This window comes from Flavobacterium sp. P1_E4 (assembly GCF_056405915.1).
This window is the reverse complement of the sequence record NZ_JBFUBE010000012.1, coordinates 1-57671: the sequence shown is the minus strand read 5'-3', so window position 1 is coordinate 57671 and position 57671 is coordinate 1. Positions and strand designations below refer to the sequence as shown.

The window sequence follows — 57671 nt, the reverse complement described above, 5'->3', positions numbered from 1 at the left end:
AATTAAGATTAAAAATCCAGGATCATTTTTTACCGACAGTTTTGATATTGATAATCAAAATAATTTTCTGGTTAGCGGATGGTTTGTAAATTCAAAAACCATAAACTTCATCAATACTGATGTAAAATTCGAGTCACAAAACAATATGGCTTCATACATTTTTAAACTAGATAACTCAGGGAATTTTATTTGGAAAAAAATATTTGATACTCCTCAATTATCTAATGTTACAATCCAAACAAAACCTGATGGAAACATTATTACTGTCTTAAACACATCAGATCAAGGTTATCCCATGTGTTCAATATTAAACATCAATACGAATGATGCAAATGTTATTTGGGAAAAAAAATTATCGAACCAATCCATAAATACTTTTCATCTAGACCGTAAGGGAAACATTGTTATCGCAGGTACTAATGGAATTTTTCAAGGTTCCATAGATGTTGATCCTTCAATAAATGTAGTAAATACTAGTTCGCAAAAATTTTTATTATGGCTTGACAGCAATGGTAACTTTCTGGATCTAAAAGAATATTTTGTTTCACAATTTTCAGCAGACTTTCGAATGTGGAAATTAGAAAGTGACACACAAAATAATATTTATTTAGTTGGTGATTTTGCAGGAAAAGTTGATGCTGACCCTTCTTCAAATGTTTTTTTCTTAGAAAACCCATATGGAACGATTCAATATGGATCTGGTTATGCAATAAAATTTGATTCCAATAGAAATTTTGAAAAAGCCTATACACTAATTTCTAATTATCGTTCATTAGTAAAAGATATAAAAGTTAAAAATAAAAGTATATACCTTTTAGGAGACTTTAACGGTGAATGCGATTTTGATCCGGACACTGGAAATCAAACATTTGACTCATTACATAATGGCGGTGTACTTACAAGTGATGGTTTCGTGGTTAAACTGAGCCCTTGTGATCCTTCAAAACCTGATGGCGAAGAAAATCAGCTTTTTTGTACAAGTAAAAATGTAACAATTAGCGATTTAGTCCCCAATTTTAACGGAATAAAATGGTATGATAATGCAACAAATGGAAATATTATTCCTTCTATAACTAATCTTCAAAACGGCAAGACCTATTATGCTTCTAATACGCTTAACAATTGTGAAATTGAAAAATTGGCTGTTACCGTTTCAATTGTAAATACCCCTTCTGCCCCAACAGGAAATGGAAGTCAGGCATTTTGTAATAGAGAAAATGCAACACTCGGTACTATCCAAATATTGGGACAAAATATAAAATGGTACGATACCAATGTTTCATCAACAGTTTTTCCAAACACAACTCTTCTAGAAAATAATAAAACATATTTTGCCTCACAGACCATTGGATGCGAAAGTGACAGAATGCCAATTTTAGTGCTGGTAAATGATACTCCACTGCCTACAGCAAACAACAATCAGCCATTTTGTATTAATGAAAATGCCACAATTGCCAATCTCAATATCACTGGAACAGCAATTAAATGGTACGTTTCGGATACAAATGAAACTATTTTGCCGGAAACAACTCTCCTGCAAAATGACATTTATTATGCAACGCAAACACTTAACAATTGCGAAAGCGACAAATACCCAATTACCGTAAAAGTACAAGACGTCCAAAGTCCTATTGCTGATTCTCCACAGACATTCTGCATTCAAAAAAATGCAAAAATAAGTGATATTGATATTATTGGACAAAATATAAAATGGTTTGAGAATATTTCATCTACAGTAAATTTGTCAGAATTTACTCTGCTTAAAAACGGAGTAACTTATTATGCTTCGCAAGCCACAAACAATTGTGAAAGTGATAGGATTCCTATAACGATCAGTATATTAGGAGCAACTAAGGGAGATTGTTTTAATGACTTAGATGAACTTCCTTTTCCTAAATTCTTCACCCCAAATAATGATGGATTTAACGATACTTGGACGATTGATTTTATTTATTTAGCGCCAAACTCAGCAATTAGAATATTCGACCGTTTTGGAAAATTACTCAAAGAACTGAATTCGAATTCCAATGGCTGGGACGGAACTTTTATCGGGCAAACTCTCCCTGCCACCGATTATTGGTTTGTAGTAACCCGAAAAAACGGAAAAGAATACAAAGGTCATTTTAGCTTGAAGAGGTGACCAAAAATCATAAAAAAGTCAACTGAATTATTAGAATTATGGAACTAATTATTTTTTAAAAAAGTTTTATTTCAAAAATTAATTGTCCCTTTCCGTTTGTCTATTTCTACCAAAACAAGAATCAAATTAGATATTTTGTAAAGATTTAAATACATTTATAAAATCATTAAAAATCGTATATAGTGAAATTAAAATTGCTCTTCTTTATATCATTAATTACCATTTCTTCATTTGCCCAAAATAAAAATAAAACTATTGGTTTTAAAGAAAACAAAGGTCAAATTATTGATCAAAAAGGCAAACCCAACGATGCCGTAAAATATCTTTTGAACTCTGGCGGATTGAATGTACAACTGAAAAAAAATGGGTTTTCGTATGATGTTTATGAAGCAAAAAAACATCCTATCAATCATTCTCACGACGAAAAGAAAAAAACTTTGCCATTTCCATCCAAAGACAATGATAAACTTCCAGATTATACTATTGAATACCAATATCATAGAATAGACATTGATTTTCTGAATTCAAATCCAAAAGTAGAATTGATTACCGAAGAGAAATCTTTGGACTATGACAATTACTATAATATCCCAAACAAACCCGAAGGTGTCTTGATGGTACATCAATACAAACAAATAACCTATAAAAACATTTACCCCAACATTGACGTGGTTTTCTCGGTTCCAAAAGACACATTAAAAACTGTAGAATACAATTTTGTGGTCCATCCGAAAGGAAAGATATCCGATATTCAATTAAAATTTAGCGGAGCTCAAACAGAATTGATTGACAATAAAATCAAAATGAGTGTTCGATTTGGCGAAATGGAAGAAACTCTTCCTGCAAGTTGGGCAGAAAATGGAGAAAGCAAAAAGGAAATTGCGGTTAGATATACTAAAATCAAGAAGAATATTTATGGCTTTGAAAGTGCTGAAAATGTTTCTAATAAAACCATAATTATTGATCCTGTTCCTGTGAGACTTTGGGGAACTTATTATGGAGGCGAAGGAGAAGAAAATAGATTTAACGGCATTGTAAAAATAAAAAACGATTATGCATACATTGGTGGTTATACCGGTAGTTCTAGTAACATAGCAACTGCGGGAACACAACAGACAACTGCGAACACACCTTATGATGCTTTTATTGCAAAATTTGACAGCGATGGCATTAGAATATGGGGAACATATTATGGGGGCTCACATACTGATATATTCAGAGAAATAGCTTTTGATGCTAATAATAATATTTATGCCGTAGGCTATACAGGAAGTAGTACCAGTATTTCAACAATTAATTCTCATCAAACTATTTACAATGAAAATTATGATGGAATGCTAATTAAATTTAATGAAAATGGACAAAGGATATGGGGAACATATTACGGAGGAGAAAATCATGATGAAATTTATAGTGTAAAAGTAGACAAGGATGAAAATATATACATTGGCGGATATTCAACTAGCTTAAACAACATTGCTACTCCTAATAGCTTTAGAGATAATGTTGAAAAAACAACATATACAAATCAAATGCCTGATGGTTTTTTAGCAAAATTCACATCAAATGGTGCATTACAATGGGCAACATATTATGGAAACACGGGAGCAGATATAATTTATTCAATAGATCTAGATTCTAACAATAATATTTTTTGTTCAGGAATAACGAATGGCTCGACTCAAGGAATATCGACACCTGGTGCCTACGATGAATCACTTAACGGTACTTGGGATGATACATTTGTAGTTAAATTCAATTCAAATGGAGAAAGAATATTCGGCACCTACTATGGTGGAGGTGATTATGATATTAATGATTTTATTAAAGTAGATCATGACGACAATTTTATAATTTCGGGAGAAACACGAAGTGTTGATGGAATAGGGAATCTAAACTCTCATCAACCGATTAAAGGTGGTTATTACAATAGTGATTTTGACTCATATATTGCAAAATTCGACAATGATGGAAAATTACTATGGAGTACATATTACGGTGGAGAAGAAGATGATGGTGGTAATTGGGGAAACAAAACAGATATTGATGAAAACAACAATATATACTTTTACAGTTCAGGTTATAGTAAAAACAATATTTCAACTCTCGATGCTTATCAAACAGAGAGAGCTCTCTACAACGGGAGTGTATACATTGTAAAATTCAACAAAAATGGACAACGTATTTGGGGTAGTTATTATGGAAGTGATTGTTATTCTGGTCAAATTTGTTATGCAGAAAAAGGCGCATTCTATATTTCAGGTTGGACAAATGGAAGTCCCGATTTCACAACATCTGGTGCATATCAAAATAATATAAATGGAGACTATGATTCCTTTCTTGTAAAATTTCAAGATTGTCAGCAAACAACAACTGTTTCTACAAACTCCTCAATTTGCATAGGAAATCCTATTGAATTAAAAGCATCTGGTGGAACAAATTATGCTTGGACAGGCCCAAACGGTTTTACATCAACTGATCAAAACCCAATAATACTAAACGCGTCTGCAATTAATAATGGTCAATATGCCTGCAACATCACTGGAACTGGTGGTTGTGATGGCGTTCTTACTGTCGATGTAATTGTTGGCGATACAGTTGCTCCCATTCCCAACCTAACGACTCTCTCAACAATCACAGGAGATTGTCATACAACTATAACATTATTTCCAACCGCCACAGATACTTGTGCAGGAGCTATTACAGCAACAACCGCAAGCCCACTTTCCTATAGTTTGCCAGGAACCTATACTATTGTTTGGGATTATGATGATGGTAATAACAATATATCACATCAAGACCAAATTGTTATCATTAGCAATCAAACTTTGCCAACAGCCACTTCCCCACAACCCTTCTGCATTCAACAAAATGCAACTCTAAACGATATTGAAATAACAACAGGACAAAACATAAAATGGTATGATAAATTAACGGCTGGAACGCTTTTATCAAATTCAACTCCTCTTCAAAATGGTATCTCTTATTATGCTTCGCAAACAATAAATGGCTGTGAAAGCGAAAGAATTGCTATCGAAATAAAAATTCAAAACACTGCAGCTCCAACTGGAAATGCAAACCAAACTTTTTGTTCTAATCAAAATCCAACTATAGCAAATATTACTGTTACTGGACAAGATATAAAATGGTATGATGCTATAACCAATGGAAATATTTTACTAAGCAATGCCTCTCTCCAAAATGGAATGACTTATTATGCTTCACAAACTCTTAATTTATGCGAGAGTGAAAGACTAGCAGTAACAGTATCTATCCAAAATACACCTGGAGTTCCTTTAGGAGATACAAATCCTAAATTCTGCAAAAGTGAAAAGGCTACTTTTAACAGTATCAATATTAATGGACAAAATTTAAAATGGTATGATTCTAATACGGCTACAAATCCTTTGGCAAATACCACTTTAGTACAAAACAATACAACTTATTATGTTTCTCAAACCATAGGCTGCGAGAGCGAACGATTAGCTGTTTTGGTAAATGTTTATGATACGTCATTGCCAATTGCAAATACTTCAAAAACTTTTTGCCTTGAAGAAAATGCTACCATAGACATTATTATAATCACTGGCCAAAACATAAAATGGTATGATACATCATCTGCAGGTGATGTTTTGACAGCCACAACAGTTCTTGAAAGCAAAACATATTATGCCACTCAAACTAATAATAATTGCGAGAGTAACAGACTTGGTATTGCTATAAAAATCCAAGACACTCAAGCTCCAATTGCTGATGCTAACCAAAGTTTCTGTATTCAACAAAATGCCATAATCAATACTATTAAACTTAATGGACAAAACATTAAGTGGTATAATGCAATAATAAATGGAACAAATATATCTGAATCAACTTCTCTTGAAAACGGAATTACATATTATGCTTCGCAAACCATTTCTAATTGTGAAAGCGAAAGAATTCCAATAACTGTTAAAATTCAGGAAGCTACAACTGCGGATTGCAGTAATTTTATAGATGAACTCCCATTTCCTAAATTCTTCACGCCAAATAATGATGGACATAATGATACTTGGACGATTGATTTTATTTATTTAGCTCCAAAATCATCGATTAGAATATTTGATCGATATGGAAAACTACTAAAAGAGCTAGGTTCAAATTCTAATGGTTGGGATGGAACTTATGTCGGTCAAACTCTTCCAGCCACCGATTATTGGTTTGTGATTACTCGAAAAAACGGAAAAGAATACAAAGGTCATTTTAGCTTGAAACGATAATAAAAAGTCAGTCCAATTCTTCAATTTGCCTAAACTGCAGTATGACCATTCGTTGTGCAAAAATAACCTTTATCCAATGCTAACTCTATAAATTTTTAAATGTTATCTTTGCGCGCAATTTGAATAAAAAATAACTTTTTTATTCAAATTCAAAAGCCCTTTAAAATCAATCTAGTAATGTTTTTCAATTCCCTTCATTTTGCCATTTTTCTGCCGCTGATATTCATCCTCTATTGGACTGTTGGCCGTTCTTCCAAAAAAATGCAAAACATCATTCTAATTTTGGCAAGTTATTATTTCTATTCTTGTTGGGATTGGCGTTTTCTATTTTTACTGGTTTTCTCCACTTTTTTAGACTTTTTTACAGCATTAAAAGTAGAGCAAAGTCAAAAGGAATCCACCAGAAAAATTTGGTTTTGGCTCAGTATAAGCATCAACCTTGGATTTTTGGGTGTTTTTAAATATTATAATTTCTTTGCCGTTTCCATGGCAAACCTGATACATTCCGCTGGTTTTGAAGCGAATCCTTTATTGTTAAAATTGATTTTACCTGTTGGAATTTCTTTTTACACCTTCCACGGACTGTCTTATTTGATTGATATCTATTTAAAGCGCATCAAAGCAGAGCATAATTTTGTCGACTATTCTTTGTTTGTGAGTTATTTTCCGCTTTTGGTGGCCGGACCTATTGAGCGCGCCACACACCTATTGCCCCAAGTAAAAGTTTTTCGGAAATTTGATTTCGAGCAGGCCAAATCCGGAGTCTATCAAATTTTGTGGGGATTGTTTAAAAAAGTGGTTATTGCAGACACCTGTGCCACTTATGCCAATGCTATTTTTGACCATTATCAAAGCATGAATTCCCTTTCTTTGATCATAGGATCCGTTTATTTTGCCTTTCAAATTTATGGCGATTTCTCCGGCTATTCGGATATCGCTTTGGGAGTTTCAAAACTTTTTGGTATTGAATTATTACGTAATTTCAATTACCCTTATTTTTCTAGAGATATTGCCGAATTTTGGCGTCGTTGGCATATTTCGTTATCCTCCTGGTTTCGGGATTACGTCTATATTCCATTGGGCGGAAGCAAAGGCAGCAAGGCAAAACAAGTACGAAATGTTTTTGTGATTTTCTTGCTCAGTGGTTTTTGGCATGGTGCGAATTGGACCTTTCTAGCATGGGGAGCCATCAATGCTCTTTATTTTTTACCTTTATTATTATTGAACAAAAACCGAAATCATGTTGATTCGGCAGAGATGAATTTCTCGCTTGCTTCATTAAAAACATTTTGGCAAATCCTAAGCACTTTTATGCTTACTTGTTTGGCCTGGATTTTCTTTAGAGCCTCCAGCATCGGTGTTGCGGTAGATTATATCAAACGCATGTTTACCCAAGGCGTATTCCAATCCCAATACCTAGCCAACCAGCGATACAGCTACGAATTACTGCTTTTAATACTGATCTTCATTGCCATAGAATGGCGTTATCGCACTCAAGTCGAACCGCTTTCGGGACGCTATTCTTGGGCTAAAATATCATTTTGCTTAGTCGGAATCGCATTATGGGGTGTTTTTTCTGATTATAAAGAATTTATATATTTCCAATTCTAATGAAAAAATTTATCCTTTTTATAGCCAAATTGCTTAGTCTTATGCTAGTGTTATTTTGCCTGCTTGATTGGGCATTTACCCAAGTCTATCTGCAGGATAGCAATCGAAATAAAACTAACGCAATTTACAACTCTCAACAGAAGAATTTTGATGTCATTTTCATGGGTTCCTCGCGTGCCAACAATCATTTTATTTCTTCTATTTTCGAAAAACAAGGTCTCAAAACTTATAATTATGGAGTGAGCGGATCCCATTTATACGAAACTGCCTTGATGCTGGAATTAATGATTGAACGTCATTATCAAATCAAGAATCTAATTATTCAAATTGATTTAAATATTGGCGGAGACCAACAACCATCTCCAAAATATACTGCGCAATTTTTACCCTTTATACATCATTCTACAACTATTGCCAACTATTTGTCATCTCAACCTGATTTTTACTATTGGCGTTATGTCCCTTTTTATAGGTATATTGAGTATGGTGCCGTTATAGGTTTTAGGGAATGTTGGGAGACTTTTCTTGGAAAACAAAGTAGCGTTCTACAAAATGGCGGCTATTATGCTTTGAAAGGCTCGGGTAAAAACATGAAAAACAATTTGACCGGACTAATTGCCAAACGTAATGTTAGTTACGAAAAAATAAAGAATCTGTGTCAAAAAAATCACATCCGATTGATCGCTGTCACTACCCCAATATGTGAGAACACCAAAAATCGGGAGTATTTTGAAGAGGTAACCAAGTTGTATCCCGAAATTCAAAGGTATGACACGGTGGTCCGGGATGATCGTTATTTTTCAACCTGTGGCCACATGAATATTGATGGTGCCACCATTTTGACAAAAAAATTACTGAATGATTATTTTAAGAAATAATAAACTTTCATAACTGTCCCTAATCGCACCTTAAACCCAGAATCAGCATTAGCCTTCATAACACAGTTGGAATATCTGGGTTAAACAACTATTTACTTCCTCAGTTCGTCCTGATAATTATCAAGATTCGTTTGGGGAGCCACCATTAGGGACAGGGGCTATCCCACTTTGTCGCCATTCGCCCCTTTTCCTAATGCTGTCGGGCTATCCGCCTTTACTTTGGTAGCTTGCTTCTATCCCTCTCCCTTTCCAGAAACCAAGACATTTTTAGCTAATTTGGGTGTTTTTTTGAGTTTATACAAAATAATGCCCAGTCCTCCATTGATGCTCAGAGTGTCTCCATTCATCTTTTTCTTCGTGTTATGAAAAGCTAAACCTCCTGCCTAGCCCCGATAGTGGAAATCCTTATAAGCCGGTGTTCGGCACATTAGTATTGAAACGGATAGCGGGAGTAAACATGCTTAAAAGGCAAAATCTTTCAGCTCCAAATTAGCAATCAAACTTATGTTATACCATTAACAAACTCTTTTACCTAATTAATTTAAAACTTGTGTTCCTTCTTGCTAATCGCCAATAAAGAAAACAACGAAATGCAAGCCGCAATTGTAAGATAGAAACCCACATAGGTCAAACTATAAGTTGAGGCTAGCCAAATGGCAATCATAGGTGCAAAAGCTGCTCCAACAATTCCTGCCATATTAAAAGTCAATGAAGCTCCTGAATAACGAACCGTGGTAGGAAATAATTCAGAAAGAAATGTTCCTAAAGGCCCATAAGTAAATCCCATCAAAGCCATTCCAGTACACAAAAAGAAAGTTACCATTACCATACTTCCGGAATTTAAAAAATGTGAAAAGAAAAAACCAAAAAAAGCAATAGCAGTCGTAGCAATAATTAACATTTTGCGACGCCCAATTTTATCCGCAACTACAGCAGAAATTGGAATAAACAGGGCAAAAAATAATACCGAAAACAACTGAATCAATAAAAAGTCTCTTTTCTCGTAACCCAAATCGGATGTTGCCCAACTCAATGTAAAAACGGTCATTAAATAAAATACCAAGAAAGTTGTAATAGAAGCCAATGTTCCAAAAAGCAATTGGTTTTTATATGATTTAACCAAAGTAAGAAAAGGAATTTTAACTTCTTCGTGTTCTTTTTTAGAGTTTTCAAAAGAAGGAGTTTCGGTAATTTTAGTTCTGATATAAAAACCAACTACAACCAAAAGTGAACTGGCAATAAAAGGAATTCTCCATCCATAATCCATAAAATCTTTACTGCTCATAGAATCTGTTAACAACAAGAAAGTCCCGCCTGAAAGTAGCAAACCAATTGGCGCACCTAGTTGCGGGAACATTCCATACCAAGCACGTTTGTTGGGTGGTGCATTTTCTATAGCTAATAAAACAGCTCCTCCCCACTCTCCTCCTAGACCAACTCCTTGACCAAATCGGCACAACATCAATAACAAAGGAGCAACAATACCAATACTGGCATAACTTGGTAAAAAACCAATGGTCACAGTAGAAATTCCCATTGTTAACAAAGCTGCCACTAAAGTAAATTTACGGCCAATTTTGTCACCATAATGCCCAAAAAAGGCTGAACCCAATGGACGAGATAAAAAAGCAATAGAAAAGGTTGCCATCGATTGTAAGGTTGCCATCGTAGCGTCTGCACTTGGAAAAAACAATTGCGGAAAAACCAAAACGGCGGCATTGGCATAAATATAGAAATCAAAAAACTCTATCGTCGTACCTATTAAACTACCAAAAAGAATATGTTTTAAAGAATTCACTTTGGCTGATCTGGTTATTTCTTGCATATGTATTTTATAATGTTAAACTAAGACGTTGCTTTATTTTTCGAAAGTAACTAAGATTTTGTTCCAATATTTTTTGGTAATTTAGCATCAAATAAACTTTGAATATGCCAACCGACTGTATCAGCTACCAAAACTCTGGATATTTCTCTTCTTTGATGAATGATTATTTAAACCAAAAAGAGCCAACGCAACTGTTTTACAATCGATTCCCAAATCTTGAAAATTTCGAATCACAAATAAAGGAAAAAAAAGAAAATTTCGACGGTAACGGCAATAACAATTTCAAAACAAAAAGAGAGGTTTTAGTTACGGTTCTGAAAAACCAATATTCAAAAATTCCCACATCTGATTTGACGAAACAAAATATTGAAGCTTTGGCTAATGCCGATACTTTCACTATTACTACAGGACATCAGCTGAATTTGTTTTCTGGTCCATTATACTTTTTGTATAAAATTATTTCTACAATCAATCTGACCAAGGAATTAAAAACAAAATATCCGTCCCATAACTTCGTACCCATTTATTGGATGGCTACTGAAGACCATGATTTTGAAGAAATTAATTATTTCAGTTTCAAAGGAAAAAAATTCCATTGGAACAGAGAAAGCACTGGACCTGTCGGAAGATTATCTACTGAAGGGTTGGACGATTTCCTCGAAATATATGCACTCGAAATAGGCTCCAGCACCAATGCTAACACTATCAAAAAAATATTTGAAGATTCTTATATTAAGCATGACAACTTAGCTGATGCCACCAGATATTTGGCAAATGAACTTTTTGGTTATTATGGATTGGTTATTCTTGATGCGGATCATCAGGATTTGAAACGCAATTTTATAGCGTACATAAAAGAGGAATTACTGTATCAAACATCCTTCAAAGCAGTAACAGAAACCATTGAAAAATTAAAAGACTATTCGGTTCAGGTAAATCCGCGCGAAATCAATTTATTCTATATTGAAGATGATTTGCGCGAACGAATTATTCTTGAGAATGGAATTTACAGAGTCAATCATACCAAAATTGAATTCACTGAATCTGAAATTTTAGTATTATTAGAAAGCAATCCTGAAAAATTCAGTCCCAATGTTATTATGCGTCCTTTATATCAAGAAGTCATTCTTCCCAATTTATGCTACATTGGTGGAGGTGGAGAAATTGCTTATTGGTTCGAATTGAAATCATTTTTCGCTTCCGCAAAAGTAACTTTCCCAATATTGTTATTAAGAAACTCTGTCCTTTTGGCAACCGAAAAACAAAACAAAAAGGCCGACAGATTAAATCTGTCCTGGTCTGATTTATTTTCAAAACAAGCTGCTTTAGTCAATCGCATTACCCAGAAACTATCGGATTTCCCGATTGATTTTTCCGAGCAGAAAGAAACATTAAAAAAACAATTCGAGGTAATTTTAGAATTAGCCAATCATACTGATAAATCTTTCTTAGGAGCCGTAAAAGCACAAGAAGTAAAACAAACCAAAGGCTTGGAAACTCTCGAAAAGAGATTACTTATTGCCCAAAAAAGAAAGTTTCACGATGAGCTACAACGCATCATTGACTTGCAAAACGAATTATTTCCTAACCAAAGTTTACAGGAGCGTCAAGCTAATTTTTCTGAGTTTTATTTGGAAAATGGAGAACGTTTAATTCCGCAAATAATGAGCCAACTTAAACCATTAGAACAAAATTTCAATATCATTACTTTAGATTAAAAGTATAAATCTCCCAAAACTAACCAAAAACCCAATGACGAAAGACCGCCTTATTTCACTTGATGTATTTAGAGGATTGACTATTTTATTAATGACCATTGTTAACAATCCAGGTAGCTGGGCAACCGTTTATCCTCCTTTACTTCACTCCGAATGGCACGGCTGTACTCCTACCGACTTGGTTTTTCCATTCTTTATTTTCATTATGGGAGTGGCTATTTCTTTTGCAATGCCAACTAAAAACTATGACAGCACAACATTCAACAAAATTCTAACGCGTTCACTGCGTATGTTTTGCTTAGGTGTCTTTTTTAACTTTTTCGGAAAAATACAACTCTTCGGATTAGAAGGAATTCCATTAGTAATTGGTCGTTTAATTATAACTGCTGCAGTTGGATATGCATTGATGGGAAATTTCAATGCTAAAATAAAAACCTACTTCGCAGTTTCAATTTTTGCAATTTATTTAATCTTAGCCTATAGCGGTATCGAAGCCTATAAAATAGTAAGACTTCCGGGTGTGTTACAACGCATCGGAATTGTCTATTTCATTGCCTCCCTTTTGTACCTAAAAACGAATCAAAAAATACAATTACTCGTAGCTATCGGAATATTGCTAGGTTATTGGGCTATCATAACTCTTATTCCGGCACCCGGATTCGAAATCACTAACCTCGAAAAAGGAACCAATTTAGCTGCTTGGGTAGATAGTTTTTTATTAAAAGGACATATGTGGGAAGTAACCAATACTTGGGATCCCGAAGGAATATTAAGCACGATTCCGGCAATTGCTACCGGAATAATAGGCTTACTAATTGGACAGTTGCTCAACAGTCCATTATTAAAATTGGAAAAAGCCAAAAAAATGGCAATTATAGGGATCGCCCTTATTGCCTCAGGACAACTTTGGAATATTATTTTTCCAATAAACAAAGCACTTTGGACTAGTTCTTTCGTTTTATACACTGCTGGATTAGCCACAGTGGTCTTGACCATTTTATACTATTGCATTGATATTGCCGATTATAAAAAAGGAACCAAATTATTCCTAATCTGGGGAGTGAATCCAATGATCGTTTTCTTTCTATCCGAAATTATTCCGCAAGCTTTTGTCGCAATTTCGTTTCCAAACCCAAAAATACCAACAGAACAAATCAATCTTTTAGACTATTTGTATGCATTCGGAGTACAACCTTTTTTCAATAATCCAATGACAGCTTCATTAGTGTTTGCACTTCTTTATGTAAGTTTATGGACGATACTTTTGGCGTATTTCTACAAAAAGAAAATGTACTTTAAAGTTTAAAAAATATAAAAATCACAGTAATAACAGATTTTCGCCATTAAATTGACGATTTGCTAAAATCATTCGATAAAAAAAGTATATTTTTGCACAAAATTTTAAAACACAGAAAAAATGGCAACTAATAGAACTTTTACAATGATTAAGCCTGATGCTGTTCAAAACGGACACATCGGTAACATATTGGCAATGATTACAAACGGTGGTTTCAAAATCGTTTCTTTGAAATTAACTCAATTAACAGTTGCAGATGCTCAAGCATTTTACGCTGTACACGCTGCAAGACCTTTTTACGGAGAATTAGTAGAATTCATGTCTCGTGGACCAATTGTTGCTGCTATTTTAGAAAAAGAAAATGCGGTTGAAGATTTCAGAACTTTAATTGGTGCTACAAACCCAGCTGAAGCTGCTGAAGGCACTATCCGTAAAGCATATGCAACTTCTATCGGAGAAAATGCAGTTCACGGTTCTGATAGCGACGAAAATGCTGCTATCGAAGGAGCTTTTCATTTCGCAGGAAGAGAGCAGTTTTAGTATTCAGATTACAGATTATATAAAAAAATCCCATTCTTTTGAATGGGATTTTTTTATATAATCTAGGAATTCTTTACTGCTTTTCTGCCTTCTTATTTCTGCTATCTAAGAACAACATCCCTCACCACATCTCTGCGCAATTCCTCATTAATCATTTTTATAATCTTAGATTTTCCGTGACTTAATTCCTCCCGCAAAACCGCCGATGTCAACTGGACATACAATGTTGAACCTTTCAAAACCACATTACTGGTATAACTGTTCACACCGTTCCCCATCAAATTACGCCAAGCATCTTTCACATCAATCTCATCCATTCCTGATTGCAATTTATTAACCTCGATAATTTGCTTCAAAACGTCCCCTATCGAACTTTGATTATTTAGTCTTTTTGCCATAGTCATCTAGATTTATTGGTCCCGTTTTTTTATAATGATATTCTTTTTTCTCTGCATTCAAAACTACCAATTCTTTATCTGTCAAAGCCAATATTTCCTCACTCCATTTCATATAAGGAGTACTGTAATCTAAAAATGTTTGGTCATCAGCAAAGCGTATTTTTACATTTTCAAACGTATCATTCACCAAAAATGTTCCATCCAATTGTGGCATCACTTTCTTGCGAATCCCCACATTTTTTTTGTCAATTTGAAAATAATCAAACGATTCATTCATACCATATTGCTTCTCGTTTCCATCCTCAAAAATCACTTTTTCAATCTCCCAATAGCCGTTGATTTTCGCAACTTCAGCAGGAGTTATTTTTTGCTTACATCCAACAAAAAAAAGGGCAACCAGTAAAACACCTAATACTTTTCTCATAGAATATTTCTTTTTTTAAGGAGCTTTATCCTGCTATCCGCTTGTATTCCCGATTAAAAAAAACTACGGTAAAAAAACCTTGTTTTTCTAAATCAGGAGATACCGCTTCTATCAGGGCTAGGGCATTCCGCTTATCAACATCTCTAATTAATACGACAAAGTTAAACTTTAAAAATCCAAAGAAAATAAAAATTTCACCTTCTCATTAAACTATTTTTGACATTTTTGGTCTTACCCAAAACTAACCTTCACAACCATGTCAAAATCAATACTATTACTGATCTTTGCACTTTCCTGTATCAACTGCTCCTCTGATAATTCAGAACCAAATCCTACACCAGAAGAGATATTATATTTCCCGCCGCTTACAGGAACCGCTTGGGAAACAAAATCCATAGAAAGCCTTAGTTGGAAACAATCAGCTGTTCAACCTCTTTTAGATTATTTGGAACTCAAACATTCCAAAGGTTTCATCATCCTTGTCAACGGACGCATAGTAATGGAAAATTATTTCAACGATCATGATGCTACAACCAATTGGTATTGGGCAAGTGCAGGCAAAACATTGACATCAACCCTGACAGGAATTGCACAACAGGAAAACCTCATCAACATCAACAACAAAGTCTCACAATATATAGGAACAGGTTGGACAAGTGCTCCGCTAGCAAAAGAGAATTTAATCACCTGCAAAAATTTATTGAACATGACATCTGGACTGGACGACACAACAGATGATGTTTCGCCCTCAGCCCTAACTTACACTGCCGATGCAGGCACTCGTTGGGCGTATCATAATGTATATGTGAAACTACAAGATGTCATTGCACAAGCAAGTGGACAGTCTTGGAATAATTATTTCAAAACCAAATTAAGGGATAAAATAGGAATGAATGGCACTTGGTTTACAATTGGCAACAATATTGTTTACAGCAGTACCACAAGAAGTATGGCACGTTTTGGATTATTGATGTACAATAAAGGAAAATGGAAAAATGATGTAATCTTGAACGAAAACTATTTTAACGAAGCAACCAATACTTCTCAAAACATTAATTTGGGATATGGTTATTTATGGTGGCTAAACGGCAAAGCCAATTATCATTTACCACAATCACAGGCTACTTTTCAAGGTACTATTATACCAACAGCTCCAAACGATATGTTTATGGCTTTGGGCAAAAATGACCAGAAAATCTATGTAGTTCCCAGCAAAAAAATGGTTATCATCCGAATGGGAGATGCAGCAGATAACGTAAATCTAGCCTTATCCGATTTTGATGAAACATTATGGTCAAAAATAAGTGCCTTATATCAGTAGATTAAAATACCTATAGCCGTTTTCAAATTTTGAAAATGAGTATTTTAAGCAAAACGAAAAAACCTCATTTTCAAAATTCACAAATTGCCAAGACACCTATTCTTGAGTAAAGCTTTTATTTTATTAATGACGGTAAAATAAAATCCTTAACAATCTTATCAGCCTGTGGATGCCCATAAGGTTTATTATATGCTTTAGAAGTTATAATAATCACAAGCGGAAGCTCTTTGAAGACAATAAGTTCGTTTCCACCATTTCCAGCACAATAAAATGTTTCATAGTTTTTGCCTTTATAGGTAACAGACTTATTCCAAAATAAATAACCATAAAATTGATTATCTCTTTCGGGAATCTGAATTTGGTGTGTAAAAGTTTTTTGCACCCATTCAATTGGTATTATTTGTTTACCATTCCAAACACCATTGTTTTTATACAATTGGACATATTTTGCATAATCCAAAGATTTCATTTGTAAACCTCCAGCTGTATTTACCACTTTTTGCGGTGTATACTGCCATTGATATTTTGTGATATTTAATGGCTTAAAAAGTTTTTCATCTGCATATTTTTCTAGCCCATCAGGAACTTTTTTATCTAAAATATCGCCCAAAAGAACCATTCCAGCAGTAAAATAATCCCATCGGCCTCCATTAGTTTTAGCTTTATCCATTTGAAGGTCTAAAGTAAATTTAACCCAATTGTCAGTAGGATACATATTTTCCTCATTCCCTGGCGAGTCGCTATCGATATCAGAGCCATTAAAAGCAGAACTCATAGTCAATAAATCTTTTATTTTGACACTGTCTTTTTTAACTTCATAGTTTTCAAACGTTTTCAAATTGTAAAATTTATTCAATGTTTGGTTTTCATCCTGTATGTAACCATCATTAATAGCGATTCCCATAAGTGTTGATGCAAAAGATTTACCCACAGAGCGGGTGTCGTGCAATGTATTTCTGCTGGCACCATTAAAATATTCTTCAAGCAAAAGTTTTCCTTGATGAATTACAACTATACTCGTGATTTCCTTTAAATTATAGGTGGCGATTTCAGTATTAAGGGTTTCGATTTTCTTTTTGTCAAATCTAAAATCTGAAATTTCCCAACCGCTGTTTTGTTCTATAGGTTGAACCGCTATTTGTTTTGCAGTTATTTTTGGTGGTTGGATTATGAGCAGAACTTCACCTTCAGCAATTAAGCCACCAACCTTTACATCACTATTTTCATCAATTTTCACATAAGGTCTAATCTCAATTTTGAGCTGATGCTTACCATTTGTTAATACCTTTTCACCGCCATTGAGCTTGAATCTGTCCCACATATACATTGCCCACCAATCTTCACCTTTGGTGCTGGTTAAAGGAACCCTGAATGTAGTCGAAGTATTTTTGTTGCCACCAGAACCAAAGTTACATCCTGAATTAATATTTTCTTTATAGATAAATTTATTATCAATATAGAATGTAAATTGAAGATTACCTTTTTTAAGTAATTCTTCAGCTGATAAATCAGGAGCTAACTGATGAAGATAATTCGTTACAGAATTACCCATAAAAACCCTGATATTTAGGTCTGACCGATAGGTCAATTGGAAGGATTTAAGGAAATCAGATGTAGAATATTTGTCCAATGGAATATTTCCATTCATGAAGGTAACTCTGCCAACATTAGCTTTGTGCAGACTGTTAGTTATCCCATCATTGGATACAAGATCTTTTGTTTGTCCAAATGAACTTTGAAAAAAAAGAATGACTAAAAATATAAGTGAAATCCGTTTCATAGTTAATTATATAGTTAGCCTCAAAAGTATAGCTAAATACTGTAGAAAAATAGAACAGGATTAACATTTGGGAATATTAACGGAAAAGGATTTTTCTGTATTCGGACGGATTAATTCCGTTGATTTCTTTGAAACAGCGTGTGAAATGACTTTGATCAGAAAAGCCACACTCAAAAGCTATTGATGTTAAATCTAGGCTTTTTTCTGAGATTAGCTGTAAGGACTTTTGGATTTTTAATTTTCTAATATATTCTCCCAAACTAGAATTGAAGTGTTTTGAAAAATCTCTTGACAAATGTACAGGATGAATATTTAAAGTTTTTGACAAATAATCTAATGTAAGATTGTCAGAAAACTGGTCATTCAATATCATATTTACTTCAGAAACCCAACTCGGTCTTTTATTAGATCCAGTTTGATTAGCCCGAAGCATTTTTGCTAAAGTCTCTAATAATAATGTTTGAATTGAAAGTTGTGTTGTGTTATCATCAACTTTTGTTTCTTTAAAAATTTTATACATTAGAAATTTCAAATCGAGGTTAGCAATATTAATGCTGCCTTGTAAATCTGTTGTATTAAATTCCAAATTATCAAACCACCCTTTTTCTATTTCAATATGAAAACCTCTTGTAAATCCTGCGGGTTTGATGTTATAGTGCGGTTCTTGCCAATTATGAAACAGCAAACTGCCTGCGGAACAATTATAAATTTCTTTTTTGTTTCCTTCAATTACATTTCCTTGAAGTATAAAGGTAAAATAAGCGTTTTCGTGATAATGCCAATCAACTTTATCGTGAGTATAAACAGTATCGGTCAAAGTAATCCCTTCTAAATTAATAGTGTTATTAGTTTGTCCATAAAATTCTCCCTTTTGTGATTGCTTCATTATTGCTTCTAGTCGAATTAAGTCTTTCAAATATTACACAACTACCACTATTTACTTTCAATATAACTATAAATACTATTTCTTATTCTTAATCCTTCTCATCAATCCTAAAAAGAAAAAAACCAATCCAACAATCAGTAAAGCATAATAAAAACCAACACTTGTTGTTCTAATCATATTTGCCAACACAAAAGCCGCAATACTTACAAAATAAAAATATATAGGGCTTGCGTTTTTTAAGGAAGAAAAATTCATGAACTTATTATTTAAAAAAACTATCTACGAATTCGTATTTATTAAAAACCTGCAAATCTTCAATTCCTTCACCAACACCAATGTATTTAACCGGAATTTGAAATTGATCTGAAATACCGATAACAACACCACCCTTGGCAGTACCGTCCAATTTGGTAACAGCAAGTGAAGTCACTTCGGTAGCTGCTGTAAACTGTTTGGCTTGTTCAAATGCATTTTGTCCTGTAGAACCGTCCAAAACAAGCATTACATCGTGAGGCGCATCGCCAACCACTTTCTGCATTACTCTTTTTACTTTTGAAAGTTCGTTCATCAGGTTAATTTTATTGTGCAAACGTCCTGCTGTATCAATAATAACAATATCTGCATTTTGGGCCACTGCCGATTGCAGCGTATCAAAAGCTACAGAAGCAGGATCACTTCCCATATCTTGACGAACAATAGGCACACCTACTCTATCCGCCCAAATTTGTAATTGGTCAATTGCTGCCGCACGAAAAGTATCTGCCGCTCCCAAAACCACTTTAAAACCAGCTTTTTTAAATTGATAAGCTAATTTTCCAATTGTTGTTGTTTTACCTACTCCATTCACACCAACTACCATCAAAACGTAAGGTTTTGTATTTGCCGGAATTACGAATTCGGTTGCTTCGCCTGTATTAGTTTCAGATAATAATCCCGCAATTTCGTCTCTCAAAATTTGATTGAGTTCATCAGTTCCAAGGTATTTATCTGCCTCTACTCTTTTTTCAATTCGAGTGATTATTTTAAGAGTTGTGTTAACTCCCACATCTGAAGAAACCAAAATTTCTTCTAAATTATCTAAAACATCATCATCTACTTTTGACTTTCCAGCCACAGCTTTGGTTAACTTGGAAAAAAAAGTAGATTTTGTTTTTTCTAGACCTTTGTCTAATGATTGCTTCGCCTGTTCGCTTAAGCTCGAGTCTTTTTTCTCTGAGGAGAATATTTTTTTAAAAAAGCTCATGGAGTTTTATGATTTGGAATTTACATTTGTCAACTTAAACAAGAAAAATCAATTAAAAACAATCTTATTTGTCTTTACAGAAATCCTCAAAAAAGTCTTTTAATTTCAAGGTGTAAATATAGAAAATAAAAAAGCTACTTCCGAATGAAAGTAGCTTTTCTATAAAATGTAATAGTTAATTATTTCTTTTTCAAGAATTCATCAACTTCTTCAGGAGCCATAATAGATTCAACGAATGTATATGCCCCAGTTACTGGAGATTTCACCATTTTGATGGCTTTTGATAATCTCTTAGAAGATGTTTGTAACGATGCTACGGTTTTCTTTGCCATGATTCAAATGTTTTTTATATTTTAATCAATCTCTAATGTAAACATTTGAGATTTTATTAAAATCTCTAATTATTTAATTTCTTTATGAACAGTTACTCTTTTCAAGATTGGATTAAATTTTTTAATCTCTAATCTGTCTGGAGTATTTTTTTTGTTCTTAGTAGTTATATATCTTGAAGTACCTGCAACACCAGTAGTTTTGTGTTCAGTACATTCTAAAATTACCTGGATTCTATTTCCTTTCTTTGCCATCTTGCTATTTTTTTATTTTGGAAAAGATTATTTAATAAATCCTTCTGACTGCGCTTTTTTCAAAACTGCAGCGATTCCATTTTTATTAATTGTTTTTATCGTAGATGCTGCTACTCTAAGAGTAATCCATCTATCTTCTTCTGGAAGATAAAAACGCTTTTTAACTAAGTTTACAGAAAATTTTCTCTTAGTTTTGTTCATAGCGTGAGAAACGTTATTTCCTACCATCGCTCTTTTACCTGTAAGGTCACAAACTCTTGACATTATACTTATCTTTTATCGTTATTCAAAATCAGGGTGCAAAGAAAAGAAAAATAAACCTATAAACCAAAAAAATTATAGCTCTTTTTTCGAAATTTCTTTCAACAGCATTTCAACACCTTTAACCGTAGCTCTATCTATCACTTTTTCACGTGGTTGACCAAAATTAAACATTTCAACCAGAACTTCATTTGGCGTAGCCAATGCAATAAAAACTGTTCCTACGTCGGCATTTGCCTCTCCTTTGGACGGACCAGCATTACCCGTAGTCGCAATTGCATAATCTGTTTTTAGCAATGTTTTCACATTCAAAGCCATAGCCCTAGCGACTTCAGCACTCACAACACTATATTCCTCCACTAAATCCTTCGAAACACCTAATACATTTTGCTTCACCTCCGTTGAATAAGCAACAACACTCCCTTTGAAATAATTAGAAGCTCCAGGAACTGAACTAAGCAACTGCGCAATACTCCCTCCTGTACAGCTTTCGGCTGTAGAAATAGTTTTCTCTTGCTGTGTTAGAATTTTCCCCACAACCGTTTCTAAAGTTTCATCATCTTCAAAACCTACAATAATATCTCCTATTATTTTAGTCAAAGAAACCACATTCTCTTCTATGACTTTTTCCATTAACTCTCTATCAGTTCCTCTAGCCGAAAGTCGTAATCTTACTCTTCCCGGCGCGGGTAAATAAGCCAGTTTTATAAATTCGGGTAAATTATTTTCCCAGTCTTCAATTTGTTCCGCCACTGCACTTTCTCCTCGACCATAGGTAAGAATCGTTTTATGAAGAATGTAAGGTCGCTGATAATCTCGAACTACTTTAGGAATGATTTCATTTTCAATCAAATACTTCATTTCAAATGGCACTCCTGGAAGCGACACAAAAACAGTATCCTCCTTTTTCATCCACAATCCTGGGGCCGTACCCACTTGATTGTGAAGCACTATACATTTTGAAGGAACAAGAGCCTGATCTTTATTGATTTGAGTAATGGCTCGCTTATAAAAACCCTCAATCAATTCGGTTACATGTGCAAGAACAACAGTATCCACAACCAATTCGTCTTCAAAATAATCACAGAATGTTTTTTTAGTTATATCATCTTTCGTTGGTCCTAATCCTCCAGTAATAATGACGATATCAACCTTATTTTGAAGCTGTGAAAATGTATTTAAGATATGCTCACGAGAATCACTTATAGACAGCATCTCATGAACCTCAACTCCAATCTTATCCAATGATTTGGCTATAAAACCAGAATTTGTATCTACAATTTGACCAATTAGAATCTCATCCCCAATCGTAACAATAGCTGCTTTCATATTTTAAAAACTTTTTCTCTATATTAAATAAAAAAATCTAACTGTTGCATTTTCTATACAACTGTTAGATTCATTTATGTCTTATCCTTTTATAAAAAAATTAAAACGTCAAACTAAAGATCAAAATCTTTTCTCAACTCTTTAATAGCATCTTTAACCTGAGTCTTAACACTTTTGTAGGTCTCGATTATTTCTTTCTTTTTACCTTCTGTTTTGGTCCAAGCTTCTATTTGCAGAATTTCCTCGAATGCCACATTTAATCCCAACAAATCTAATGTTGGTTTCAATTTATGAGCAAAGGCATAAGTATGTTTGTGATCTTTGTTTTTAATTCCCTCTCCAATTTGCATCAAATCTTCAGGAACTTCTGTAACAAATAAATTCAAAATTTCATTCACAAACTCTGGATCATTATCCGAAAGTGCGTACACTTTTGCTAAATTATATTTTAAAGCCATTATTTTACTTGTATTCTAAATAGTTTTTGTCCTTCTAAAAATCCTTCTAAAACATCATCTGGTTTTACTGCCGCAACTCCTTCTGGTGTTCCCGTAAAAATAATATCCCCAATCTTTAAAGTAAAAAACTGAGAAACATACGATATCAACTCATCAATATTCCACATCATCATGTTGGAATTCCCTTTTTGTACCGTAACATTATTGTTCGTTAATTCAAAAGTAATATTTTCTAACGAAACAAATTGGCTTTTAGGTAAAAATTCTCCAATGACCGCCGAGCCATCAAATGCCTTAGCTTTTTCCCATGGAAGTCCTTTTTCTTTCAATTTCGCCTGTAAATCCCTTGCCGTGAAATCAATTCCAACACTAATCTCATCATAATATTTATGAGCAAATTTAGGCTCAATATACTTCCCAACTTTACTTATTTTTACAATAAGCTCAATTTCATGATGAATATCTTCCGAGAATTCCGGAATTACAAAAGGATGTTGTTTTAATAAAATAGCCGAATCCGGTTTCATAAAAACAACTGGCTCCGAAGGACGTTCGTTCTTTAATTCCTCAATATGATTGGCATAATTTCTACCGATGCAGATTATTTTCATTTTTTTTAAGTTTCTGAGTTGCTAAGTTTCTGAGATTCTTAGAGACTCAGAAACTTAGAAACTTACTTCGTATTTAATTTTCTTAATTTTATAGCTGTTAAAACTTTTTTGGTATACAGAGGAAAATCTGCATTTTGAATCCAACTGAAATAACCTGGTTCTGTTTCCAAAATTTTATCGACTTTAGCTCCTTTGTGTTTTCCGAAGGTGAAAATTTCTTCATTGTCTGCATCAAAAGCTATCATTCCTGCAAAATCTGCTATTTTTTTTCTGGTACTAAACTCAGACAGAGACTTCATATCATTTTCCAATTCTGGATAACGATCCAATTGCGCCATTAAAATTTCATAAGTCGCCATAGTATCTGCTTCGGCTGAATGGGCATTTTCAAGCTCTTTTCCACAGTAAAATTTTAAAGCAGCACTCAAAGTACGCTCTTCCATTTTGTGAAAAATAGTCTGCACATCTACTGAAACTCTATTTTTCATATCAAAATCAACTCCAGCTCTCAATAACTCTTCTGCCAATAATGGTATATCAAAACGGTCCGAATTAAATCCTGCCAAATCACTGTCCTTAATCATATTATAAACCTGAGGAGCCAGTTCGTTAAACGTAGGTTCATTGGCCACTTTTTCATTGCTTATTCCATGAATAGCGGTTGACTGAGGTGGAATTGGAATCGTTGGATTTACCAACCATGTTTTGCTTTCTTTATTTCCGTTTGGAAAAACTTTAAAAACAGATATTTCCACAATTCTATCTTTTCCTATGTCAATTCCTGTAGTTTCAAGATCGAAAAAACAAATTGGCTTATTGAGTTTTAGTTCCATTTTTTGTGTTTGAATTGGTACAAATATAAAGATTTGGTATTGATTTCATTTAAAGTCAATCGTAAAAATGTCAAAAAAAGAAAACCCGACAAACTATAAAAATTTGTCGGGTCCATTTTCAATTTATTCTGAATTAATAATCTCTATTTACATCAAATGCTTCAAGATATTCAGCTACTCTTTTCACAAAGCTTCCTCCCAACGCACCATCAACTACACGATGATCATAACTATGAGACAAGAACATTCTTTGACGGATACCTATAAAATCACCTTCCGGAGTTTCAATAACCGCAGGTACTTTACGGATAGCTCCCAGCGCTAATATACCTACTTGTGGCTGATTAATAATTGGAGTACCAAAAACACTTCCAAAAGTACCCACATTAGTAACCGTATAAGTTCCTCCTTGAGTATCGTCTGGTTTTAGTTTCCCCATTTTTGCACGGTTCCCTAAATCGTTAACCGCTTTTGCCATTCCTACCAAATTCAATTGATCTGCATTTTTAATAACAGGAACAATTAAATTTCCATTTGGTAAAGCTGCAGCCATTCCAAGATTGATGTTTTTCTTTTTAATGATAAAATCACCATCTACAGAAATATTCATACCTGGAAAATCTTTCAGTGCCTTAGCAACTGCTTCCATAAATATAGGAGTATATGTCAACTTCTCACCTTCTCTTTTTTCAAAAGCGTTTTTAACCTTATCTCTCCATTTTACAATATTAGTAACATCAACTTCTATAAATGATTGTACGTGAGCCGAAGTTTGAACTGAAGCTACCATATAACCCGAAATCAATTTACGCATTCTATCCATTTCCACAATTTCATCTCCTCCATTTACAGAAACAGGCGAAACTGTTTGTGATGGAGTAGCCACTGAAACAGCTTTTGGAGCTTCAACCGCTTTAGCTGGTGTCGCCACTACAGTTGCAGGTTGAGAACCTCTATTTTTTATATAACCTAAAATATCATCTTTAGTCACACGTCCTTCTTTTCCAGAACCAACAATGCTTTCTAATTCTGCTAAACTTATCCCTTCTTCTTTTGCAATATTTTTTACCAATGGAGAAAAGAACTTATCACTTTCAGAAAAACTAACGGGAGCTGAAACTGATTCTTTAGCTACCTCAACAGATTTTTGAATTTCCTCAATAATTGCCGGAGCAACTTCTGAGCTTGTAGATACAACATCTCCACCCTCTGTTTCAATAATAGCAATGGTTTGTCCCACTTGAACCAAATCGTCTTTTCCAAACAATTTTTCGACAAGAACACCTGAAACCTCCGATGGAACTTCAGAATCTACTTTATCAGTCGCAATTTCCAAAACGGCTTCATCCGCTTCAATTTTTTCGCCAACTTCTTTTAACCAATTTGTGATGGTTGCTTCTGCAACACTTTCTCCCATTTTAGGAAGCTTTAATTCAAATCTTGCCATATTGTTAATCTAAAAGGTGATTTTGATTTTCAGTTTGCGAAATTACTAAATAATATCAATATAAATTTCACTAAATGTAATTTTTACTTGATTTTTACAATTTCTCCTCTATCATTAAAAGAATCACTTCCAATGATAAAATTTGCATTTTTGGGAATAATTCTAAATGTAATTCCTTTGTTTCTATGCTTTTCATGAATATTAATGCATTCTTTGAAGGAAACAAACTCATTATCCAGAATAATCTGTGACCCATTTCTTATTGAAATTGATGACAAATTTACCTCTTTTTCTGTTTTCAAATCGAGAAAATCAACCTTTTTTTGGACAAGAAGAGCTATTATTTTTGCCAATGCAACAGATGCCGATACGAGTAAATAATTTTTAGGGATAGATTTGGTTTTAGACCTGCCTTGAATTCTTTTTATTAAAGAAAAAAACACAATTCCAATTTTCATAAAAGCAGAAAAAAGATAAGAAACCTGAAAATGTTTTCTATAGAAAAACTCCATTGCCTCTTGAAATCGTTTCATATAAGTACCATCTTTAATTGTACTTTCTCCTTTATAGTGGATCACAGTTGTTTCGTGAAAATAATAATTGTTTTTTCCTTTTTGCAATACCATATAAGACAAATCAATATCGTCTGAGTACATAAAGCAATCTTCATCAAAACCGCCCACTTCATCAAACAATTCTTTTTTAAGAATCATAAAAGCGCCTACCAAAATTTCAACTTCTCCTGTTTGATTTTCGGATAAATGTTGGGCATAATATTTATTAAAAAAATGAGACTTTGGGAATAGTTTATACAGACTGGTAATTTTGGTAAAGGCCACCCAAGGTGTAGGGATCCCCCTTTTGCTTTCTGGAAGGAAATTACCGGAGCCGTCAATCAGCTTTACACCTACTATACCTAAGTTTTTTTGTTTTCGGACAAATGCAAGTACTTTTTCAAATGTATCTTCGGCTACGACTGTATCTGGATTCAGAATACAGATATAATCCCCTTTGGCTTCAGCTACACCAATATTATTCCCTTTTGGGAAACCTACATTTTGGCTATTTTGAATTAGTTTGACATTTGGGAAACGAGTTTTTATCATCTCGCAACTATCATCTTGAGAGTTATTATCAATCATAATAATTTCGGAATCTATGTTTTTCAAAGCGCTTTCTACACTTAATACACATAGTTCCAAAAAATAGCGAACATTATAATTGAGGATGATTACGGATAGTTGCATTTTAAAAAAAAATTATAGCAACTTAATTAAGTCAACTGGATTTTTTGAGTTATTCCAAAAAACATACAAATCTATTATTTCAGTATTCTCATCAAAGCCATAATACAAAGTTGTTTGTTTTGAAATAAGGATAGAGTATATTTTTAATTCATTATTATAAATTCCGATTAAAGGATTATTAGACAATCGCAATAAATTTTCATCAACTAAATTTTTAAATTTCTGAGCTTCTTTTCCATTCCATTTGAGTAAAATAAAATCAATCTCTTCAAAATAAGTAAATTCAGCAATTGATTGCCACCTAAAACTGTAACTCATTTTAAAAATGGATATTTCAGTTTTATCTTTTGGTTCATATCTTCATTGGAAATTCCTTTTCCCTCCTTAGCGTCCTGAATGCTTTTTGAAATTAATTTCTCTAGAATTGGATTCATTATTTCAGAATCACTTGAAACAATAGAATCCTCTTCCGTACCATAAATTACTTTTGGTTCCTCCAATATCTCTGATTTTTTTTCGTGATGATTATTTTTTCTACCAATATTCATTACAGTCTCTTTTTATATCCAAATGTACAAAATAATTCTGCTAATATTAAATACAACCCAAAAGACAGAACAAGAAAACTATATTAGAAATTCTCCGAAAGCGCAACCCTAAAAGTCCAATCATCTTTGCTAATACCAAAATCCAACGCTAAATTACAGTCATTGATTTTATTCCATTTTATCCTTAAACCGGTCCCTACTGCGGGAGTCCAATTATCAAAATGATAGGTGTCTAAATTTGATACTGAAGAAAAATTACCATAAAAAACAGCTCCAAGAAAACCGTTTCTGGTAATATCAGTACGGTATTCTGTTTCCAAATACAATAAAGAGTTACTGCGGTAACGGTTGCGAGTGAATCCCCTACCCGTTTTACCATAACGATCCCAACCGATGCTTGGCAAATCCAAATAATGAGGTTTTCCATCAAAAACAGCCCAATAAAAAGCTCTAGTAGCCAAAACTTTATGGCGAGTAGTACTAAACGAATGATACTTTCGGGCATCTATATATATTGATTTCCATTCCGTATGACTTCCAAAAGCTTTGGAATTGATCCGATAATCGGCCTCAAAATAATATCCTTTTTTTGGGTTCAAAATATTATCACGAGAATCATACAGAGCCTGAAAAGCAATTCCAGAGGAAAGTTCATCAGAGTAATCCCCTTCCTGATATTTATTAAAATCAGTTGGCTCCGAAATTTCAGAATCTTCCGAAATATGCTGATAATTGTCTAATTGAAAACCCAAGCCCAATCCAAAATCTCCCTTTATTTTACGGGTCACAAATTGATAAAACCGAATTTGCTGATAACTCACCTCCGATTGTGGATCTTTTGAACTATTGCCTCCCAAACCGTACGTAAACTGCGGATAGATCATATACCTATAATCGCCTATAAAATTATATTTATTGTCCTTGGTATATATATAAGATTGTATGGGAAAAGAATATTGCCCCGTAAAACTAGTGGTTGGAGTAAAATAAACTTCGGACATTTTGGTGGTTTCATGATTCTCATCCAAAAAAAAAGTAGTTACAAACGACACCACAAGCCCTCCTTCTGAACTCTTCATATCAGGAGCGGGCATTAAAGAAAAGGCTACTTTACTTGGTTCTTTTTTCTTTGCGGTATCATTTTTTATAAAAATACTTTTCAGAATCTGTTTCATATCCAAACTATCACTTCTAAAATCTATTTTCTGCGAAAAAGAAGAAAATGAAGAAGTAACAAAAAAAAACAGAAGTAAATTTCGCTTGATGAAACCCATACATTTTGGTTGGTATTATAGAAAAGGAATAATTTTTCAGCTTTTCAAATATAATGAAAATTGAAAACATATAAGTTGCATAAGTATATTTAAGTCTTATTACTAAGCGCCGACAAGCTTGCTGAAGAAAAAAATATCAAAAACAATAAAACCTATTTAGCCCCGATAGTAGTGAAAATCCTCCCGATTTTTCTCGGGAGATTGCAACGAAAAACGGGAACGATCTTTCCCGAAAAAGCCCAATCATTCGCTCCAAATCCTTTTTATCCATCAAATCTAGGATTGTTTGTTTTTGTTTAATATCTTTCTTTTGATTTTCAACTGAATAGCACTATGAAAAAAATATTTATTCTTTTCTTTCTGTTTGTGTCTGTTTCTTACGCCCAAACCAAAGGATGTACAGATAGTCTTGCTAAGAACTTTAATCCAAAAGCTACCGAAAATGATGGAAGTTGTGAGTATGTTTCCACAAAAATCAGGGTGAAATTTACCAAAAAACTAAGTGACTCCATTGCGGAAACTTCGGGTTTGATTACTTCCGAAAATTTATTATGGACACATAATGACGACATGAGCACTACGCTTTATGGAATGGATACCAAAGGAAAAATCAAGAAAAAAATCAATCTTGAAGGAGTAAAAAACAACGAATGGGAAGAAATTTCACAGGACAGCTCCTATCTATACATAGGAGATTTTGGAAACAATATCGCTGGAAACCGGAAAGATTTATACATTTTGCGAATTGAAAAAAAGTCCATCCTAAATCCGACTCCCGCGATTGACACCATCTCATTTTCGTATAGCAACCAAAACGATTTTGATACTAAAATAGAGGCAAACACTACCAATTTTGACTGTGAAGCATTTGTCGTTTCGAAGGACAGCATTTACTTATTTACTAAACAGTGGGAATCCGAGAAAACAGGTGTGTACAGCTTATCCAAAAACCCCGGAACCCATATTGCAAAACTAAAAGAAACGTTGAATGTGGAAGGCTTGATAACTGGTGCAACCTTATTGCCTCAAGAAAAAGGTGTTGTTTTGTGTGGGTATTCGCATTTTCTACAACCTTTTGTTTATCTTTTGTATGGCTATAAAAACAATGATTTTTCGACCGGAAATAAAAGAAAAATTAAACTTTCGCTACTATTCCATCAGATAGAAGCAATCACTACCGAAAACGGACTGTTATTTTACGTAACGAACGAAGCTACAAAAAATAACTTTATCTACAATCCGCAGGAAATACACCAAATCGATTTGAGTCCCTATTTGAAAAAGAAAAAAAAGGCTAAATAGTTGAAGTCAATAAACTATTGAATTGCTGAATTATTATAGGTTAATTCACGTTTCAAAATAAACTATTCGCTAATAGTGTTATAATAGTTTACTTTTGCAAAAAAATTAGCCTTGTGAATTATCTATCAGTAGAAAACATATCAAAATCTTTTGGGGAGCGCACGCTGTTCAAAGACATTTCCTTTGGAATCAACAAAGATCAAAAAATTGCCTTTATCGCCAAAAATGGTTCGGGTAAAACGACCATTATGAACATCATCAATGGTTTTGACGAACCCGATACAGGACAGGTTGTGCTCCGAAAAAGCATCAGAATGGCTTTTTTGTCACAGGACAATAAACTGCAGGATGAATTGACGATTGAGGAAAGTATTTTTGCATCGGACAATGAGAGCTTGAAAGTAATTGAGGCTTACGAAAAAGCATTGGAAAATCCAGAAGACGAGGAAGCATACCAAAAAGCTTTTGACGCTATGGATCGCCATAATGCTTGGGATTTTGAAACACAATACAAACAAATTTTGTTCAAATTGAAGTTAGAAGACTTTAAACTGAAAGTAAAAAGCCTTTCGGGTGGACAGAAAAAACGTTTGTCTCTTGCTATCATTTTGATTAACCGTCCCGATTTATTAATTCTGGATGAGCCAACGAATCACTTGGATTTGGAAATGATCGAATGGTTGGAGAGTTATTTTGCCAAAGAAAATATCACGTTGTTTATGGTAACGCACGACCGTTTCTTTTTGGAGCGTGTTTGTAACGAAATCATTGAATTGGACAACGGAAAAATATACCAATACAAAGGAAATTATTCTTATTACCTAGAGAAAAAAGAAGAGCGTATTGCTTCGGAAAATGCGAGTGTCGATAAAGCACAAAACTTATTTGTCAAAGAATTGGAATGGATGCGCCGCCAACCGAAAGCGAGAACAACCAAATCAAAATCGCGTCAGGATGATTTTTACGACATTAAAGAAAAAGCCCAAAGTCGCAGAAAAGAAAATGTAGTGGAGCTTGAGATTAATATGGAACGTATGGGAAGCAAAATTATTGAGCTTCACAAAATTTCCAAAAAGTTTAAAGATCACGTTATTCTCGATAATTTCAATTATGATTTCCAACGTGGCGAACGCATTGGAATTATTGGTAAAAATGGAACTGGAAAATCTACATTCTTGAATCTTTTGACAGGAACTATGCCATTGGATAGTGGAAAAGTAGTTATAGGAGAGACAATCAAAATTGGTTATTACACCCAAAGCGGAATTAACCCAAAACCGGGACAACGTGTAATCGATGTAATCAAAGAATACGGAGAATTTATTCCGTTAACGAAAGGCAGATTGATTTCGGCTTCGCAATTGTTAGAACGTTTTCTTTTTGATGCCAAAAAACAATATGATTATGTAGAAAAACTGAGTGGTGGTGAGTTGAAACGTCTGTATTTGTGTACGGTTTTGATTCAGAATCCTAACTTTTTGATTCTTGATGAGCCAACGAATGATTTAGATATTGTGACTTTGAACGTATTGGAAAGCTTCCTTTTGGACTATCCTGGATGTTTGGTGGTGGTTTCACACGACCGTTATTTTATGGACAAAATCGTCGATCAGTTATTCGTTTTTAGAGGTCAGGGGGAGATAGAAACGTTCCCTGGAAATTACTCCGACTTTAGAGCTTACGAAGACAGTACCGATGTTGCCCAAAAAGAGGACAACAAAACGGAGAAAAAAGAATGGAAACAAAACAATCCGACAGGAAACCTAACTTTCAACGAGCAAAAAGAATTTCAGAAAATTGAGAGAGAAATCAAGGACCTGGAAATTGATAAAACCAAAATTGAGCAGTTATTCTCGGAGGGAAAAGTAGCCGATGCTGATATTGAAAAGAAAGCAAAGGAACTAGAAAACATTATCAAGAAAATTGAAAACAAAGAGGAAAGATGGTTTGAACTTTCTGCGAAGCTGGAGGGATAAATCCCTGAACAGAAGTAAAACTCACTGATACTAAAAAACTCCAATACTTTTAGCCAATAACGACTAAAAGTATTGGAGTTTTTTTTTATTATGAAAATTAATCTTTTCCATTAGTCAGAATAAAATTCCAAAAAAAGCATTTCTTTTATGATTTGTAAAATAGTTTCTTTTATATTCGCTGTAAGAATAATTGTTTATTTAAACAATTATTCTCTATTATCGAGCAAACTACAACTAATTCGCTATAGAAAAACCAAATTTACTAACAATTAACCAACAATTAAAATGATGAAACACTATTTTGACTTCAATTTAACAGGGAAAAAACTATTGCCTATATGGCTACTTTTTTATGCTTGTTTTATTACACCATATGTTTTTTTGATTATAAGCCTGAAAAATATACAGCTTGGAGGAACACCTCAACTTTATATTTTTCCAATGTTTTTAGTATTGTTTTTAATTGCATTTATTATAATTTTTTATATTTCAAAACTAATAATAGAACATATCACCTATAAAGAAAAATCAATAGTTTTTGGTGGGTCGTTTGGTGAATTTATTGGACAAATGATATTAGGTTATTTCCTATCCATAATAACCCTTGGTATTTACATGCCCTGGTTTATACGCAATATGCATAGCTTTTTTATTGACAATTCATCATATGATTCAAACTCTTTTACATTTCAAGGGAAAGGTGGGAAATTATTTAAAATAATAACATTTACCCTTATTTTACCAATGATTATAATGATGATTATATTGGTAAAATTCGCAATGAATTATACAGGTCAACAAATGCCAGCTTATATCCCATACATTCAGCAAATAATTATGTTTATAGTATTAATACCCTATATGTATTTTGTTTATAAATGGACTGTAAATATTGATTTCAAAAATTACAATATATCATGGGACACTAATTTTTGGAATTCATGTGGTAAAATGTCTTTAGAAATTTTTCTTTCAATTATTACATTTGGGATTTATATGCCAATGGCTGTCCTAAAATTATATAAATATTTCACAGAAAAAACAGTGGCAAATAATGGAGAAATAAAACGAGAATTTGGATTTGATAACGATGACATGAATGACTTCCTATTCATCTGGGGGCAATTACTATTAACAATTATCACTCTAGGAATATATTATCCGTGGTCAATTTGCAACACTCATAAACGATTAATTAGCAAAACTTATCTAAAATAAACCAATAACTATTTCGGACTGAATAAGAATTAAAACAGGTCGCTTTAGTATTATACCCCTTGAGAGCTTTGGAATGAGAAGTCTCCGTTGTATAAAGGCTCTCGACTTCTTCCTCATTCTTATCTCGTAACGAAAACTTCTTTTCAATGACAAAAAAATATTATTTCATTGTTCTACTTCTTTTATTCTTTTGCAACAATTCATTTGCTCAAACACAGGGAGAAATGAATGCAACAGCAAATACAAATTATAAAAAAGCAGATTTAGAACTGAACAAAGTGTACAAACAACTAATGACTATGCTTGATCAAAATGAAAAGACATTCTTAATTCAAGCAGAAAAAGATTGGGTAAAATTTCGCGATTCACATTGCAAATTCGAAGCTTCCCAATATGAAGGTGGAAGCATTCAGCCTTTAATCTATTCTTCTTGTTTAGAAGAATTAACGAAGAAAAGAATAGTAGAAATTAAGGCAAGCATAAAAGATAGAGATAGGTAAAGCCAATCTCTTAAAACAAAAAAAGCCACAACAAAATTTAATTTTGTTGTGGCTTTTGCTTTGAAAATGCCAACGGTTTTATGTATTTTTTATYAAATTTATAATTCATAAACTTCATCAATGAAAAAAGCAATACTACTTGTTTTTACAGTACTTTCAATACAATTGCAAGCCCAGTCAAAAAACGCAAAGACTCCAGATTCTATTCAAAACAATCAAACAACTTCCAAATGGAATTTTGGATTAGAACTCGATGTTCTGCCTTATGCCACGGGAGGTTATTTTGGAGCAGTTTGGGTGGGTAAAGGTAAATGGCGTACAAGAGCACTTTTGGCCGATGTCAACAAACCAGACTTCACAACCAAAGAGGGTTTCACCAATCATCACATAAAAGCTTATGCGGTCGTTTTGGATCGTTTTTTGAAAGACAATTGGAAAGACAATTGGAAAGGCTGGTGGATTGGAGGCGGACCCGTGTACTGGAAAAGCGATATCCAAAGCGATAGTAGCAATGCCGCAAAAAACTTCGAAAACTTTTTATTAAACGGAAGTTTAGGTTACAATTTCACGATTTACAAAAATATTTATATTTCGCCTTGGGCAGGTTTAAGTCTTAAAGTTTCAGGCAACGATGAATTCACTCTGGACAACAAAGAATACAATTTACCTCTGCTAAACCCTGAAGCCTCGGTCAAATTTGGATTTCATTTTTAATATCTTGCTTCTTATTTAAGCCAATAGATTCAAAAACAAGTATTAAAACAGTTTTATTACTTTAAATTAAATCGTTACAACAAAAATTTGTTTAGTTTTATGCTTTGTTTTTTTAAAGAATTGATTTAGCAAAATCTAAATAAACGTTTTGGTTAAAGCGAAAACTTCCTTATGACTTTTACAAATATTCTGAAATTGAGAATTTTATTTCTTTTTTTTCTTATTTATTCTCAAGCTGCTTTTTCGCAAGAAGAGAAAATAGAAGGAGAAAAAAAACGCCCACTACGCTCAATTGTTGATCTATTTACAAAAGAAGACACCCTGAAAATTAGCAAACCGGATTCTAAAACAAATTTAATTGCATTCCCCACATTAGGTTACCAGCCAGCAAATGGTTTTACCCTTGGATTTATAAGCCAATTTAGTTTCAAAATAAAGCCAGAAAACAAAATCTCATTACTGTCTGGAGGAGCTTCCTATAGTACCCAAAAACAGGTTCTGACTTATTTAAAAAACAATATGTACATCAGCAATGACAAGTTCTACTTTAGCGGTGATTTTCGTTATTATATTTTCTCACAATCCAATTTTGGTCTAGGAACAGATATTATCCCTTGGGGCTCAGAATTCAAAGATTTTAATTTTAGTTCTATAGAGCAACCCATGAATTACAATTACTTTAAATTTCATGAAACGGTTTCCTACAATATCTTTCCTTCATTTTTTATTGGAGCTGGAATCCACTTTGACAGTTATTCCAACATAGATGATAAACTTTTGGATGTTGCCAATGGACAATACACCTACCATTATAATTATTCAAAAAAATATGGTTTCAGTAACAAGAATTATGCGGTCAATGGGATGAGTCTAAATTTGATATACGACACTAGGGACAACCTAATAAACACCAATAAAGGTTTGTTTCTAAACATGAATTACCGCTACAATCCGCAAACCAATCTTAATAGGCACAGTAGTTCCACTTTATTGCTTGAATCCAGATATTTTATACCTCTTAGCAAAATAAACAAACAATACGTTTTAGGCTTTTGGGCTTATGGCCAGTTTTTGGCAAGCGGCAAACTCCCCTATTTGAATCTTCCTGCTATTGGCTGGGATCAAAACAGCCGTAGTGGAAAAGGGTATATTCAAGGACTTTTTAGAGGTACAAACCTTATGTATTTTGAAAGCGAATATCGTTTCCCAATTACCAAAAATCAAATGATCAGCGGAACCGTATTTGCCAATGCTACAACGGCAAGTGATGTCGACAAAAATCTCGGATTATTCGAATCCATCCAGCCCGCTATTGGAGTAGGATTAAGAGTCCTCCTTGACAAAGACACTCTGACCAATTTTATCGTCAATTTTGGACTGGGACGCGATTCTCAAACATTCTATTTTAATGACGGAGAAGGATTTTAAATCTTAATTCTATTGCAAATTTTGGAGCAGAAAGATTTGGCTTTTTTAGGCAACATCGTCCCGCTATCCGTTGCAATCTTGTTTGCCGAACCCCGGCAAACAAGGATTTTCACTACTATCGGGGCTAAAGAGAGAGATTTTGCTTTTTTGCCATCATTAAAGAAAAGGAAACAGTAATAATCGAATTCAGTTTTTAACAAAAAATCAGTATCGGTTTTTACTATATTTGCGCTTTAAAAAAACAACCCTTTTCTATGAAACATCTATTATCTGCCCTAGTGGCCTTGACTCTTCTTATTTCTTGCAACAAAAACAAAGAAGCAACAACTGAAGCAACAACAGAACCTGCAAAAGAAGCAGTTGTTGATAACGTTGCTAAAAACGACAAAGAAATCACCGATTACATAGCCAAAAATAATATAAAGGCAGAAAAAAGTGAATCAGGCTTATATTATGTAATTAACGAACCTGGAACTGGAGCGCAACCTACAGCAACATCAAATGTAACCGTAGCTTACAAAGGTTCTTTTACTAATGGAAACGTATTTGACCAAAGCGGTCCTGAAGGAATTTCTTTTGGCTTGGATCAAGTTATTAAAGGTTGGACAGAAGGTATTCCTCATTTTAAAGCTGGAGGTAGTGGTATTCTTTTGGTCCCTGCTCATTTAGGATACGGAGATAACACTATGGGACCTATCCCTGGAGGTTCAGCACTTATTTTTGAAGTAAAATTAATTTCGGTAAACTAGGTCGATTTTTCGGATAAAAGTAAATTGAATAACAATGCCCATTTCTATGAAACACTTATTATCTGCCTTTGTGGCCTTAACTCTTTTTATTTCTTGTTCTTCTTCCAATGACAAAGAAGAAAACATTGATTACGTTGCCAAAAACGACAAAGAAATCACCGATTATCTGGCAAAAAATAATTTAACTGCACAAAAAAGCGAGTCTGGTCTATATTATATAATTAAAGAACCCGGAACCGGAACACAGCCAACTGCAACATCTAATGTAACTGTAGCCTATAAAGGATATTATACCAGCGGAACAGTATTCGACGAAAGTAGTGCTTCAGGGATTTCTTTTGGCCTTAACCAAGTGATAAAAGGCTGGACGGAAGGCATTCCTCATTTCAAAGCTGGAGGTAATGGCATCCTTTTGATACCTGCACATTTAGGATATGGGAATTATTATTACAATGGTATTCCCGGCGGTTCGGTACTTATTTTTGATGTAAAACTAATTTCAGTAAATTAGGAGCATTCACCCAAGAGGATTTAAATTTAGCTCACAATAAAAAAACAAAACCACATCGGAATAAGATTCTGTTGTGGTTTTTGTTTTTAGCTGAATAATCAATCAATTTTTACCAAGCAATCGGATTGTAATCTTTCAAAAATTTACCGCACCAATGCTTTCCTGTGTTGATACCATCAAACAACGGATCCATAACTCTTGCAGCTCCATCTACAATATCTAGTGGTGGCTGAAAATCCTGCTCTTCCTGTTTTCTTTTGGCCAGTTCTGCTGGATCTTCGTCGGTTACCCAACCAGTATCAACAGCATTCATGAAAATTCCGTCTTTGGCAAGCGTTCCTGCTGCAGTATGCGTTAACATATTCAAGGCAGCTTTGGCCATATTGGTATGTGGATGTCTGTCTTCCTTGAAATCACGGTAAAATTTACCTTCCATCGCCGAAACATTAATGATGTGTTTTTTCCCTGTGTTGTCTTTCTTCATCACTTCCGAAAGGCGATTGCATAACACAAAAGGCGCAACCGAATTCACAAGCTGTACTTCAATCATTTCTGTAGTTTCTATTTGTCCCAACTTCAAACGCCAGCTGTTCACTTTTCGTAAATCTACCTGTTGCAAATCGGCGTCGAGTTCTCCTTCAGGGAAAACTTCTTGTGCTACCAACGTATTGTCAAAAGAATATGGAATCTGCGATAATTTTGCGGAAGCCCTTAAACCAATTCCAGGTTCCGGTCCATGCCAAGTTACCGGCATATTCTGATTGGAAGAAGCCCCACTGGTCAATACTTTTAATTCATCCAAACAATTGGTATGATCCAATAACAACTCTTGTGCTTGTTGTGGCAAAGAACCAATTGGACGTTCTTCATTTTCCATTAAGTGAGTATAAAATCCCGCAGGACGTCTCACAGTTTGCGCAGCATTATTGATTAGAATATCCAATCGACCGTATTTTTGCTCAATAAAATTGCAAAAAATCTCCACGCTCGGAATATGTCTCAAATCCAATCCGTGAATTTTCAAACGGTGTCCCCATTCCATAAAATCATCTTCTTTGGAAAAACGCAACGCCGAATCCACCGGAAAACGAGTCGTTGCAACAACTGTTGCTCCACCACGTAATAACATCAACGTAATATGGTATCCAATTTTTAGGCGAGAACCTGTAATCACTGCAATTTGTCCTTTTACATCCGCAGTTTGAAAACGTTTGGCATAGTTATAATCACCACAATCAGGACACATAGAGTCATAAAAATGGTGCATTTTGGTAAACTCTGTTTTACACACATAACATTTTCTAGGCGTCTCCAGTTCCAATTGCTCTTTACTCGCAAGATCATTATGACCCAAAAGTTTTGGAGCCACAAAAATACTTGCTTCACGAGCAGAACGAATTCCGGTTTCCTTACGAGCCGTTCTGTCTTTCTTTTCTTGTTTGCGTTTGGCCAATGCTTTTCCGTCCTTTTTCCTTTTCGCAAACTCGTCTCTGTCAGGGCGTGAAAATTGTCCAGCCGCTTTAATTAAAGCTATTCTTTCTTCTTTTGGTATCTCAAAAATCTGATCGGTATCGGTATTCAATTGTGTCAAAATAGCGATGCATTGATTGATTTCTTCCAATGTTATTACGCTTCTATCCTCTATTACTTCCTTCATCATCATAAAAAATTTATTGCTATTGTTGGCATAAATTATAAGGGCGCAAATATAGTCTTTTAAAGTCGTAAAGTTTCAAAGTCATAAAGTCGAAAGTCCAAACCATACCAATATTCTTAAAACGGTGAGTCATTACAACTTTCCACTTTAAGACTTTGGACTTTGGGCTATTATCTTAGTATCTTCGCCAATACTTTGCAAAACCTTGATTGAACTTTTATGTTATTTCAAATAAAATCCTATTTACAATTTCTTTGGCATTCAAAAAACGAACATGCTGTACACTCACCATTTGTATTTAGCTTACTGACCAAATGTTTTTATGACAAGAAATTCAAACCAGAATATGTAGTTTTAAAGAATTACCGAAACGATCTTTTACAAAACAAAAACACCATTGAAGTTACTGACTTCGGAGCGGGTTCAAGAGTTTTTAAATCCAATTCGAGACAAATTGCACAGATTGCCAAAACTGCAGGAATTACTCCAAAACGTGCAAAGTTATTGTTTAGGATTACTAATTATTTTCAACTTGAAACCATTTTAGAAATTGGAACTTCCCTTGGATTGGCCACTTCCGCCCTATCATTGGGAAATACAAAAGCATCTATTGTAACTTTAGAAGGCTGTCCAGAAACATCCAAACAAGCTCAATTGCAATTGCAAAAATTCAATTGCAATAATATAAATTCAATAGTAACAGAATTCAGCAGCTATCTTAAAAACCATCAACCATCAACCATCAACTATCAACTAATCTACTTCGACGGTAACCATTCGAAAAAGGCAACCTTAGAATATTTTGAATTGCTTTTGCCTACTATAACTAACGAAACTGTGTGGATATTTGATGATATTCACTGGTCTGTACAAATGGAAGAAGCCTGGGAAATCATAAAAAGCAATCCCAAAGTTACCGTAAGTATTGATACTTTTCAATGGGGATTGGTTTTCTTTAGATACGAACAACCCAAACAGCATTTTGTAATCAGAACCTAGATTTGTACATTTAAAATTCAAAATCACATTATGGATATCAAACAAATTTTTGAAAATAACAGAAAATGGATCATCAAACAACTCCAAACTGATGAAAATTATTTCGAAAAACTCTCAAAAGGACAATCACCTGAGTTTCTTTATATTGGTTGTTCGGATAGCCGAGTTTCTGCCGAAGAGCTTATGGGATTGGAACCCGGGGAGGTTTTTGTACATCGCAATATTGCCAATATGGTTCCTAATACAGATCTAAACTCTATGTCGGTTATCAATTATTCGGTAGTGCAATTAAAAGTTAATCATATTGTTGTTTGTGGACACTATGGCTGCGGCGGTGTGCTTGCCGCTATGCAGCAATCGGATTTGGGAATATTAAATCCTTGGCTAAGAAACATTAGGGATGTTTACCGAATCCACCAAAAAACACTCGATGCCATAACCAATGAAGAGGAAAAATACAAAAAACTAGTGGAATTGAATGTACAGGAACAATGCATCAATGTCATCAAAACTGCAGAAGTTCAAAAAGCATTCAAAGAAAGAGGTTTAAGAGTATATGGATGGATTTTTGATATTCATAGTGGGAAATTAATTGACCTTAAGATCAACTTTACCGAAATATTGAAAGACATTACTAAAATATACAAAATATCAAACTAGATAAAAAAAGCCTTATATCAAGGCTTTTTTTTATACCAAAAATCAATAACCAAATGAAACCATTACAATTAATGGCAAAAAAAAAGACAGTCACCCCCATGACTGTCAATTCCCATTTTGAATAACTAAATCTATAAATATTATAGAACTAAACTTTTCAAAATACAAAGTTTGAATAGATAACCTACTAATAGTTCTTAGAAACTTTTAATACCGCAAATTTACAGCATAAGAATCAAAACGTAAAGTTAAAAATCGTTAAAATTCACATAAAATCGATAAAATACACATATTATTATATTTAACATTTATTTTCTTTCTAAATTAATAAAAAATTAAACTAATATTTATATAAAAAAAATGACAATCATTACTGACTGCCATTTTTATCGAATTAATATTTAATTACCCTTTTTCTTTTGCTTTTTCCATTTCTGTAGATTTGGCTCCCATTCTATTCAAAGTGTACATTGGTGCGAATTTTAATTTCAATCCAGCTATTTTATTGTTGTCACTTGAAGTAAGACCTTCATTTTCCACAGTATTTTTTCTACTGTCCAATGCTTCATACATCAACTTCACTTCGTCCCAATCCTCACGAGTGTAATTATCTTTATTTTTTTGGGCTGTATCCACAAACATTTGATAAACACTAAGAATGTTTTTGGCATTTACCCAACCAAAATTCATATCATCTCCAACTTTCCCTTCTCCAAACAGTGCATCTCTCAAATGTTGTTTAGGGCTAGCTGCAATTGTAGCTTCAGCCTCTGCAGCCATTTTAGCTTTCAAATCTTCGTATTTCGCTCTACTCTCATTAATACGCCCTTGTGCTTTTACATCCTCATGCAAATTAACCAAAGCTTCTTCTGCTTCCGCATTTTTCAATTCGTAATTAGCCTGAATAGTTTCCCAATTCTCTTTAATAGCAGACGAATCAACATTTTCTAACGAATCAACATAGACAACGTAAGTATCTATTGATTTCTCAGCCTTTATTTTTTTTTCATCCTTACAAGATGTAAACCCCAAAGCAATTACTGCCATTCCTAATAAAAATTTTCTAGTTTCCATAATATTTGATTTTTTTTTACATTTCTTAATCAAATTTACCCCAAGTTCCATCATATCTAATTTATATGTGGTAATTATATAAACAATCAAAAAAATTCTGAAACAAATGAAAATCAGGCAGTAATGATACATTTGGGCGTGACCCTCCGTAAAAACTATGGGTCGTGCTGTTCGTTCCCGCTTTTATTGAATTGTACCTTAAAAGGCGGTACAATTCAATAAAGAGCTCCACTGCCATCACTCACGCGAACAACTGCCAACAAACAAAATTGATTTAAATAGACAATCCCTACATTAGAACTAAGTCAACCAAAATGATATTACATTCGATAAATTGTAACAAAAATCTATCTATAACTACTTATCATAAATCAAAAAGTCTTTTGTACTTTTAAAACGAAAATCAACAATATACACAAGAGCCCAAAGGGCAAACTGGTGAAGCAATTCAATATTCTTATGAAAAACCCACTTATAAAAATCACCAATATCAAGAGAGATTTTATACTAGGAAATGAAATCGTATATGTTTTAAAAGGCATTGACTTAGAAATTAATAAAGGGGAATATGTAGCCTTAATGGGGCCTTCGGGATCTGGAAAATCTACATTAATGAATTTATTGGGTTGTTTGGACACACCAACTTCTGGTACTTACATTTTAAACGGAAAAGATGTGAGTCATATGAAAGACGACGAATTGGCCGAAATTAGAAATAAAGAGATTGGTTTTGTTTTTCAAACATTCAACCTTTTACCTAGAACAACTGCACTTGATAATGTGGCTTTACCCATGATTTATGCGGGTTATTCAAAAACGGAACGAAATACACGTGCCACTGAAGTATTGAATCAAGTAAATCTTGGCGACAGAATGGATCATCAACCCAATCAGCTTTCAGGAGGACAACGCCAACGTGTTGCTATCGCGAGAGCATTGGTCAACAAACCCTCTATCATTCTTGCCGATGAGCCAACAGGAAATCTAGACAGTAAAACCTCTTTGGAAATCATGAGACTTTTTGGAGACATTCATGCGCTAGGAAACACTGTAATCTTAGTAACCCACGAGGAGGAAATCGCAGCTTATGCACATCGTGTTATTCGATTGAGAGATGGAATTATTGAGAGCGATAGCGTGAAGGATCAGTATCGTGAAGAAACAATATATAAATAGCAGTATTCAGCATAACATTTTTAGAATTATCCTATAAATAATTCCTCAAAACCTTAGACCCAAAAGCAAATGACAATTGGTTTACTTACCTGTGAAAAACTTCCTGATTTAACAATCTCAGATCAACAATTAATTCCAGAATTAGCCAAACACAACCTCATTGCAAAAGCGGTGATTTGGAATGACAAAACCATCAATTGGAGGGATTTTGATTATTTAATCTTTCGCAATACTTGGGATTATTTTGAGAAAGAAACCGAATTTAATCTTTGGCTTGACCATATAGAAAAATTGGGCATCAAAACACTCAATCCAATTGAAATCATTAAGCAAAACAAACATAAATTTTATTTACGCGAAATGGAAAAGGAAGGAATTTCAATTCTTCCCACTATTTTCATTGACAAAACCGAACATCTGAATCTTGCTAAAATAATTCCAAAACATTGGAAAAAAGCAGTTATAAAACCAGCTTTTTCTGCAGGTTCTTATCAAACATCCGTTTTTGATGTATCAGATATCAAAAAAATAAATGACGAGTACACAAAAATAGCTCAAGAAAAAGAATTGCTTATTCAGGAGTTCATACCGGAAATCCAAACACTAGGGGAAACCTCTTTTATCTTTTTCAATAAAAAATTCTCTCATGCCGTTAATAAAAAACCAATTGATGGTGATTTTAGAGTGCAGTCACAATTTGGAGGAAGATACACTTTGATACAACCAAGCCAAGAATTAACAGAAAAAGCCCAAAAAGTCGTAAATACTTTTCATGACAAATTATTATATGCTCGTGTTGATGGAATTTTTATTGATACTGAATTGCATTTAATGGAAATAGAATGTATCGAACCCGATTTGTATTTTGATATTAGTGAAGGTGCATTGGAACGGTTTGTTACTTCAATAATCGAATTAATAAAGTAATTTTGTTTATAAATCTAACTTAATACTTCTGATTTAGTTCAGAAGTCTACAATCTAAAATCATAAATTCTGATGAAAGTATATACAAAAACCGGAGATGGTGGAACTACTGCCCTTTTTGGCGGAACTCGCGTACCAAAAGACCATGCCCGCATAGAAAGTTATGGAACAATAGACGAATTGAATTCTTATATTGGACTCATTCGTGACCAAGAAATAAACAATCATTACAAAGAAATCCTAATTGAGGTACAAGACCGTCTTTTTACCATAGGTGCTATTCTGGCTACTCCACCTGAAAAAGAAGTAATGAAAAACGGCGAACTTCGATTAAAAAAACTTGGAATAACAGAAACCGACATCGAATTATTGGAAAATGAAATAGATGCTATGGAAGAAGCACTTCCTCCAATGACTCATTTTGTTTTACCAGGCGGACACCAAACTGTGTCATATTGTCATATAACTAGATGCGTTTGTCGCCGCGCAGAGCGCCTAGCAGTGCATTTAAGTCATAATGAACCTGTTGCCGAAATAGCGATTAAATACTTAAACCGACTTTCTGACTATCTTTTTGTATTGGCACGAAAATTGTCTCTTGACCTAAAGGCTGATGAAGTGAAATGGATACCTAGAAAATAGGATCAAATTTACAGATAACAGTTTTCAGTTAACAGCATTTAGAGGATATTTTCGGTTTTAAAATCTGGAATATCTTACCCGAAATATGTTGTCTGAAAATACGTTCTTAATTTTAAAAAAAATAAATCATTTTTTACTTGTCTTTTTCAGTAAAAAATTTATTTTTGCACAAACTAAATCGACAAATATGTATTGGACATTAGAATTAGCATCATATTTAAGTGATGCCCCGTGGCCTGCTAACAAAGACGAACTTATTGACTACGCTATTAGAGCAGGAGCTCCATTGGAAGTAGTAGAAAACCTTCAATCTATTGAGGATGAAGGCGAGATATATGAATCAATGGAAGAAATTTGGCCAGATTATCCTACGGACGAAGATTATCTTTGGAACGAGGATGAATATTAAAAAAGTAAACCAAGAAAAAGTCTCAAAAGAGGCTTTTTTTTTGTTTAATTTTACACAGATACACAAGTTACATTAAATAGAAATAAAAATAAATCATGAGTTTCATAAACAGTATTATTAAAATCTTTGTTGGAGACAAATCTGAGAAAGATGTCAAAGCTTTACAACCGTATTTAAGCAAAATAAAGACTTTTGAAAGCGCTTTGCAATCCTTGTCAAATGATGAATTAAGAGCTAGAACCGCTTTTTTTAAAGAAAAAATAAAACAAGCACGTGCCGAAAAAGATGCCAAAATTGCTGCCCTTAAAGTAGAAGTGGAAAGCATTGAAGACATTGACAAACGCGAAGATATTTATCTTGCAATTGATGCTCTTGAAAAAGAAGCTTACGATATATCTGAGAAAACATTAATGGAGATTCTTCCTGAAGCTTTTTCAGTAGTTAAAGAAACTGCAAGACGTTTCAAAGATAACTCACAAGTTGTAGTTAGCGCTACCGCAAAAGACAGAGAACTTTCGGCTACAAAAAGCTACATTACACTTGATGGTGATAATGCTATTTGGGCCAATACTTGGAATGCTGCTGGTAAAGAAATTACTTGGGACATGATTCACTATGACGTTCAATTAATTGGCGGAATGGTTTTGCACGAAGGTAAAGTTGCCGAAATGCAAACGGGGGAAGGAAAAACTTTGGTAGCTACTTTACCTTTATACTTGAATGCTTTGACTGGAAACGGTGTGCATTTAGTAACTGTGAATGACTACTTAGCAAAACGTGATAGCACTTGGAAAGCACCTCTATTCGAATTTCACGGAATGACTGTAGATTGTATTGACAATCACCAACCGAGTACACAAGGAAGAAAAAATGCATATAATGCAGACATAACTTACGGTACCAATAACGAATTTGGTTTTGATTACCTAAGAGATAATATGGCACATTCGCCAGAAGATTTAGTTCAAAGAAAACACAATTACGCTATTGTCGATGAGGTCGATTCTGTTTTAATTGATGATGCTCGTACACCTCTGATCATTTCTGGCCCAGTTCCTCAAGGAGACCGTCATGAATTTAATGAGTTGAAACCAAAAATTGAAAATTTAGTAGCATTGCAACGTCAATTGGCAAATGGTTTTCTTGCTGAAGCTAAAAAATTAATCAAAGAAGGAAATACAAAAGATGGTGGTTTCTTATTATTGAGAGCTTATAGAAGTTTGCCTAAAAACAAAGCGTTGATTAAGTTTTTGAGTGAGGAAGGAGTTAAGCAATTGCTCCAAAAAACCGAAAACTCTTATATGCAAGATAACAATCGTGAAATGCCAAAAGTGGATGAAGCTTTGTATTTTGTGATTGAAGAAAAAAACAACCAAGTTAGCTTAACAGACAATGGTATCAAATTCCTTTCAGGAGATACTGACGCTGACTTTTTCGTGCTTCCAGACATTGGAACCGAAATTGCTGCAATCGAAAAGAAAAAATTGGACAAAGATGCCGAAGCGGAAGAAAAAGAAAGATTGTTCCAAGATTTTGGTGTAAAAAGCGAACGTGTTCATACTTTGACACAGCTTCTGAAAGCTTATACTCTTTTTGAAAAAGATGTAGAATACGTAATCATGGACAACAAAATCATGATTGTAGATGAACAAACAGGTCGTATCATGGATGGTCGTCGTTATTCTGACGGTTTACACCAAGCGATTGAAGCCAAAGAAAATGTAAAAATCGAAGCTGCTACACAAACATTTGCTACCATTACATTACAGAATTACTTCAGAATGTACAACAAATTGGGTGGTATGACCGGTACAGCTGTTACTGAAGCTGGTGAGTTATGGGAAATCTACAAACTGGATGTGGTAGAGATTCCTACTAACAGACCAATGGCTCGTATAGACAAAGAAGATTTTATATACAAAACAACTCGTGAAAAATTCAATGCAGTTATTGAAGATGTAACAGAATTATCAAAAGCTGGAAGACCAGTTCTAATTGGTACAACTTCGGTTGAGATCTCGGAATTATTGAGCAGAATGTTGAAAATGCGTGGTGTAGCTCACAACGTATTGAATGCAAAAATGCACAAACAAGAAGCACAAATTGTTGAGGAAGCCGGAAAACCTGGTGTAGTAACAATCGCTACTAACATGGCTGGTCGTGGTACCGACATTAAATTATCTCCTGAAGTGAAAGCCGCTGGAGGTTTGGCAATTGTAGGTACAGAACGTCACGATTCTCGTCGTGTTGACCGTCAGTTACGTGGTCGTGCAGGACGTCAAGGAGACGTGGGTAGTTCTCAGTTTTATGTTTCCCTTGAAGATAACTTAATGCGTTTGTTTGGTTCTGAAAGAGTTGCCAAAGTAATGGACAGAATGGGATTGCAAGAAGGAGAAGTAATCCAACATTCGATGATGACTAAATCTATCGAGCGTGCACAGAAAAAAGTAGAAGAAAATAACTTTGGAGTTCGTAAACGTTTATTGGAATATGATGACGTAATGAATGCACAACGTGAAGTAGTTTACAAACGTCGTCGTCACGCCTTGTTTGGTGAGCGTCTAAAATTGGATATCGCAAACATGCTTTATGATACTTGCGAACTAATTGTTGATGAAAACAAAGCTAAAAACAGCTTCAAAGATTTTGAATTTGAAATTATTCGTTATTTCTCATTTACATCACCAGTAACACAAGAGGAATTTTCTAAATTAACCGAAATTGAAATCACAGGTAAACTTTATAAAGCAACCCTTGAATTTTATACTCAAAAAACAGAAAGAAGTGCTAGAGAAGCTTTCCCTATCATCAAGAATGTTTACGAGGACAGAGGAAATCAATTTGAGCGTATCGTAGTTCCGTTTACAGATGGAATAAAAATGTTTAACGTAGTTACTGATTTGAAGAAAGCCTACGAAACGGAAGGAAATCAATTGGTAGCTGATTTTGAAAAGAACATTACTTTATCTATTGTTGATGAAGCTTGGAAAAAACATTTACGTAAAATGGACGAATTGAAACAATCAGTTCAATTGGCCGTTCACGAACAAAAAGACCCATTGCTTATTTACAAATTGGAAGCTTTCAACTTGTTCCGTGGTATGCTTGACAATGTGAACAAAGACGTAATTTCGTTTTTATTCAAAGGTGATTTACCAGCTCAAAATGCTCCTGTAATTGAAGAAGCAAGAATCGAGCGTCAAGTGGAAGATTACCAATTAAGCAAAGATGAAATTCCAAATAGTGAAAGTGCTAATCGTGAAGCTGGAGAAACTCAACAACGACAAGTAACTGAAACTATCGTTCGCGATCAACCAAAAATTAACCGTAACGATACAGTGACAATACAAAATGTTGCCAATGGGCAAACACAAGAAATGAAGTTCAAGAAAGCTGAAAGTTTAATAGCTAGCGGAGCTTGGGTTTTGGTTTCTTAATAAAACATAGATTTGATTTGAATCCCCAATTACGAAAGTAGTTGGGGATTTTTTATTCTCCTCATTTTTAAATATTGAACAAAAATGGTGTTTTATTACTTAAATTTACTTTCAATAAAAAATAAACGGAATGTACACCATACCTTTTCAAACTATAGATTGGGATCAAATAGAAACTACAGAACACAAAGGAACGACGGGAACAGCCTATTGGCAAACTGCCCTATTAGACGGTCTTCGAATTCGAAAAGTTATTTATTCAGACAATTACAAAGCTGACCACTGGTGTCAAAAAGGCCATATTGTACATTGCTTAGAAGGTGAATTTGTCAGCGAACTCGAAAATGGAGAAACTCATAAACTCACTCAAGGGATGATCTACATTGTTTCGGATGATTTGAGTTCTCATCGTTCCATAACAGCAAACAAAGTCACATTATTAATTATCGATGGTTCTTTTTTAAAACCAAAAGAACAATAACTTTCAATTTAAATTCATCAACTTTATAGTTATTTTTCACAATAAAAAATAGTATGAACAGATTAATAAGCAAGCTCATCAATTTCGTAGACCTGCAAAAGGGAGAAGAAGACAAAAAAAAGGTTCTAGAAAATATAGTGAGCAATATCTCTTTTCGAGGTTCTAATTTATGGATTTTGGCCTGCGCTATTGTTATTGCTTCGGTAGGACTCAATGTCAATTCGACTGCCGTGATTATTGGAGCAATGTTGATTTCGCCTTTAATGGGCCCTATCGTAGGTGCCGGTTTTGGATTAGGAATGTATGATTTTGAATTGGTGAAAAAATCAATCAAAAACCTCGCGATAGCAACAATTGTGAGCTTAATAGTTTCGACACTTTACTTTTATATAAGTCCGTTCAAAGAAGTCCAATCAGAACTGTTGGCACGTACTTCACCCAATATTTATGATGTTTTGATTGCATTTTTCGGGGGATTGGTTGGAGTTATTGCGGTCACCAGAGTCGAAAAAGGAAATCCTATTCCGGGTGTAGCTATTGCTACTGCTTTAATGCCTCCTTTGTGTACAGCGGGTTATGGATTAGCGACCGCAAATTATCTATTTTTCGGAGGAGCGCTGTATTTGTACACTATAAATTGTGTTTTTATATGCATTGCCACTTTTATCATTGTCAAATTTTTAAAATACCCAATTGCCAAACAAATTGATTTGAAACATCAAAAGCAGGTGAAACAAGGAATTACAGCACTTCTTCTAATTATGATTATTCCAAGTGTATATTTTGCCTATCGATTATTTGACGAAAAAAAATACATACAGCGAACTGAAGAATTCATCGAAAAGGAATTTCCTCAAAAAGAGTACACTCTTATTTATAAAAAAACAGACTATAATACCAATCCAAAAATTATACAATTGGCTTTTTTGTCCAAAAAATTCAACCCTATCGAAATTAAATCCTTCAATCAGAAATTAAAAGAATATGATTTAATGAATACACAACTCTTGATTAAGCAGGACACTTTTGATTTAAAAAATGACATCCTAAATACCATCAATAGCCATAAAAAATCTGGAGCCGATAAAGATGAACTGATTAATAATTTACAAAAAACTATTTCAAATTATCAAGCCAACAATACAAAGGTCAGTAATGAAGTTACTATTCTATTTCCTGAAATTAAACCAATTGCTATTACACAGTATGCTAGCAAAAACAAAACAATTCCAGTACTTTTATACAAAAGCAAAACTGAATTGAAATTAGATTCTAAAAGAAAATTAATGAATTGGCTCAAGCAAAGATTAGAAAAAGATAGTGTAGAAGTATACAGACAACGGTAATGATCTAATATTGAATCAAAAAAAATGGGTACCTTTACTAGACTAAATTCAATTATTAAAAAATAACTAAAAATATACTATTATGTCAAAAAGTCAAGACGCTAAGAAAACCGTCAAAAAAGAGCCTCTTAAAACCGCTAAAGAAAAAAAGGAAGAAAAGAGAGAAAAGAAAAATAGCCCGAAAAGGGATTAATTTGCTGATCATAGATTGCAGATGACAGAAAAAAGCAGTTTAAAAATAAAATGAATTATTTTTAAACTGCTTTATGTATTAATGCAAAATTGTCTAATTTTTATACTCTGAAATCTGCAACCTGAAATCTGACTACTTTTTTACTGGAATATTTTCTAAAATTTCCAATACAAATTTCCAATATTTTTGAGCAGAAGAAATACTTGCTCTTTCATCAGGAGAGTGTGCCCCATGAATGGTTGGTCCAAAAGAAATCATATCCATATCAGGATAGTTTGTCCCAAGAATTCCACATTCTAATCCAGCGTGACAAGCCGCTACATTTGGTTTTTCACCATTTTGTTTTTCATAAATGGAAACCAAAACATCTAATATTTCAGACTTAGGATTTGGTGACCAACCTGGGTATGATCCTGAGAATTCCACTTCGCAACCCATTAATTCAAATGCAGAACGCAAAGCATTCGCCATATCAAATTTGGATGATTCTACTGAAGAACGTGTCAAACATTGAACAGAAAGTTTCCCCTCTCCTACCACTACTTTGGCAATATTATTAGAAGTCTCAACTAAATTATCAAAATCGGCACTCATTCTATAGACACCATTATGAGCAGTATACATCGCTCTAACGAAGTAAAATTGGGCTATCGTTGGCATTACGGTTGCTGGAACAGTATCCAATTTTTCAAAAACCACTTCCAAGTTAGGTTCAGTAGTTTGAAATTCTGCTTTGATTTCGTTAACAATTTGTTGCATATCAAATACAAAAGCCTCGTCGTAAACAGCTGCAATAATTACTTTTGCTGTGCTTTCACGTGGGATTGCATTACGAAGACTTCCTCCATTTATTTCAGAAATTTGCAATCCAAAATTATCAAAACCGTCAAATAATAAACGATTCATAATTTTATTGGCATTACCCAAACCTTTGTGAATATCCATTCCAGAGTGTCCACCATTCAGTCCCTTTACTTTAATAGTATAAGCAACAGAACCTTCAGGAGTTTCCTCTTCATCATACTCTGCAGTAGCGGTAACATCCATTCCACCGGCACATCCAATACCAATTTCATCATCCTCTTCGGTATCCAAATTCAATAAAATATCTCCTCTAAGAATTCCACCTTGCAAATTCAATGCTCCCGTCATTCCGGTTTCTTCATCTATGGTAAACAAAGCTTCAATAGCTGGATGCGGAATGTCTTTACTTTCTAAAATTGCCATAATAGTTGCAACACCAAGACCGTTATCGGCCCCAAGAGTAGTTCCTCTAGCACGAACCCAATCCCCATCTACATACATATCGATTCCTTGTGTATCAAAATCAAAAACAGTATCTGTATTTTTTTGGTGCACCATATCCAAATGTCCTTGCAACACAAGCGCTTTTCTGTTTTCCATTCCTGGTGTGGCAGGCTTACGAATAATTACGTTTCGGATTTCATCTTCAAAAGTTTCCAGCCCCAAACTGTTACCAAAGTCTTTCATAAACTCAATTACACGTTCTTCTTTTTTGGAAGGACGAGGTACCGCATTCAAATCGGCAAATTTGTTCCAAAGTGCTTTTGGTTCTAGATTTCTTATCTCTTGACTCATTCTGTTGTATATTTTTTAATTAAAAACGTTTAAAATAATAAAACCTCAAAGTTACAAACTCCTAAAGCTAGTTTTATAAAAGTTTTAAATTATTTTAAAATAAATAATCCACCAAAATTTGTTTCTTTACAATACAATTAATAAAAAATGAAACGAAGTTACATTCTCCCCTTATTCTTGTTGATACAAATTATGATCCTAAAAATCATTCGGTTTTTTCCAGAATGTGTAGAACGTTTTTACAGTAATGGATTGTATGTTTATTTTTCAAAGCCTTTGAGAATAGTTTTTGGAAAAATTCCTCTCTCTATAGGTGATTGTTTGTATTTTATTTTGATTGTAATGCTTGTCAAATGGCTTTGGACAAAAAGAAAATCTTGGAAAGAAGAATGGAAAAACAATCTTTTGACAGTTTTAAGCGTTCTTTCCGTGTTTTATTTTTTCTTTCATCTTCTTTGGGCATTGAATTATTATCGTGAACCGTTGTTCGAAAAAATGAATATCGAAAGAGATTATACCGATGCTGATTTATTGACTTTTACCAAAAAATTAATTGCCAAAACGAATGCAATCCAAAGTCAAATCACAAAAAATGACAGCTTGAAAGTGGTATTTCCCTATTCTCAAAACCAAGTTTTCGAAATGAATCAAAATGGATATAAAAATCTGTCTAGAGAATATGATTTTTTCACCTATTCACATTTGAGTATTAAGAAATCCCTTTTTAGTTTGCCTCTCACCTATATGGGTTTTGGAGGTTATCTGAATCCGTTTACCAATGAAGCACAAGTCAATTATTTAGGTCCAATGTACAGTTTCCCGATGACGACAAATCACGAAATGGCCCATCAAATGGGATATGCAAGTGAAAGTGAATGTAATTTTATAGGCTTTATGTCTTCCATAAAAAATGACAATCTGTACTTTCAATATTCAGGATATAGCATGGCTTTGCGCTATTGTTTGGGTAATTGGCAAGTACGAAACGAAGAAGTATTAAAACAATTACTCAAAACCGTCCATCCTGGTATTTTGAAAAACTACCAAGAAAGTGAAGATTTTTGGGAACAATACCAAACCCCAATTGAGACAGGATTCCACGCTTTTTATGATCGATTCCTAAAAATCAACCAACAAAAAGATGGTATGGACAGTTATAGCAAATTTGTGAATTTGATGGTGAACTATTATAAAGTAAGACCGTTATAAATTATGAATAACCGTTTTTTCCTTTGAAAAGGTCTTATAAAAAGCTAAATTTCTGAATTAGCCCCGATTGTCGTGGAAATCCTTATAAGCCGGTGTTCGGCTTATAAGATTGAAACAGAAAGCGGGAGAAATGTTGTTATGAGTGATTGATTTGTGCTCCTAATTATTATGTTTATTTAAAATAAAAAAGTGACGTTTTGTAACAAAATGTGCGGGTGTCGTACTAATGGAATATGAGTGAAAATCTAGAACCTTCTTTTGTCAAGCAACTGCAAGAAAACCAGAATATAATCCACAAGATTTGTCGATTGTATACTGCTGGTGAGGATGCTCATAAGGATTTGTTCCAGGAAATCACGATTCAGTTGTGGAAAGCTTTTCCGAAATTTAGAGGGGAAAGTAAATTTTCGACTTGGGCTTATCGAGTCGCCTTGAATACGGCGATTACTTTGTATCGAAAGAGTAAACGCAGCATTGCAACCGTTGAGTACGAAGGGAGACAACATTTTACGCATGACATAGAATACAATTATGAAGAAGAGGAGCAATTGAAATTGATGTACCAAGCGGTTTATCAGCTGAATGATATTGAGAAAGCGTTAGTGTTTATGTATTTGGAAGACAAGGATTATACCGAAATATCGGAAACTTTAGGAATTAGTGAAGTGAATGCAAGGGTAAAAATGAATCGTATAAAAGGGAAATTAAAAAAAATATTAAATCCATTAGGCGTATGAAAGAGTTGGATTTATTAAAAAAAGACTGGAAAAAGAACGCAGCTTCTTTTGAGCAGGTATCGGAAAATGAAATTTACAAAATGATTCATAAAAAATCATCTTCGGTAGTGAAGTGGATTTTTATAGTGAGTATCATAGAACTTGGATTAGGGTTGGTATTGGGATTGGCTTTATCGTTTACCAAATACGACGAGAAAAACGTAGAATTAATTAAACATTTGGGTGTTTATGGCTATTATATAGCCGCAACCGTCCTATTATATGCTGTTATTCTGTATTTTATTTTCAAGTTTTATACAATGTATCGTAAAATTGCGGTTGATGATAATACCAAAAAACTCATTTCCACAATATTAAAAACTCGAAAAGTGGTGAAGCAATACATCGCATTTAACCTGTCATTTTTTGCAGTGTTTTTCATTATTTTTGGTGGCTATTTGTTTTACGAAGGCTATTTGGAAGGAGCATCAAAAAATGGGGCCATTCATCCCGAAATGCCATTGAACATTGCCTTGATATCGTTCATCGTACTAATTTTGGCCACAGCGATTTTCACCTTCGCATTCTGGTTGATTTATAAATTAATCTATGGAATTTTATTAAAGCGTTTGCAGAACAACTTCGAAGAATTGAAGAAAATTGATTTATAAAAAAAAGAGACAAATGTCTCTTTTTTTTATTTTAATATTCCCATTGTCTCTTTTTATTCAGCTCTTCTTGTTCCTGTAATTCCTCTAATGGAATTACTTTAAGGAAAGATGGATGTTGCTCAATGGCGTATTCTACCATTTCAACAATTTCATCAATGGAATCGTTATCATAATCAATTGCCAAAGGCTCTTTGATGACAAGTGACTGAAGAATTCCCTTCTTTTTCATATACAACCCTTTCTTGCAAAATGAACGTCGAAAACCATCAATTACAATAGGGACAACTATAGGTCTGTGCTGTTTTATGATGTGAGCCGTTCCTTTTCGAACTGGTTTAAACGATTTGGTTGTTCCCTGCGGAAAAGTAATTACCCAACCATCAGCCAATGCAATCTTAATATTCTCCGTATCATTTGGATTTACATCCTTTTTTTCGGTTACATCCTTACCTTTGGCACGCCATGTTCGTTCAACAGTAATTGCGCCCGCATAGGCCATGATTCGGGGCAGTAAGCCTGCTCTCATTGTTTCTTTGGCAGCCACATAATAAATATTTAATTTTGGATTCCACATATACCAAACATTCTTTATAGAATCTTCACGCCCACTTAAACTGGCATTAAAGACATGAAACATGGCAGTTACATCTGCAAAATAAGTTTGGTGATTGGAAATAAAAAGAACGTTTGTATTAGGAAGTCTTTTAATAATTTCGGAACCTTCAATTTGTAGTTCATTAAAACCACGATAACGTCTGTGGCTAATAAATCCGAAGATTCTAATCAACCATTTTTTTATAAATAGTATGTGTCCAAAAGGATTTCGCTTAAATAATCCCATAAGATTGATTGTTTGTTTTTAGATTTGGGATTGCAAAATTACGATTATTTTTCCTTTTTTAATATTAAAAGGCAATGCTTTTAACAAAACGAACCATTCAAAAATTGATTTTATTCAAAACAGAATTCAAAACAATTTTCAATTCGCTTAACATCATAGCTGTTGCTCCCCAAACAATGTGCCCATCAATTTTGAACGCAGGCACCTCAATGGATTTAGCATAAGAAGTCGTCATTTCAGCATTGACTACAATGGAATCACTTAAAAAAGTAGTTAATGGCAATTCAATTATGTCTGCCACTTCGGTAGGATCAGGATAAAAAGCTATTTCGTCCCTGCAAATTCCCAAAAAGGGATAGACCATAAAATTGCTCGGAGGAATGTATAAATGGGTAAATGCTTTTAGCACTTCAATTTTATCCTGTTGAATCCCGATTTCCTCGTAGGTCTCCCTTAATGCTGTCTGCATAAAATCGGTATCTTCCTTCTCATATTTTCCACCTGGGAATGCTATTTGTGAAGAATGAACACCTTTGTATGAATTTCGCACTATCAAAACCAAATGAGTAATGCTCTCTTTGGGGTAAAGCAACATCATTACTGCTGCTGTTTTGGGCTTTATTTGTTCAAAATTTAATTTTCTAAAAATTTCAAGTCGTTCACTTGGCACCATAATGTTATGAGCCGCTTCTCCCGGAAGATTTACAGCATCCAAATGAGGAACAATTTGTAAAAAATCTTGAAAATCCATAATCAAAGGTTATTTTTGCAAATAAAATAATATCTAAATATACTTTAGAAATAAGTTCCAAACAAATTTTTAAACATTCAAAACCTAACAATATGTACAGCAAAGAAGAAAATCAAAAACTAAAACACGAATTTTGGGTCGAATTTGCGCAAAAATACCCAAGAAAATGGGTCCTGTACGATACCAAAATAAAAGATTTTTCATTTAAATTCTATGTCGAAAATACCAAAGCCCAAGTACATATAGATATCGAAATGAGAAATACAGAATTGCGCACGCAATATTTTGAAAAACTCCAAGCATTAAAAAATATACTCGAGGAAGAATTTATCAAAGATTTAGTATTTGAAAAAAATCACACTTTAGAAAACGGAAAAACCATTAGCCGTATTTGGGTTGAAAAAGGAAATGTAAGTGTTAGCAATCGCAAGTATTGGGATGAAATATTTGATTTTTTCAATGAAAAAATGAATGCCCTGGAATTATTTTATTTTGAGTATGATGAATTTATAAAAGATATTGAAAAATAAGCTTTTATATTTCGTAAATTGTTAATCAAAAATTGTTCAAAATGGATTTATTTAGAGAAACAAATGATTGGGAGGCTAAATTAGCCCCTATTCTAGAAAGATACAAAGACCGAAAACATCCACTAGATTACCAAAACCTTTATCAATTAGTCGTTATGGTAGTCCTTTCGGCTCAAGATTCGGATGCCAATATTAACAAAATTGCACCAGCCTTGTTTGAAATTTTCCCCAACATGGAAAGTCTGGCTGTTTCGAATGTTGATGCATTAATTCCGCATATTTCCAAAGTTCGAAATTTTGGCACCAAAGCCAACTGGTTAATTGAGATTGCACAAACAGTCCAAAAAGATGAAAATATTCCTCTCACAATGGAGAATCTAACCGCTTTAAAAGGAATCGGACGAAAATCAGCCAACGTTATAATGCGAGAGGCTGGAGTTCCTGCAGAAGGAATCATCGCCGATTTACATGTTATTCGTGTCTCTCCAAGAATTGGATTAATCCCTGAAACAAAAGACGGTATCAAAGTCGAAAAACTACTTATGCAAATTTTACCAAAATCAATTTGGAGAGAAATTGGAATGGCCATTTCATTTCTGGGTAGAGAAATTTGTAGACCACAACCAAAATGTGAGGAATGCCCAATTAATTCTATTTGTCTGTATTATAAAACCAGTAAAAAATAAAGATTTATATTCTTCTTTAAAAACTTCTCGATTTTTCTCCTTAACATTATGGCATGACCACAAGGGTCAGGCCGTCCATTATATTCCCGATTAACAAAAACTACGACAAAAAGGGATCAAGAACAAAACCTGGGGAGGAAATGTCAAAATAAAATAAGAGCTTTGTAATCTAAGAATTAGAGATGACTCCTATAGACCTTTTAAAATTTATGCTACCTGATTTTTTAGTAGATCACTTTGAAGTGATTTCCGCTACTAACACAGAAGAAATATTACACTTGTATTTTGAGGAGAAAATCAAACCTCCACAAGAGTTTAATGCATTTGAACTGGTATCAAAAGGCTTTCAGGATGAGATTAC

53 protein-coding genes (1 of these 53 running past the window's edge) are annotated in these 57671 nt (G+C 33.9%); 30 read left to right on the top strand and 23 right to left on the bottom strand.

Annotated elements, in window-relative coordinates:
* The 4 genes from AC1DY0_RS12370 to AC1DY0_RS12355 form a co-directional block, all read left to right on the top strand.
* Window positions 1-2140, top strand: partial view of a T9SS type B sorting domain-containing protein gene (locus AC1DY0_RS12370; RefSeq protein WP_477188903.1) — the 3' portion only. Its footprint begins 464 nt before the window's first position; only the last 2140 of its 2604 coding nucleotides appear in the window; the start codon falls outside the window, past its left edge; it ends in the stop codon at window positions 2138-2140.
* 182 nt (window positions 2141-2322) lie between these two features.
* Window positions 2323-6396, top strand: coding sequence for a DUF7948 domain-containing protein (locus AC1DY0_RS12365; RefSeq protein WP_477188902.1), 4074 nt, complete (start codon window positions 2323-2325; stop codon window positions 6394-6396).
* Window positions 6397-6573: 177 nt separating this feature from the next.
* Entirely contained in the window at window positions 6574-8007 is a 1434-nt protein-coding gene (locus AC1DY0_RS12360) for an MBOAT family O-acyltransferase (RefSeq protein WP_477188901.1), read from the top strand.
* 41 nt (window positions 8008-8048) lie between these two features.
* Window positions 8049-8885: a hypothetical protein gene (locus AC1DY0_RS12355; RefSeq protein ID WP_477188900.1), complete on the top strand. Its 837-nt coding sequence runs from the start codon at window positions 8049-8051 to the stop codon at window positions 8883-8885.
* A gap of 541 nt (window positions 8886-9426) precedes the next feature.
* Here AC1DY0_RS12355 and AC1DY0_RS12350 read toward each other — a convergent pair.
* Window positions 9427-10710, bottom strand: a complete 1284-nt coding sequence (locus AC1DY0_RS12350; RefSeq protein WP_477188899.1) for an MFS transporter — start codon at window positions 10708-10710, stop codon at window positions 9427-9429.
* 104 nt (window positions 10711-10814) lie between these two features.
* Between AC1DY0_RS12350 and bshC the strand changes: the two genes are divergently transcribed.
* The 3 genes from bshC to AC1DY0_RS12335 all read left to right on the top strand — a co-directional run bounded on the left by bshC (window position 10815) and on the right by AC1DY0_RS12335 (window position 14265).
* Window positions 10815-12428: a bacillithiol biosynthesis cysteine-adding enzyme BshC gene (gene bshC, locus AC1DY0_RS12345; RefSeq protein ID WP_477188898.1), complete on the top strand. Its 1614-nt coding sequence runs from the start codon at window positions 10815-10817 to the stop codon at window positions 12426-12428.
* A gap of 34 nt (window positions 12429-12462) precedes the next feature.
* Window positions 12463-13734: an acyltransferase family protein gene (locus tag AC1DY0_RS12340; protein ID WP_477188897.1), complete on the top strand. Its 1272-nt coding sequence runs from the start codon at window positions 12463-12465 to the stop codon at window positions 13732-13734.
* 111 nt (window positions 13735-13845) lie between these two features.
* Entirely contained in the window at window positions 13846-14265 is a 420-nt protein-coding gene (locus AC1DY0_RS12335) for a nucleoside-diphosphate kinase (RefSeq protein WP_100429911.1), read from the top strand.
* Window positions 14266-14366: 101 nt separating this feature from the next.
* On the opposite strand, the gene AC1DY0_RS12330 is transcribed toward AC1DY0_RS12335, so the two are convergent.
* Together AC1DY0_RS12330 and AC1DY0_RS12325 are read right to left on the bottom strand one after the other, a co-directional pair.
* Entirely contained in the window at window positions 14367-14663 is a 297-nt protein-coding gene (locus AC1DY0_RS12330) for a DciA family protein (protein ID WP_477188896.1), read from the bottom strand.
* Window positions 14644-15087: a hypothetical protein gene (locus AC1DY0_RS12325; RefSeq protein WP_477188895.1), complete on the bottom strand. Its 444-nt coding sequence runs from the start codon at window positions 15085-15087 to the stop codon at window positions 14644-14646. Before AC1DY0_RS12325 ends, AC1DY0_RS12330 begins: the two co-directional genes overlap by 20 nt.
* Window positions 15088-15343: 256 nt before the next feature.
* Between AC1DY0_RS12325 and AC1DY0_RS12320 the strand changes: the two genes are divergently transcribed.
* Entirely contained in the window at window positions 15344-16408 is a 1065-nt protein-coding gene (locus tag AC1DY0_RS12320) for a serine hydrolase domain-containing protein (protein WP_477188894.1), read from the top strand.
* 115 nt (window positions 16409-16523) lie between these two features.
* Here AC1DY0_RS12320 and AC1DY0_RS12315 read toward each other — a convergent pair whose 3' ends face one another.
* The 15 genes from AC1DY0_RS12315 to AC1DY0_RS12245 all read right to left on the bottom strand — a co-directional run bounded on the left by AC1DY0_RS12315 (window position 16524) and on the right by AC1DY0_RS12245 (window position 28909).
* The gene (locus AC1DY0_RS12315; protein WP_477188893.1) at window positions 16524-18188 is read right to left on the bottom strand and encodes a serine hydrolase domain-containing protein; all 1665 of its coding nucleotides are present in this window, start codon (window positions 18186-18188) and stop codon (window positions 16524-16526) included.
* Between the two features lie 76 nt (window positions 18189-18264).
* A complete protein-coding gene (locus AC1DY0_RS12310) occupies window positions 18265-19074 on the bottom strand; it encodes a helix-turn-helix domain-containing protein (protein WP_477188892.1) in 810 nt (269 codons plus the stop codon).
* A gap of 262 nt (window positions 19075-19336) precedes the next feature.
* On the bottom strand, window positions 19337-20317 hold the full coding sequence (gene ftsY / locus AC1DY0_RS12305) for a signal recognition particle-docking protein FtsY (RefSeq protein WP_477188891.1): 981 nt from the start codon (window positions 20315-20317) through the stop codon (window positions 19337-19339).
* Between the two features lie 179 nt (window positions 20318-20496).
* Window positions 20497-20649, bottom strand: coding sequence for a DUF4295 domain-containing protein (locus tag AC1DY0_RS12300; protein ID WP_100429907.1), 153 nt, complete (start codon window positions 20647-20649; stop codon window positions 20497-20499).
* Between the two features lie 69 nt (window positions 20650-20718).
* Window positions 20719-20901, bottom strand: a complete 183-nt coding sequence (gene rpmG, locus AC1DY0_RS12295; RefSeq protein ID WP_007805817.1) for a 50S ribosomal protein L33 — start codon at window positions 20899-20901, stop codon at window positions 20719-20721.
* A gap of 27 nt (window positions 20902-20928) precedes the next feature.
* The gene (rpmB, locus tag AC1DY0_RS12290; RefSeq protein WP_024980263.1) at window positions 20929-21165 is read right to left on the bottom strand and encodes a 50S ribosomal protein L28; all 237 of its coding nucleotides are present in this window, start codon (window positions 21163-21165) and stop codon (window positions 20929-20931) included.
* A 72-nt stretch (window positions 21166-21237) separates the two neighbouring features.
* The gene (locus tag AC1DY0_RS12285; protein ID WP_477188890.1) at window positions 21238-22491 is read right to left on the bottom strand and encodes a competence/damage-inducible protein A; all 1254 of its coding nucleotides are present in this window, start codon (window positions 22489-22491) and stop codon (window positions 21238-21240) included.
* A 113-nt stretch (window positions 22492-22604) separates the two neighbouring features.
* The gene (locus AC1DY0_RS12280; RefSeq protein WP_077376360.1) at window positions 22605-22949 is read right to left on the bottom strand and encodes an Hpt domain-containing protein; all 345 of its coding nucleotides are present in this window, start codon (window positions 22947-22949) and stop codon (window positions 22605-22607) included.
* Window positions 22949-23560: a fumarylacetoacetate hydrolase family protein gene (locus tag AC1DY0_RS12275; RefSeq protein WP_477188889.1), complete on the bottom strand. Its 612-nt coding sequence runs from the start codon at window positions 23558-23560 to the stop codon at window positions 22949-22951. Before AC1DY0_RS12275 ends, AC1DY0_RS12280 begins: the two co-directional genes overlap by 1 nt.
* Before the next feature lie 62 nt (window positions 23561-23622).
* Window positions 23623-24393: an exonuclease domain-containing protein gene (locus tag AC1DY0_RS12270; RefSeq protein WP_477188888.1), complete on the bottom strand. Its 771-nt coding sequence runs from the start codon at window positions 24391-24393 to the stop codon at window positions 23623-23625.
* A 133-nt stretch (window positions 24394-24526) separates the two neighbouring features.
* Window positions 24527-25840 (bottom strand): dihydrolipoamide acetyltransferase family protein, encoded by a 1314-nt coding sequence (locus AC1DY0_RS12265; protein WP_477188887.1) that lies wholly within the window; start codon window positions 25838-25840, stop codon window positions 24527-24529.
* An 83-nt stretch (window positions 25841-25923) separates the two neighbouring features.
* Entirely contained in the window at window positions 25924-27087 is a 1164-nt protein-coding gene (locus AC1DY0_RS12260) for a glycosyltransferase family 2 protein (RefSeq protein WP_477188886.1), read from the bottom strand.
* Window positions 27088-27099: 12 nt separating this feature from the next.
* Window positions 27100-27405, bottom strand: coding sequence for a hypothetical protein (locus AC1DY0_RS12255; RefSeq protein WP_477188885.1), 306 nt, complete (start codon window positions 27403-27405; stop codon window positions 27100-27102).
* Window positions 27402-27635, bottom strand: coding sequence for a hypothetical protein (locus tag AC1DY0_RS12250; RefSeq protein WP_477188884.1), 234 nt, complete (start codon window positions 27633-27635; stop codon window positions 27402-27404). The genes AC1DY0_RS12255 and AC1DY0_RS12250 overlap by 4 nt, the downstream gene beginning before the upstream one ends.
* A gap of 83 nt (window positions 27636-27718) precedes the next feature.
* Complete coding sequence (locus AC1DY0_RS12245; protein ID WP_477188883.1) at window positions 27719-28909, bottom strand: BamA/TamA family outer membrane protein; 1191 nt, start codon at window positions 28907-28909, stop codon at window positions 27719-27721.
* A gap of 333 nt (window positions 28910-29242) precedes the next feature.
* On the opposite strand from AC1DY0_RS12245, the gene AC1DY0_RS12240 reads away from it, so the two are divergent.
* The 8 genes from AC1DY0_RS12240 (at window position 29243) to AC1DY0_RS12205 (ending at window position 37307) form a co-directional block, all read left to right on the top strand.
* Complete coding sequence (locus AC1DY0_RS12240) at window positions 29243-30211, top strand: T9SS C-terminal target domain-containing protein (protein WP_477188882.1); 969 nt, start codon at window positions 29243-29245, stop codon at window positions 30209-30211.
* Window positions 30212-30324: 113 nt separating this feature from the next.
* Complete coding sequence (locus tag AC1DY0_RS12235; protein WP_477188881.1) at window positions 30325-32187, top strand: ABC-F family ATP-binding cassette domain-containing protein; 1863 nt, start codon at window positions 30325-30327, stop codon at window positions 32185-32187.
* A 285-nt stretch (window positions 32188-32472) separates the two neighbouring features.
* Window positions 32473-33405, top strand: coding sequence for a DUF898 family protein (locus AC1DY0_RS12230; RefSeq protein ID WP_477188880.1), 933 nt, complete (start codon window positions 32473-32475; stop codon window positions 33403-33405).
* Window positions 33406-33551: 146 nt separating this feature from the next.
* Window positions 33552-33905, top strand: a complete 354-nt coding sequence (locus AC1DY0_RS12225) for a lysozyme inhibitor LprI family protein (protein ID WP_477188879.1) — start codon at window positions 33552-33554, stop codon at window positions 33903-33905.
* 120 nt (window positions 33906-34025) lie between these two features.
* Window positions 34026-34619 carry a hypothetical protein gene (locus AC1DY0_RS12220; protein WP_477188878.1) on the top strand — a complete coding sequence of 198 codons (594 nt, stop codon included), beginning with the start codon at window positions 34026-34028 and terminating at the stop codon, window positions 34617-34619.
* Between the two features lie 195 nt (window positions 34620-34814).
* Window positions 34815-36047: a BamA/TamA family outer membrane protein gene (locus AC1DY0_RS12215; RefSeq protein ID WP_477188877.1), complete on the top strand. Its 1233-nt coding sequence runs from the start codon at window positions 34815-34817 to the stop codon at window positions 36045-36047.
* 254 nt (window positions 36048-36301) lie between these two features.
* The gene (locus AC1DY0_RS12210; protein ID WP_477188876.1) at window positions 36302-36796 is read left to right on the top strand and encodes an FKBP-type peptidyl-prolyl cis-trans isomerase; all 495 of its coding nucleotides are present in this window, start codon (window positions 36302-36304) and stop codon (window positions 36794-36796) included.
* A 46-nt stretch (window positions 36797-36842) separates the two neighbouring features.
* Window positions 36843-37307: an FKBP-type peptidyl-prolyl cis-trans isomerase gene (locus AC1DY0_RS12205; protein WP_477188875.1), complete on the top strand. Its 465-nt coding sequence runs from the start codon at window positions 36843-36845 to the stop codon at window positions 37305-37307.
* A gap of 109 nt (window positions 37308-37416) precedes the next feature.
* Here the strand turns inward: AC1DY0_RS12205 and AC1DY0_RS12200 are convergent, their stop codons facing one another.
* Window positions 37417-38970, bottom strand: a complete 1554-nt coding sequence (locus tag AC1DY0_RS12200) for an SDR family NAD(P)-dependent oxidoreductase (RefSeq protein WP_477188874.1) — start codon at window positions 38968-38970, stop codon at window positions 37417-37419.
* Between the two features lie 213 nt (window positions 38971-39183).
* Here AC1DY0_RS12200 and AC1DY0_RS12195 point away from each other — a divergent pair, with 213 nt between their 5' ends.
* Window positions 39184-39963 carry an O-methyltransferase gene (locus tag AC1DY0_RS12195; protein WP_477188873.1) on the top strand — a complete coding sequence of 260 codons (780 nt, stop codon included), beginning with the start codon at window positions 39184-39186 and terminating at the stop codon, window positions 39961-39963.
* Window positions 39964-39993: 30 nt separating this feature from the next.
* The gene (locus tag AC1DY0_RS12190) at window positions 39994-40623 is read left to right on the top strand and encodes a carbonic anhydrase (RefSeq protein WP_477188872.1); all 630 of its coding nucleotides are present in this window, start codon (window positions 39994-39996) and stop codon (window positions 40621-40623) included.
* Window positions 40624-41028: 405 nt separating this feature from the next.
* Here AC1DY0_RS12190 and AC1DY0_RS12185 read toward each other — a convergent pair whose 3' ends face one another.
* Entirely contained in the window at window positions 41029-41697 is a 669-nt protein-coding gene (locus AC1DY0_RS12185; protein WP_477188871.1) for a hypothetical protein, read from the bottom strand.
* Window positions 41698-42156: 459 nt separating this feature from the next.
* On the opposite strand from AC1DY0_RS12185, the gene AC1DY0_RS12180 reads away from it, so the two are divergent.
* From AC1DY0_RS12180 to AC1DY0_RS12150, 7 genes are all read left to right on the top strand, one after another.
* Window positions 42157-42873, top strand: coding sequence for an ABC transporter ATP-binding protein (locus tag AC1DY0_RS12180; RefSeq protein WP_477188870.1), 717 nt, complete (start codon window positions 42157-42159; stop codon window positions 42871-42873).
* A 69-nt stretch (window positions 42874-42942) separates the two neighbouring features.
* On the top strand, window positions 42943-43800 hold the full coding sequence (locus AC1DY0_RS12175) for an ATP-grasp domain-containing protein (protein ID WP_477188869.1): 858 nt from the start codon (window positions 42943-42945) through the stop codon (window positions 43798-43800).
* A gap of 71 nt (window positions 43801-43871) precedes the next feature.
* A complete protein-coding gene (locus AC1DY0_RS12170) occupies window positions 43872-44441 on the top strand; it encodes a cob(I)yrinic acid a,c-diamide adenosyltransferase (RefSeq protein ID WP_477188868.1) in 570 nt (189 codons plus the stop codon).
* A gap of 187 nt (window positions 44442-44628) precedes the next feature.
* Complete coding sequence (locus AC1DY0_RS12165; protein WP_007138072.1) at window positions 44629-44850, top strand: DUF2795 domain-containing protein; 222 nt, start codon at window positions 44629-44631, stop codon at window positions 44848-44850.
* A 95-nt stretch (window positions 44851-44945) separates the two neighbouring features.
* Entirely contained in the window at window positions 44946-48287 is a 3342-nt protein-coding gene (gene secA, locus AC1DY0_RS12160; protein WP_477188867.1) for a preprotein translocase subunit SecA, read from the top strand.
* Window positions 48288-48417: 130 nt separating this feature from the next.
* Entirely contained in the window at window positions 48418-48768 is a 351-nt protein-coding gene (locus AC1DY0_RS12155) for a DHCW motif cupin fold protein (RefSeq protein WP_477188866.1), read from the top strand.
* A gap of 53 nt (window positions 48769-48821) precedes the next feature.
* Window positions 48822-50114: a DUF389 domain-containing protein gene (locus AC1DY0_RS12150; protein ID WP_477188865.1), complete on the top strand. Its 1293-nt coding sequence runs from the start codon at window positions 48822-48824 to the stop codon at window positions 50112-50114.
* Window positions 50115-50439: 325 nt separating this feature from the next.
* Here AC1DY0_RS12150 and AC1DY0_RS12145 read toward each other — a convergent pair whose 3' ends face one another.
* Window positions 50440-51906, bottom strand: a complete 1467-nt coding sequence (locus AC1DY0_RS12145) for an aminoacyl-histidine dipeptidase (protein ID WP_477188864.1) — start codon at window positions 51904-51906, stop codon at window positions 50440-50442.
* Between the two features lie 147 nt (window positions 51907-52053).
* On the opposite strand from AC1DY0_RS12145, the gene AC1DY0_RS12140 reads away from it, so the two are divergent.
* The 3 genes from AC1DY0_RS12140 (at window position 52054) to AC1DY0_RS12130 (ending at window position 54502) form a co-directional block, all read left to right on the top strand.
* A complete protein-coding gene (locus AC1DY0_RS12140; RefSeq protein ID WP_477188863.1) occupies window positions 52054-53115 on the top strand; it encodes a DUF3810 domain-containing protein in 1062 nt (353 codons plus the stop codon).
* Between the two features lie 233 nt (window positions 53116-53348).
* Complete coding sequence (locus AC1DY0_RS12135) at window positions 53349-53852, top strand: RNA polymerase sigma factor (protein WP_111409049.1); 504 nt, start codon at window positions 53349-53351, stop codon at window positions 53850-53852.
* Window positions 53849-54502, top strand: coding sequence for a hypothetical protein (locus AC1DY0_RS12130; protein ID WP_477188862.1), 654 nt, complete (start codon window positions 53849-53851; stop codon window positions 54500-54502). Before AC1DY0_RS12135 ends, AC1DY0_RS12130 begins: the two co-directional genes overlap by 4 nt.
* Window positions 54503-54533: 31 nt before the next feature.
* Here AC1DY0_RS12130 and AC1DY0_RS12125 read toward each other — a convergent pair whose 3' ends face one another.
* Window positions 54534-55343: a lysophospholipid acyltransferase family protein gene (locus AC1DY0_RS12125; RefSeq protein ID WP_477188861.1), complete on the bottom strand. Its 810-nt coding sequence runs from the start codon at window positions 55341-55343 to the stop codon at window positions 54534-54536.
* A 97-nt stretch (window positions 55344-55440) separates the two neighbouring features.
* Window positions 55441-56094, bottom strand: a complete 654-nt coding sequence (locus AC1DY0_RS12120; RefSeq protein ID WP_477188860.1) for an NUDIX hydrolase — start codon at window positions 56092-56094, stop codon at window positions 55441-55443.
* Between the two features lie 92 nt (window positions 56095-56186).
* On the opposite strand from AC1DY0_RS12120, the gene AC1DY0_RS12115 reads away from it, so the two are divergent.
* Both AC1DY0_RS12115 and AC1DY0_RS12110 read left to right on the top strand, forming a co-directional pair.
* Entirely contained in the window at window positions 56187-56624 is a 438-nt protein-coding gene (locus tag AC1DY0_RS12115; protein ID WP_477188859.1) for a DUF4268 domain-containing protein, read from the top strand.
* Between the two features lie 41 nt (window positions 56625-56665).
* Window positions 56666-57310 (top strand): endonuclease III domain-containing protein, encoded by a 645-nt coding sequence (locus AC1DY0_RS12110; RefSeq protein WP_477188858.1) that lies wholly within the window; start codon window positions 56666-56668, stop codon window positions 57308-57310.
* Window positions 57311-57671 lie beyond the last annotated feature (361 nt).

Coding starts and splice junctions, on each gene's coding strand:
- AC1DY0_RS12225 (WP_477188879.1), top strand. CDS start 33,552: ATGACAAAAAAATATTATTTCATTGTTCTACTTCTTTTATTCTTTTGC.
- AC1DY0_RS12180 (WP_477188870.1), top strand. CDS start 42,157: ATGAAAAACCCACTTATAAAAATCACCAATATCAAGAGAGATTTTATA.
- rpmB (WP_024980263.1), bottom strand. CDS start 21,165: ATGTCAAGAGTTTGTGACCTTACAGGTAAAAGAGCGATGGTAGGAAAT.
- AC1DY0_RS12185 (WP_477188871.1), bottom strand. CDS start 41,697: ATGGAAACTAGAAAATTTTTATTAGGAATGGCAGTAATTGCTTTGGGG.
- AC1DY0_RS12140 (WP_477188863.1), top strand. CDS start 52,054: ATGAAACGAAGTTACATTCTCCCCTTATTCTTGTTGATACAAATTATG.
- AC1DY0_RS12245 (WP_477188883.1), bottom strand. CDS start 28,909: ATGGGTTTCATCAAGCGAAATTTACTTCTGTTTTTTTTTGTTACTTCT.
- AC1DY0_RS12165 (WP_007138072.1), top strand. CDS start 44,629: ATGTATTGGACATTAGAATTAGCATCATATTTAAGTGATGCCCCGTGG.
- secA (WP_477188867.1), top strand. CDS start 44,946: ATGAGTTTCATAAACAGTATTATTAAAATCTTTGTTGGAGACAAATCT.
- rpmG (WP_007805817.1), bottom strand. CDS start 20,901: ATGGCAAAGAAAGGAAATAGAATCCAGGTAATTTTAGAATGTACTGAA.
- AC1DY0_RS12355 (WP_477188900.1), top strand. CDS start 8,049: ATGCTAGTGTTATTTTGCCTGCTTGATTGGGCATTTACCCAAGTCTAT.
- AC1DY0_RS12270 (WP_477188888.1), bottom strand. CDS start 24,393: ATGGAACTAAAACTCAATAAGCCAATTTGTTTTTTCGATCTTGAAACT.
- AC1DY0_RS12285 (WP_477188890.1), bottom strand. CDS start 22,491: ATGAAAGCAGCTATTGTTACGATTGGGGATGAGATTCTAATTGGTCAA.
- AC1DY0_RS12255 (WP_477188885.1), bottom strand. CDS start 27,405: ATGAGTTACAGTTTTAGGTGGCAATCAATTGCTGAATTTACTTATTTT.
- AC1DY0_RS12315 (WP_477188893.1), bottom strand. CDS start 18,188: ATGAAACGGATTTCACTTATATTTTTAGTCATTCTTTTTTTTCAAAGT.
- AC1DY0_RS12230 (WP_477188880.1), top strand. CDS start 32,473: ATGATGAAACACTATTTTGACTTCAATTTAACAGGGAAAAAACTATTG.
- AC1DY0_RS12250 (WP_477188884.1), bottom strand. CDS start 27,635: ATGAATATTGGTAGAAAAAATAATCATCACGAAAAAAAATCAGAGATA.
- AC1DY0_RS12175 (WP_477188869.1), top strand. CDS start 42,943: ATGACAATTGGTTTACTTACCTGTGAAAAACTTCCTGATTTAACAATC.
- AC1DY0_RS12220 (WP_477188878.1), top strand. CDS start 34,026: ATGAAAAAAGCAATACTACTTGTTTTTACAGTACTTTCAATACAATTG.
- AC1DY0_RS12170 (WP_477188868.1), top strand. CDS start 43,872: ATGAAAGTATATACAAAAACCGGAGATGGTGGAACTACTGCCCTTTTT.
- AC1DY0_RS12135 (WP_111409049.1), top strand. CDS start 53,349: ATGAGTGAAAATCTAGAACCTTCTTTTGTCAAGCAACTGCAAGAAAAC.
- AC1DY0_RS12195 (WP_477188873.1), top strand. CDS start 39,184: ATGTTATTTCAAATAAAATCCTATTTACAATTTCTTTGGCATTCAAAA.
- AC1DY0_RS12265 (WP_477188887.1), bottom strand. CDS start 25,840: ATGGCAAGATTTGAATTAAAGCTTCCTAAAATGGGAGAAAGTGTTGCA.
- AC1DY0_RS12120 (WP_477188860.1), bottom strand. CDS start 56,094: ATGGATTTTCAAGATTTTTTACAAATTGTTCCTCATTTGGATGCTGTA.
- AC1DY0_RS12325 (WP_477188895.1), bottom strand. CDS start 15,087: ATGAGAAAAGTATTAGGTGTTTTACTGGTTGCCCTTTTTTTTGTTGGA.
- AC1DY0_RS12130 (WP_477188862.1), top strand. CDS start 53,849: ATGAAAGAGTTGGATTTATTAAAAAAAGACTGGAAAAAGAACGCAGCT.
- AC1DY0_RS12275 (WP_477188889.1), bottom strand. CDS start 23,560: ATGAAAATAATCTGCATCGGTAGAAATTATGCCAATCATATTGAGGAA.
- AC1DY0_RS12210 (WP_477188876.1), top strand. CDS start 36,302: ATGAAACATCTATTATCTGCCCTAGTGGCCTTGACTCTTCTTATTTCT.
- AC1DY0_RS12205 (WP_477188875.1), top strand. CDS start 36,843: ATGAAACACTTATTATCTGCCTTTGTGGCCTTAACTCTTTTTATTTCT.
- AC1DY0_RS12115 (WP_477188859.1), top strand. CDS start 56,187: ATGTACAGCAAAGAAGAAAATCAAAAACTAAAACACGAATTTTGGGTC.
- AC1DY0_RS12335 (WP_100429911.1), top strand. CDS start 13,846: ATGGCAACTAATAGAACTTTTACAATGATTAAGCCTGATGCTGTTCAA.
- AC1DY0_RS12240 (WP_477188882.1), top strand. CDS start 29,243: ATGAAAAAAATATTTATTCTTTTCTTTCTGTTTGTGTCTGTTTCTTAC.
- AC1DY0_RS12330 (WP_477188896.1), bottom strand. CDS start 14,663: ATGGCAAAAAGACTAAATAATCAAAGTTCGATAGGGGACGTTTTGAAG.
- AC1DY0_RS12155 (WP_477188866.1), top strand. CDS start 48,418: ATGTACACCATACCTTTTCAAACTATAGATTGGGATCAAATAGAAACT.
- AC1DY0_RS12340 (WP_477188897.1), top strand. CDS start 12,463: ATGACGAAAGACCGCCTTATTTCACTTGATGTATTTAGAGGATTGACT.
- AC1DY0_RS12190 (WP_477188872.1), top strand. CDS start 39,994: ATGGATATCAAACAAATTTTTGAAAATAACAGAAAATGGATCATCAAA.
- AC1DY0_RS12360 (WP_477188901.1), top strand. CDS start 6,574: ATGTTTTTCAATTCCCTTCATTTTGCCATTTTTCTGCCGCTGATATTC.
- bshC (WP_477188898.1), top strand. CDS start 10,815: ATGCCAACCGACTGTATCAGCTACCAAAACTCTGGATATTTCTCTTCT.
- AC1DY0_RS12350 (WP_477188899.1), bottom strand. CDS start 10,710: ATGCAAGAAATAACCAGATCAGCCAAAGTGAATTCTTTAAAACATATT.
- AC1DY0_RS12110 (WP_477188858.1), top strand. CDS start 56,666: ATGGATTTATTTAGAGAAACAAATGATTGGGAGGCTAAATTAGCCCCT.
- AC1DY0_RS12320 (WP_477188894.1), top strand. CDS start 15,344: ATGTCAAAATCAATACTATTACTGATCTTTGCACTTTCCTGTATCAAC.
- AC1DY0_RS12125 (WP_477188861.1), bottom strand. CDS start 55,343: ATGGGATTATTTAAGCGAAATCCTTTTGGACACATACTATTTATAAAA.
- AC1DY0_RS12145 (WP_477188864.1), bottom strand. CDS start 51,906: ATGAGTCAAGAGATAAGAAATCTAGAACCAAAAGCACTTTGGAACAAA.
- AC1DY0_RS12280 (WP_077376360.1), bottom strand. CDS start 22,949: ATGGCTTTAAAATATAATTTAGCAAAAGTGTACGCACTTTCGGATAAT.
- AC1DY0_RS12300 (WP_100429907.1), bottom strand. CDS start 20,649: ATGGCAAAGAAAACCGTAGCATCGTTACAAACATCTTCTAAGAGATTA.
- AC1DY0_RS12200 (WP_477188874.1), bottom strand. CDS start 38,970: ATGATGATGAAGGAAGTAATAGAGGATAGAAGCGTAATAACATTGGAA.
- ftsY (WP_477188891.1), bottom strand. CDS start 20,317: ATGAGCTTTTTTAAAAAAATATTCTCCTCAGAGAAAAAAGACTCGAGC.
- AC1DY0_RS12150 (WP_477188865.1), top strand. CDS start 48,822: ATGAACAGATTAATAAGCAAGCTCATCAATTTCGTAGACCTGCAAAAG.
- AC1DY0_RS12260 (WP_477188886.1), bottom strand. CDS start 27,087: ATGCAACTATCCGTAATCATCCTCAATTATAATGTTCGCTATTTTTTG.
- AC1DY0_RS12310 (WP_477188892.1), bottom strand. CDS start 19,074: ATGAAGCAATCACAAAAGGGAGAATTTTATGGACAAACTAATAACACT.